The sequence below is a fragment of the Cobetia crustatorum genome (assembly GCF_000591415.1).
GTDB lineage: Bacteria > Pseudomonadota > Gammaproteobacteria > Pseudomonadales > Halomonadaceae > Cobetia > Cobetia crustatorum.
The window spans coordinates 1-57671 of the sequence record NZ_JEMF01000011.1 but is presented as its reverse complement, the minus strand read 5'-3'; the positions used below and the strand labels follow the sequence as shown (position 1 = coordinate 57671).

The window sequence follows — 57671 nt, the reverse complement described above, 5'->3', positions numbered from 1 at the left end:
AGTCGTGTTGCGCGGTCTACCGGAAAGTCAGGTGGATCACGCGTGATGTCATAGGGCATGGCACCGTCATCGACTTCCTGCTCGATCAGACCCTCTGCATCGAGGCTATCGAGAACCTGAGGACAGGCCTCGAGCGCGACCTCGGCGCGTGCTGGTGCGGGGCACTCACCCTCGGCCAGCAGCATGAAGTCGAGCAGGCGGTGGGTGTAGTCGTAGGTGGGGCCAAGCACCTGACCGCCCGGAACATCCTTGAAGGTGGCGCTGATGCGGCGTTCGACCCGCATGTCGGCGGTGCGCAGGGGCACGCTGTCAGCTAGACGCGGCAGGGTGGTGCGGTAGGCGCGCAACAGGAAGACGGCTTCGGTCAGATCGCCGCTGGCCTGCTTCAGCGCCAGTGCCGCAAGGCCAGGGTCATGCAATGAGGCTTCTGCCATGACACGGTCGACCGCGAGTCCGAGTTGTTCGCGGACCTGTTCGACGTCGATTTCGGGTTGATTGCGATCACCACGACGGCGGTCTGCCATCCAGCGATGCGCATTGGCGATGGCTTGCTCGCCTCCTTTGACGGCAACGTACATCAGGCGTGCTCCTCGGTAGCAGTGACGACATCGATCTGAGTGCTGCGGGGGATGGCGATCAGATGCGTATCAGCGGTCAGAATGGCATCGAGCCCCAACGGAAAATGCGCCCGATTGCAGGCCAGTCGCTGCATCAGGGCCTCTGCCTTCACGTCCAGCGCCACCACACGGCTGTCACGGATGCCGGGGCCGCTCAGGCGCCAGTCTCGAGTCGGCAATGGCCCATGTGCCGGGGCGTGAGGGAACCCCTCGGCAGACTTCAAGGTACCCGTTGCCGCCAGTACGACGATCAAGGTGGTGCTGCGATCAGGGTAGGTATCGCTGCCTTCACTGACATTCGGCATGCGCTGACAGCTGTGCGGTGTCACGAGGGCAAAGTCGGCCTCGTCCGCGCATGTCACGATCCGTGCACCGGTGTGAAAGCTGATGGCGGCGGCCAGGCCATCACGGTTGAGCTCATCGGCGATCCAGAGGCGTGACTCGAGATCGCACAGGGCCAGCAGCGTCCCCCATGCCGCGCTGGACAGCGCCACGCCCTGGGGCATCGACGACACTGGAATGTCGTGCACGGTCCCCGGCTCTGACATGGCGCTCAGTAGCTGGCGGAACAGGCGCTGGCTGTGGTGGACGGCATCATCGAGCGCTGGCCAGTCGTGCGGACGCAATTCGCGGGTGGCGACATCGTGTTGAGCTGCATGAGGCATGGTCATTCCCCTCGAACCAGAGTGAAGAAGTCGACGCGGGTCGCTGCGGCTTGTTGAGACTGTGCGTCATGCTCGGCCGCGAGGCGCTGTGTCAGCGGGGCAATCAGGGCTTCATCGATCTGGCGTGACCAGCGCGCTTCTCGGGCACACGCATCGATCACCGCGATGAGTTCGGCATGTTCGCGATCTCGCCCGGCTATCCAGCCGTGGCCCAGGGTGCCGCCGCTGGACGTGCCGTCGTCGAGCGCGACACTGACGCGGGTGAGGGTCATCTCACCGAGATTGAAGGCATTGCCCGAACCGCCCATGCGGCCCCGGACCATGGCCATGCCGATGTCGGGTCCACGCACACAGCGATGTGAGACGGTGATGTCGAGCCGCGCCCAGCACTCGCGCAGGTGCGCAAGAGGTGTCAGTGCGAGCACGCGGTGACGTTGTGCCGGGGTGACGAGCTCTGATAGAGAGGAGTCAGGAGTCATGATGCGCCTTCGTCGTGGTCAGCCTGATGAAGACCAGAGTCGTGTCGTGGACTCGGGCCATGAGGGAAATCAAAGTGATAGGCGACGCGGTCAGCACGGGCTCGACTGACCGAGACTTCGACCAGACGCCGTTGCTCATCGACGTTGTCACTGGTCAGCACCATCAAGGGCGACAGGTGCGGGCACTGCAGCAGACGGCTGTCATCGCGATCGGCCTGGCTGGCTTCCAGTCGTACCTGAGCGCGGGACAACCGCAGGTGGTAATGCTGGTCGAGTAGTGCCCGTGTCGACCCCCCGCGATAGCGCTCGCACCAGTCCGGCACGCGCGCGGGATCAAACCAGTGGCGCAGGCGCAGCAAGGGCGCGCCATCGACGCTGCGCAGAGTGTCCACGCACAGCAACGATGCATCGTCATCCAGTCCGAAACGCGCGGCGATGCCGGCGGGAGGGCGGAGCAAGCCCTGATCCAGGCAACAGGTGTCGGTGTTGAATCCAAGCTCCGCCAGGTTGTGCGTCACTTTGCTGCCGGCATTGACCATGTAGTCCAGGCGGCGATCAACCACCTGAGTGCCCCAGCCTTGATGGCGCGTCACCATGCCCGCCGCCACCAGCTCATCGAGCGCGCGGCGCACGGTGTGGCGATTGACGCCGAAGCGCTTGGCCAGAGCGGCCTCGCTGGGCAACTGGTCCCCCGCGCTATGTTGGCGACGAATCTCATGCGCCAATTCATTGGCGAGCTGGCGATAGCGCGGCTCGCTTTGGGGCTGTTGACGCGCTTGCTGGCGCTGCTGTTGTTGACGATCAGTCTGACGATTGTGTTGCTGACGCTCGGGAGCGGCGACTTGTCTAGACATGTTAGCTCCTGGAGAAAGACCCCTGCATCAGGGCCTCTTCTCATCCTTGTTGATCAATGGGCGCGATCTGATGATCATTCCCTGCAGTCGCTAGATGAAGCGTTTGCGCAGACGTTGTGAGGCCATGTCCAGTCCGGTCACGGCGACGATGATGACCAGCATGACGGCGGCGGTTTCGGCGTACTGAAAGCCACGCATGGTTTCCCACAGCGCCACTCCGATACCTCCGCCCCCGACCATGCCCAGCACCGTGGCGGAGCGGATGTTCGATTCAAATCGATACAGGCTGACCGAGATCCACAGCGGCAGGACCTGAGGAATCAGTCCAAAGATGATTTCCTCGATGCGCCCGGCCCCCGTCACGCGGATACCTTCTCGGGGGCCGGCATCGCTGGCCTCGACCGCTTCTGAATACAGCTTGGCCAGTACGCCCGTGGCATGGATGAACAGCGCCAAGGTGCCAGCGAAGGGGCCCAGACCCACGGCAACCACGAACAACATGGCAAAGACCAGCTCATTGATGGCGCGACAGGCATCCATCAGGCGGCGCATGGGTTGATAGACCCACCACGGCACCAGGTTTTCGGAGCACAAAAGGCTGCAGGGCACCGCGACGATGATGGCCAGCAATGTGCCCCAGATGGCGATCTGGATCGTGATCAGCATCAGCTCGATGTAGTGGCTGAGATTGCCCCAGGTGGGCGGGAAGAAATCGCCGGCGAGAATGGCCATGTTGTCGGCATTCTCGATCAGCAGTCCCGGGCGCATCTCGGCGCCTTGCCAGGCCCAACTCAGGACACTGATGACCACGAACCAACCCAGCAGGGTGGTCCAGCGGCGCGGTGCCGGCAGGGACAAGGAAGGATGTGTGATCGGAGTACTCATCGTGTCTCTCTCAGAGGCGTTCACCCGCGGGTGTCGGCAGTCGCTGTCGTCATCGTGATGATCAGGCGGAGCGAGCATCTCTTGCTCGTGGGTCGCTCATGGGTCGCCCCGCCTGACAGGGATGCAATGCTCAGCCCGCGACGGCTGCTTGCTCAGCCTTGGCATCAGCCGTCTTGTTGTCAGACGCTTGGGTATCAGCCGCCTTGATTTCCTTCATGCGCATGTCGAGTGCTTCAAGCTGTGTGTCCAGCGCGGCCAGCTTTTCCTTGCGGTCGTCGTCTGACAAACCCTCGTCCTTGGCGATTTCGGCGCGCTGCTTGAAGAGGGCCAGCTGGCGAATCGGCAGCAGCTGGTCGTTGTCAGACTTGACGAATCCGGCCCACTGCAGCGGCGTGAGCACGGCCTGTTCTTCCGGCTATCGCCATAGTTGAGGAAGAAATCACGCAGGTGAGTCTTGGTGTCTTCCGCCAGATTGGTGCGCCATACCAGTGGGTCAGAGGGGATCAGCGGGGACTTCCAGACGACACGAAGCTGCGCGGCCTTCTCGGGTGCCGTGATCTCCAGGCGCTCCATGCCTTCGCTGTTGAAGGTGGCAACATCCACCTGCTTGTTGGCGACTGACAGCGCGTTGGTCTCGTGGCTGGAATTCAGGGTGCGTTTGAAAGCGGTGGACGCATCGATTCCGTTCTTGGCAAACACGTAATAGCCCGGGACCAGATAGCCGGAGGTGGAATTCGGATCGCCGTTGCCAAAGATCAGGTCAGGCGCATTTTTCAATACGTCATCGATGTCGTGTAGATCACTGTCACGATTGACGATCATCAGGCTCCAATATCCCTGCTTGCCGCCTTCTGCCACGGTCTGGGCAAAGATTTCACCACCGGCACGATCCACGGCTTCCATGGCGGACTTGTTGCCGTACCAGGCGATGTCGATCTGATTGAAGCGCATGGCTTGAATCACCGCGGCGTAATCCGTGGCGAAGAATGGCTCGACCTTCATGCCGAGGGACTTTGACATGTCAGCCAGGAAGGGCTTCCACAGCGGCTGCTGGTTCTGGCTCGATTCAGTGGAAATGATGCCGAACTTGAGCGTCTCGGCGGCAGCGGCCAACTGGGCACCAGCGGCCAGACCGAGACCTACGATCAGCGGAAGGGTCAGACGACGAAAGGAAGCGAAAGCCATGGGGGAGTCTCCAAGAGGCAAGCAGTGGATCGAGCAATGGGGGAATGAAGCGCTGTTCTTGAGATGGACTGGTCCATAAAAGTGCTGGTCAACAAGTAGTGCTGGTCATGGAAGTGCTGGTTCACACCATGGCCGGTGCGACTTTTCGGGGCGCCGTGTTCTTGACTGCGCTGAGGGCAGGTGTTGTTGCCGAAGGCTCACCCGCGCGGAGTTCATCGAGCCCGGCATTTTCGTAAAGCGCCTGCAGTCGCTCGTCCGTCAGTTCGCCAATGGCGCCGTCGAAGTAGAGACGGCCATCTTTCAGTGCAATGGCGCGATGACAGTAGCGGCGGGCGACATCGACTTGATGCAGTGTGATGACGACGGTACGACCATCCTCGGCATGGATACGACTCAGAATCTCCATCACCTCGCGGGCGCTGCGCGGATCAAGCGAGGCGATGGGCTCATCGGCCAGGATTACCTCGGCGTCCTGCATCAACACCCGCGCGATGGCGACGCGCTGCATCTGGCCGCCTGACAGGGTATTGGCCCGCTGATGGACCATTTCTTCCAGCCCGACGCGTGCCAGGCAGGCGAGGGCGCGTTGACGCTCCTCATCGGTGAAGCGGCCCAGTAGCGAGCGCAGACGCGGCATGCTGCCCAGCGTGCCGATCAGTACGTTGGTCAAGACGCTCAAACGGCCGACCAGGTTGAATTGCTGGAAGATGTAACCCGTGCGGCAACGCTCACTCCGGCGAGCACGACGCAGTCGTCCGGCACTCTGGATTTCACGTTCCATCAGCGTGACGCGCCCACCGCTGTGACGGTTGGCGCAGGTCAAGCCAACCAGGTGACGCAGCAGCGTGGACTTGCCAGACCCCGATGGGCCGATGAGGGCCACCATCTCGCCGGGAATGACACGAAAGCTCACGTCGTCGAGCACCTGGCGGTGTCCGAAAGACTTGTTCAGGCTCTCGACAGTAATCGTGGGAATGCTCATGACGCCTCTCCTCTGGGGATGGCATCAGTGTGACGGGAGAAGATGAATGGCAGTTGTCTAGACAATGTCAGTTTGATGATGATCGTGGTTCATCATCTTGCCGCCAAGTGGAGGGGCCACTGATCAATGAACCATAAATCAATGACTTGACGGTGAGTGACATCCTGATGACATGTTATTGCCATCGAAATGCCATCTTGGCTGGTGAAGTATGAAAGAGACTGGAGTCGGCAAGAAGCCGAGAGTGGGAATGGTGATGGCTAGCATCAATGTTGTGCGTGATGACACTGGTCTTGATGCCGAGCACTGCGTTCCTCGTCGAGATAAGAGATTGGCCCATATCACTGCAGGGGGATACCAGATGCTCCCAGACTTTCAATGATGAAGTCCGTCATGGCTTGTGCTGCAGGTGAGAGGCTGTAGCCTTTTCGGCGGATCAGTCCGACCTCACGACTGACACTGGGGTCGGCCAGCTCAATGAAGCGAAGGCGTTCGTATTCCTGCGGAAATGCCAGGCGAGGAAGCGTCGTTACCCCCATGCCGGCGACCAGGGTGGCGGTGAGCGAGATCATGTTGGAGATATAGAGGTCATGCATCTCCAGTAGTGATTCAGCAGCGGTCCCTTGCAGCAAGCGCGAGGTGCCATTTCCTATCAGGGATTCACCTTGAAGCTCCTGCCACATCAGTGATGTGCGTCCTGCCAGTGGATGGTCGTCTCGGCAGACGACTCCCACTTCATCATGAAACAGCGGCTGGAACTGCAGCTCTTCATCACTTCCCCATAGGCTCGATAGACCGATATCGACTTGTCCGCTGATCACCTGTTCCCGTACGAAGTCGGCATTTCCATCGTGCAATCCCACCTTGATGCCTGGATAGCGACTGACAAATTCCGAGAGCAATTTCGGCATCAAACGACTGGCCACCGAGGGCACCACTGCCATGTCCAGCTGGCCGGCCTCCCTGGCCGCGCGTGCCTGCAGCTCACGACTCAGGCGATCATGTTGATTGATCAGCTCTCTGAAGCGCGGCAAACAGTAGCTGCCGTAGGGTGTCAGGGTCGCCTTGGTTCCCTTTTCAAACAATGCCTCGCCCAGGCGTCCCTCCAACTCTCGTATTGCCATCGACAGGGCGGGTTGTGTGCGGTGCAGATAGCGAGAGGCGGCATGGAAACCGCCGTGGTCCACGACCGCCAGAACATAGCGCAATGGCGTTATCTTGAGCTCTGCGATCATTGAAATAGACCTTAGTTTGATGGTAAGAAAAACTTATCATAAGTGATTTATTATTGATTATCTTTATCCCATGAACCCTCTTAGGCTGATGTCACCGCGTCTAAGGAGGTTCACATGTCTCAGCAGTCTACTACCACCGCTTACTCTCTCTATATCGATGGCCAATGGGTCTCGGGACAGGGCAATGTCGCTAACATCAATCCGTCTGATACCCGCGATGTCATCGGCCATTATGCGCAGGCCAGTGTCGATCAAGTGGCTCTGGCGATTGCCGCCGCCAAGCGCGGTCAGATCCAGTGGGCGACTTCCGGGCTTGAGCAACGCTATTCGGTATTGATGACCATTGGTGACGAGCTTATCGCGCGCAAGACGGAGCTAGGCAAGCTATTGGCACGCGAAGAAGGCAAGACATTGGCAGAGGGCATCGGTGAAGTTCATCGCTCTGGCCAGTTCTTCCATTACTACGGTGCTGAAGTTCTGCGTCAGATTGATGAGCGTGCTGACTCGGTACGCCCTGGCGTCGAGATTGAGGTTCGCCGTGAGCCTGTTGGTGTCGTGGGTGTGATCAGTCCCTGGAATTTCCCGCTGGCGACGGCGGTGTGGAAGATTGCGCCCGCATTGGCCTTCGGCAACTCGGTTGTCTTCAAGCCGGCCAACCTGGTCCCCGGCAGTGCCTGGGCACTCGCGAGATCATCCATCGTCAATCGCTTCCGAACGGGACGTTCAACCTGTTGATGGGCCCGGGCAGTAGCGTAGGTGATGCGCTAATTTCCAGCCCTGATATTCACGCATTGTCCTTCACCGGCTCTCTGGAAGTCGGGCGGCGTGTTGCCGCGGCGACGGCCGCCAATCTGGTCAAGTGCCAGCTGGAGATGGGCTCCAAGAATGCGCTGATCATCGCAGACGATGCTGACATGGAGCTGGCGGTTGAAGCCGCCTTCAATGGCGCTTACTCGGGCACTGGGCAGAAGTGCACGGCGTCATCTCGTTTGATCGTTACGGAAGCAGTGCACGACGAATTCGTGGAAAAGCTGACGCAGCGACTGGCTGAGGTGCGCGTTGGGCATGCACTGGAGGACGGCGTTCACATGGGGCCGGCCGTCGATGCCAAGCAGCTGGAATCCAACCTCGGCTGGGTTCAGCGTGCACAGGAAGAGGGCGCGCGGCTGGTCTTTGGGGGAGAGCGCCTGGAAGGTGCGACTGATGGCTACTTCATGAGCCCGGCACTGCTGGTGGATACCACCAATGACATGGCGATCAACCGTGAGGAAATCTTTGGTCCGATAGCGTGTGTCATCAAGGTGCGCGATGCAGAAGACGCCATCGATGTGCTCAACGACACGCACTTCGGCCTGACTGCCGGCATCATTACCAACTCGCTGAAACTGGCCAGCAGCTTCAAGGCGCGAGCGGAAACGGGCTGCGTGATGGTCAATCTGCCGACCGCGGGCACGGATTACCACGTCCCGTTCGGTGGACGTAAGTCATCGAGCTTCGGCCCGCGTGAGCAAGGTCGCTATGCGCGTGAGTTCTACACGGTCGTGAAGACCTGCTACATCAAGGCGTGAGGAGGCTCCATGTCAAAGACAATGCTGACGATCGATGGCCTGCAGTACTCCAACTGGTCTCGCGAGATCTTCGAGCAGATGCGTGAAGGGGGGCTGGATGCCGTGCATGCCACCCTTGTGTATCACGAGACGACCCGGGAAACGCTGACACGTCTTGGCGAGTGGAATCGACGTTTTGAAGCCTATCCCGACCTGATCATGCCCGTACATGTGCCACAGGATATCGCTATCGCTCAAGCCAGTGGCCGCATCGGTATCATCCTCGGGGCGCAGAACTGCTCACCCATCGAAGATGACATCGACATGGTGGAAGTGATGCGTGATCTCGGTCTGATGATCATGCAGCTGACCTATAACAATCAGAGCCTGCTGGCGTGTGGGTGTTACGAAGCAGAAGACAGTGGGATCACCCGTTTCGGGCGCCAAGTGATTCGCGAGATGAACCGCGTCGGCATGGTCATCGACATGTCGCACAGCGCCGAACGTTCCACGCTCGAAGCGATCGAGATATCGGAGCGGCCGGTCATCATTTCGCATGCCAATCCGGAAAGCTTCCATCCGGCCAAGCGCAACAAGTCAGACAAGGTGCTCAAGGCAATCGCAGAAAGCGATGGCTTGTTGGGGTTCTCGGCTATCCCTTCCATTTGAAGAATGGCTCGGACTGCACGCTGACCGAGTACTGCGAAATGATCGCGAGAACCGCCGACCTCATGGGCATCGAGCACCTGGGTATCGGCACCGATCTCTGCCAGAACCAACCCGTCTCCATTCTGGAGTGGATGCGCAATGGCCGCTGGTCGAAGGACATGGATTATGGCGAGGGCAGTGCAAGCAATGCCGACTGGCCTCGTCCGCTGCCCTGGCTGCGGGATAGTCGTGATTTCCCCAATCTCATTGCTGGTCTGAGAGCGGTCGGCATGTCCGAAGAGGAAGTGGCGGGCATCATGGGCAAGAATTGGGTCGCGCTACTTGAACGTACCGCCACGAAAAGAGAGGCAGTCCTCTACTGAGAGGAGATGCATGGCACCTGTGCCGAGCCAGGAATCCCCGGGATATCGCTCGGCCACCAACAACCATAATAAACGCCTGCCAATGACGAGAGTTCGTCAGAGGAACGCCACATGAAATCATCACAAAAGATTGCTGCGCGTGAGAAGCACGAGGCGCTGCCCGAAGGTCAGTATCGCTTCGGGGACCCTGTCGTCCTGATCTGCAGCATCGGTTTTATCCTGCTGTTCATCGGTCTGTCCCTGTTTGATCTTGAGGGGGTGGCGGAAGCCATCAGTGCCGGCTTTGCCTGGACCGCCAGGACATTGGGAAGCTACTTCCAGATTCTGCTGCTGCTGACCTTCTTCATTGCACTGGGGCTTACCGCCACGCCTGCGGCCAGCGCCCGGATCGGCGGTACGCGTACTCCGGAGCTATCCACTTTCAAGTGGGTATCGATCATCATGTGTACGCTGCTGGCCGGAGGGGGGGTCTTCTTCGCTGCCGGCGAGCCGGTCTATCACTTCCTGGTGACACCGCCGGCTTTTGATACCGAGCCGGGTACCGCGCAAGCCATCGCTCCTGCACTGGCCCAATCCTTCATGCACTGGGGCTTTCTTGCCTGGGCGATACTGGGCAGTTTGACCGCCATCGTGCTGGCGCATGCCCATTACGATAAAGGGCAGCCATTGCAGCCCAGAACGCTGCTTTACCCGGTCTTCGGCGAGAAGGTCATGAAGGGCAAACTGGGCGGAGTGGTGGATGCCTTGTGTGTCATCGCTGTCGTAGCGGGTACGGTTGGCCCCATTGGCTTTCTGGCGACCCAGGTCAGCTTTGGACTGCATGAGCTTTTCGGGGTGACCAATGACTATACGACGCAGTTGAGTGTGTTGGTGGTGCTCGGCATCGTCTATGTCACCTCGGCGGTGACCGGCATCGACAAGGGCATTCAGATCATGTCCCGCTTCAATGTCTTCCTGGCCTTGGCCGTGGCTGCCGTGATCTTCATCTTTGGCCCGACCTTGTTCATGGTCAATGCCTTCACTCAGGGCTTCGGTCAGTATCTGACCTCGTTCTTTGCCATGTCGACCATGACGGCCCAGAGCGCACCTGACTGGTGGATGCAGTGGTGGACGGTGTTCTTCTTTGCCTGGTTTCTGGGTTACGGGCCTCTGATGGCCATCTTCGTCGCACGTATTTCCAAGGGCAGCACCATTCGCCAGATGATTCTGACCGTGGCCGTCCTTGCGCCAGTGGCGACAGCGATCTGGTTCACGTTGCTGGGGGGCGCCGGTATCTTCTATCAGTTCACTGGCGTGATTGACCTCACTGATGCCTTGAACAACTTCCAGTTCGATGTTGCCACACTGACCGTCGCTCAGGCGCTGCCCGGTGGCACGGCCATGGCAGTCGCCATCCTGACGTTGACGACTATCTTCGTGGCCACCACGGGTGACTCGATGAGTTACGCCATTGCCGTCGTCAGCGCGGGACATGATGACCCCAGTCCACTGGTTCGCGCCTTCTGGGGGATCAGCATGGCGTTGATGGCGGCGATCCTGTTGTACATGGGGGCCGGCCAGATCAGCGCGTTGCAGCAGTTCATCGTCATCACGGCCATTCCCGTGTCACTCGTACTCTTGCCGTCACTGTGGACCGGGCCACAAGCCGCATTTGCAATGGCGCGTGCCCAAGGCATCACTAGCCAGCGTCCTGCGATACTGCCCGCTGATGAAGCAGGGGAGCGTTGATATGTCTCGCAAGGAGTATGGCGTGCGCCTCTCATCAACAGAGCAACGTCTGCGGCTGCGGGCGCCGGATGATGTGATGCAGCTTGAGCGTCTGGGCAGCCTGCATGCCAGTCGCCTGAGTTTCGTGAGAAGTCTGATGCGTCAGATGGCTCGTCAGCGCTGGCGGATCACTACGACACGTTTCGAGCTGGATGCCCACGGGCATGGCGTGGCGATTTATTGCTTGCAGACGCCGAACAAGCGTTATCACGGCGTCATCTTCTCCCAGGCACTGGAGGATGCGGCGCGTTCTGATCGCGTGATCGCAGAAGCCTGGGATGTCACGTTCGGCGTGGTGGAAGGTGACGTGGACGATGCTCTGCTGGAGCAGATGGCCGCCAATGTGCCGCTGCAGGAAGCAGGGCGTCAGCATCCAAGAATTCTGGTGCTATCGCGAGCCAATCGCAGTCTGCGTAATTTCTCAAGCTTCCTGGATGCCCTCAGCGCAGGGCATCAACCACAGCCTGAGTGGTTGACGAACGTGGGCTATCTCTACCGGACCACGGCGGTCTACGGCAACGGCAAGTTTGGTATCGCGGATTATGACCGCCTCAAGGACAACGCCGATTTCCATCGCCCATTCTCAGCCCAGATGCTGGCGGTGTACCTGCTGCGCCATTTCTCGATCCAGCAGATCGAACATATGGCATCTGCCCGCGCGCCAGAAACCGCTGTCCCGTTGGCAACGTCACTGAGACGCTATCTCGGCATTGGCAATTCGACCGGCTTGGGGATGGCGCCCTTCCTGATCAATCATCCGCAGCTGGTACAGCGCTGGATGGAGAGTCGTGAGCTAGCTCTTGCAGAAGTGACAGCCCAAGTGCCGAGAGAGCAGGAGCGTGCGCAACTGCTGGCACTGCTGCAGCGTGCCGAAACCCATCTACGGCAGACGATCACCGATGATCATGAGCAGGCCCTGCGCAATCAGGAGACGGTTGCCTCGCTCCCGGAGTTGAGAGTCTGGCTTGAGGTCGTGCCATTGGGGCCTGAGTTGTGGCAGGAGCTCATCGATTGGAGTCGCCAGCAGCATGGGTTGGAGGCACAGGAGTTGGTGAACACCCTGTTACTGGAGCTGTATCCGGACATCGTTGATCGCTACGAGGATTCCATGGCGGTGACGGAAGGCCTGGAATTGACGCCAGACATGCCGCTGGTTCATCTCAAGCAAGTGATCGAAACGCATTATGACTGGGCGCTACGTTTTGATTTCACTCAAGGCGAGAATCGTCACTGGTTCTGGTATCGCTCGGTAGAGAAGGAAGAGCCTCGTCTAGGCGAGCGAGACAAGGAAGCGGGAGCCGACAAGGAAATGAAACTGGCGATTGCCCCGCGGGTCGCGGATACCCATGCCGCGATCAGCCAGTATCTGGAAGAGAACCCGCAGGCGCTCGTGGTGGAGTTCCTGATTCATTGCCCACGCCACAAGGATATCGTGCGGCGTATCCAGACCATGTCCAGCACGAGCTTTGGTGAAATACGCGCCAATCTCTGGGCACGTGACATGAAGCCCATGCATCTATTGCGCACCAAGCTGTCTTTCTTCGGTGCCAGTCGTTTCGACCCGAAGTCCGATCGCTGGGTGCGGATCACCCTGTTCCAGGGAGCACCGCTGGTGGAGGAGCTCAACGCCGAGCCCGATGACCTGCTTGCCTTTGATGACTGGAGCTTTCCGCTGGAGCCGCAGATCAACCGCGAACCCGTAATGGGTATCACTGAGACATCACAACAAGAATCACCTCAAGCAATGGGAGGGATGTCATGAAGGTCTCCTACAACGAACTTCATGGTCTTTGCCGCAAGGCATTTCAGGCGATGGGCTTCGAGGATGGTGACGCGGGAGATGCCGCGGATATGGTCGCCTGGATGCAGTTGTATGAGCTGCAAGGCCTTGCTGCGCTCAATCGTGGACTGCGCTATCTGCTGGAAGACTCGGAAGAGCGACCGCCGGAAATCATCTATGCCGATGGAGATCTCGCGGTGCTCGACAGTCATGGGCATAGCGTATTGAAAAGCTCATTGCTGGCACTGGAACTCGGCTTTGCCAAGGCGCGGGCGCGTGGTCTTGCCGTCATCAAGATTCAGCATTGTCATAACCGCCAGTTGATCATGGGGTATCTGGCTCGTCTGGCGGGGCGGGGCATGAACGTGACCGCGTTCTGGCGCAATGCCCAGGATGTGAACGAGGCGGTTGGCAGTCCCATGATCGAACAGGTAGTGGGCTTCAGGGCCAACAGCCCGGTGCCCGAGATACGGGTAATCGTGCTGAGTGCGCCGATCCGTCATGCCAGTCTGGTGGAGGGGTTCACCGCACGTCTGCGCGAGACGGTGGCGGCTACGCCCTTCGCCGAAGCGCTGGGCAGCGTCACGCATCGCGCTGCTGGTGATCAGGGCTTGCATGAACTGCTGGCCGCCGCTGAGTCGGGTGGCATGCCGCATGTCATCTGGCTCAGCGTCGATTCGCTGTTGTTCGACAGCAGTGTCTCGGAGCTGTCGCGGCGCGGACAGCTGGCTTATGCCTCCCGCCCGAGCGGTCTGTTTCCCGGTGAGGCTGTCGCGGCACTGCTCTTCGAGCGTCTCGCGCCTGACTCACCGGCTCCCTTGCAGGGCTGGCAGGTGCCGCTGGCAGCAACGCTGACTCATCCCGAGCGGGGCAGCCGAGAACTGCGCCGCTCGCCCGCACCGTTGATGCAGCTGATCGAACGTCACTGGCCCGTGCAGGCCGGGAATGACGAGCACGCGCCCACCCCCGAGCCGTTCGAGCCCATGCGTCTGGTGATTGATAGCCTCGGGCTGCCTGGTCGCGCGGTGGAAGCCGGCACCAGCCTGATGAACCGCTGGCCGGGACTGGACATGATCGAGGATGGCACCACGCTCGATAGTTTCTGCGGCTGGCCGGGCGACGCCTGGCTTGCATTGGCGTTGGTGCTGGCGATCGCGGAACTGGAAGACAACGACAGCGCCCTGGTCGTGTCGCTGCGGGACGATACCCAGACCCGGATGCTGACACTCACGCCCTGTGCCGGTTAGCGCTGACGGCGCTGCGCTTGCCTTGTGCTGACTGTGCTCGTCCTGTGTTGAACATCGCTGCGTCATGAGACGCATGACCCGAACTGAATAAGCCGGTGCACTCGCTTACCGAGCGAAGAAGCTAGCGCACCGCGAGGATGTTAAGGATGGCAGATATTTCCTGGCTGGATAGCCTGCTAGAGTCGTTCGAGGTTTCGCTTGATCAGAATGAGCGCCTGCTCACGCTTGAGATGAGCGGCGCGGATTTCATCCCCCATCGACTGGTGGCAGAGGAGCGCGTCTCGCGGCCCTTCGCCTATACGCTCGACTGCATCTCGCAGAACGGTGATATCGAACTCAAGACCCTGATGGCGCAGCGGCGGCACTCTCGGTGCGTCAGGCTGATGGCAGCTACCGCAAGCTTTCGGGGCTGGTCGAGTCCGCCGCACTGCTTGGCGAGGACGGCGGTGTCTTCTATTACCAGCTGACGCTGGTGCCGTGGCTTTCGATGCTCAAGCTGGGCCGCGACAGCCGCATCTTCCAGGACCTCACCGCGGTCGAGGTCATCGAGTCGGTGTTCTCGAATCACGCCATCGCACAAGGCGAAGCTCAGGGCGGCTGGCGGCTGGACTTGCGCCGTGAATATCCGGCGCGCAGCTATTGCGTGCAGTATCGCGAGAGCGACTTTCAGTTCGTCAATCGCCTGATGGAGCAGGAAGGACTGTTCTACTACTTTGAACACGCCACGGACGACAGCGATTTCAATGGCCATCGCCTCGTCATCACCGACGATGTCGCGACCTGTGCGCCGGTGGAGCCGCAAGTCATCCGCTTTCACCGACAGGATGCTACCGAGTCTGAGGACTCCATCACCCAGTGGAGCGGCCGCCGTCAGCAGCAGCCGACCCGCGTCAGCCTCGGGACGTTTGATTACAAGCAGCCGGGCCTCGAGAAGCGTTCCGGTCAGGACACGCGCAGCGATCAGGGCAACCTCAGCGAACAGGAAGTCTACGACTATCCCGGTGAGTACTATTTCGATGATCACTCACGTGGCGAGCGCCTGACGGTCAATCGTCTTGAGGCGCATGAATCGCGCGCCAAGCGCTTCCATGGCGCCGGTGGTACGCGTCAACTGGAAGTCGGCCGCTGGTTCGAGCTCAGCCAGCATGCGCGTCACGAAGACGGCGACTCCAGCGAGCGTGAATTCCTCGTGCTGGGCCTGACCGTCTGTGCCGAGAACGCACTGCCGGTCTCCGCTCATCTCAAGGCATTGCCTGGCAGCTTGCAGGCGCGCATGGCCAGTGCGCGCAAGGCGCATGGCCTCGAGAGTGACACGCAAGATGACTATGCCGGCGTCGGCACCGGCCAGTACTTGATCGACTTCGAGTCTCAGCGTCTCAGTCAGCCGTATCGTCCGTCTCTTGATCATCCACGCCCTTCACTTGGCGGCCCGCAGACGGCGATGGTCGTCGGCCCCGAGAATGAAGAGATCCACACCGACTCGCTCAACCGCGTGCGGGTGCAGTTCCATTGGGACCGCAGCGAAAAGGGTGCGGCCGATGCGAGTTGCTGGCTACGCGTCGCGCAACCCAACGCCGGTGCGGGCTGGGGTAACGTCTTCGTGCCGCGCATCGGCCAAGAAGTCATCGTCGATTTTCTCGAGGGGGATGCCGATCGCCCGCTGATTACCGGCCGCGTCTACAACGGCGACCAGACCCCGCAGTGGCACTCCAATGGCTTGCTCTCCGGAATGAAGAGCAAGACCTATCGCGGCAACAAGTACAACGAGCTGGTGTTTGATGACGCCACCGATCAGGAGCGTGTACGCCTGAACTCGGAGCACGAGAAATCCCAGCTCAACCTCGGCTATCTGATTCACCAGCAGGGCAACACACGCGGCAGCTTCCGCGGCACCGGTTTTGAATTGCGCTCGGATGCTTACGGTGCCGTGCGTGCGCATCAAGGATTGTTGCTGACCAGCTGGGGCCAGATCGCCGCCAATGGTGAACAGCTCGACCTCACACCGGCGCAGCAGCAGCTGGCCAGTGCGTATCAGCTTTCCAATACGCTCAGTGACAGCGCCACCAGCCATGAGGCGGAAGCCCTCGCGACGCTCGATAACCTCAAGCAGGCCAGTGAAGATGCTCAGGGCCGCTATGGCGCCCAAGATAGTGGTAGCAGCTTCGATGGCACCTCTGCTCAGGGCACTGCCAACGGTGGGCGCGGAGAAGCTGCGCGCCTCAATGCCCCCTGGCTGCATGTCAGCTCACCGGCAGGCATTGCGACCAGTACGCCAGAATCCCTGCATATGGCACAAGGCAAGTCGCTCAGCATCACCAGCGGCGAAGACATCAACCTGGCCACTGGCCGCAGCCTGATCGCCTCGCTCTCCGAAAAGTTCTCACTCTTCGTGCAGCGCTCCGGCATCAAGCTGTTCGCCGCCAAGGGCAAGGTGGAAGTGCAGGCACAGAGCGACGCGATGGAACTGACCTCCGAGAAAGGCATGACCATCACCTCCACCGAAGGCGCTGTCACCCTCCAGGCCAAGAACGAGATTCTGCTTTCCAGCGGCGGCGGTTATCTCCGCCTGAGTGGTGGCAACATCGAAGTGCACGGGCCGGGCAAGGTGGATGTCAAAGGCGCACAGCACAGCTTTGGTGGGCCGGCGAGCATGGAGGCGACGTTGGATGAGCTACCGGAGGGGACCGATTGTGAAACCAAGCATAAAGGCGCTGCAGGTCGCGGCTCGGCATTGGTTGATGGGTGAGATCACAGAATGACAAATTGGCTGATTCACGATCATCTCAATGGACCGCTGACACTTGGGGGCGTCGAGTTTATCGGTGCGCTCCAGCCACGACGCCGATTGGATCTGCACGCGCTAACACCCCATCTATATCGCATCACTGAGTCTGCAGCTGCTCAAGTCAGGGAGCAAGCCGAGGCCATGTCGCGCCATGACATGCCGCCCTCGTATTGTGCGTTATTGCGTGCGGATGTCGATGCGAGCGTCTTGTTGGATCAATTGAGTCGATTCTGCTTGGTAGCCACTCCAACGGCTAAATGGATGTATTGCCGTTTTTTCGACCCTCGAGTCATGACTCATCTGCGATGGATTTTGACACCGCATCAGCTGCACTCTCTATTGGGTAAAGTTGAACGATGGGAGTTTTTGGATTCTCGCTCGCAATGGGTTGTATTGAATAGTGCCCCACAATCTACGTACCAATTGCGGTTGGTATTTGATAAAAATCAGGAGCGTACCTTGGCTACCTTGCCATTGCTGCGGGACTGCCTGAAACAGTGGCGGCTTCATGACTCATTGGCGCCGAATGACGACGCACAAGCTGGTGCTCGTGTCGCCGACTGTCTAAACCGGGCGCATGAGCGCGGATTGATAGATGAACGAGATCAAGTCGCAATGACTCTGCATGAGCTACTGATCCATCCTGATATCTGCCAGCACCCTGACATCAAGAACGCGATTGTGTTGGCGAAGGGTGGCGAGGGCTATCGACACGTGACGGCGGGCTGGCCAGCGGCACGTTGGGAATCTATTCGGACACAATTAACCAATCGGGAAATGACGTAGCATGAGCGCGATTCCGAACATCAACGAAGTGGTGGTAGCTGCTACTGCAAACGCTTCCAGTCAAAGTAACGATGCCTCTACCGATACAGGAGGCTGCAGCGATTGTCAGATGTGCCAGAAATCCCCAGGCTGGTCATACTCCCGGTACGTTACGCGGCAATTGCCGAGAGCCACGCTCACGGTATTGATGGACTCGTGCCGATAACAAGTGGAGGAAACTTCGGTGATGGCGTCCTCGACAAGTCGATGCAGAAAGCCAACTATATTCTGCGGTGCATGCGATTCGGCTACTTTTATCTGCACTTTCCGAATGGCGATGCAGACGGTGTCAAATGGCGCAAGTATCGTGTCACCAGTGACAGCAATTTCATTCCTCTTCCAATCGATGGTCTAGCAGCACCTGGTATAGAGAAAGCTGTGGCTTGTCGAAGTTCCAGCGATTGGCAGATGGCCCGTTGTGTCACGATCAGCCAGCCGGAGAAGGTGACACAGGCATGGTTGGCATTTTCAGATACTGACTGGGATAACACGGTGCGGGATCAGATTGCACAGAACCCCTCCCAGCGTATGCAGTTTCTTGATCCTTCTCTTTGTATCTCCCCGGCAACGAGTCAGCCTCATACCGCACCACTTTCGACAGTGGCCGATTGGGTGAGTGAGTATCGCCATAACACGGAACAGAGCTTCAGCAGTACCGTGGCTGACAAGGATGATCCGCAAAATACCGCTACCTTCGAATCCGTCTATCCCTATCACTGGCGTGCCTTCGAAGCCGACGATTTGATCGGTACGGCTGAGAGAACATCACAGGGGCGATCCATTCTCTTTGCGACTCACGATCCACGGGGGATCACCGTCGAGCTCAATGCCGAGCAGATTCAGGCGGTATCCGCGTCGCTGCAGCGCTTCAGCTGGCGGAGTTCCTCCTGGGAGGGAATTCAGGCGCTCAAGCATACTGTCGAAGTGACAACAGAATCTGTCTACCGAAGTGGTATTGCCGCGAACGAGTCGATGATGCTGAACGTACCGGAAAATCGGCTTCGTGAAGCGAGACAAAGAGTGGATAACGGTACGGCTTCGGAAGCGGACCTCAAGACCATTTCGGATATGGAAGCGCTACTGGAGGAGACTAAGGCAGCGCATCAACGCCAATATCTCAGTTCGGATACGATTCGAGCTCGAAGTCAGCGTGCTTGGAAGGAAACGCGTAATGACGTCTGGTTTGATGTCTATGAAGATGATAGCGAATATTTGCGGATGTCAGACGAGGAAATTGAGCAGGACTTCAAGGAGACCGTCTCCAAGGTATTAAAAAATGATCAGGACAAAGTGCACACGCCGATTTCGGAAGATCATGCGATATGGCTTGGGTCGGACGCGTTGAAACGCTGCTTTGAATGCGACTATCGGACCGACGATCTAGATTCTGGCGTGCATTACGTCCATCACTTTATCGAGTGTCTCCAAGATGCCGCCGACCGCGCGGAATGCGAGAGCGTCATCCAGGAATGGATGGAACAACCTGATTTGGATGACACTTCTAATATACTCATGCGTAGTCTGGTTTGGAATCAGCAGACACATGCGGATGTCGTGAGCGATCTGACGGGGACACTGATTACGAAAAGCAATGCTCAAATGGCACTGGACAAGATGAATAGTGCTTGGGCGGCCAGTCGAAAGCATATGTTCAATCCGGAAGCCTCTGAGGATGCCGCCAAGAATGTTTTCTCTCATTTGCTCTACCAAACCGGCGCGCCGGTTGCCAAATTTCTTTCTCGCCAACTCGACTCGGCAGCGATGAATGTTTACGTCGCCTCATCGATGTTGGCTACCGGGCGACTGATGTTAAAGCGGCCCCTGGCTGGCACGCCCGGACAGCACCTCGATTGGTTGGCCGCGCAGATGCGTCAACAGATACCGCGCAACAAACGACCGAGTGCCAACCAGATGCGTCGTGTCATGCAGGCTTGGTTGAAGACGGGGGAGGCCGAGCCAACGATTCGCATTCCCCATATCATCTTGCTCGATGATACTGCACTCCGTCAGACAGCCGATGGCAGTGGTTCAGGCCGAGCGGCAGAGGCCAGATTGTTACGCTCCGATCGTCCAATCATTCTTACAGCGAACAATATTCGCGAGACCGCGTTGCCGAAGTTTCAGGCTTTCGTCAATGCTGATACTCGGATAGCGGCCGTTGGGTTGCTATTCAGTACGGCCTCGATGTTATTCGCGCGAGACTCGATGCAAAAAGCGAATGTATTTGCAGATGAGGAAGCCGCAGGACGTTTCTATGCGAGTAGTTCAGGGCTGATCGGTGGTGTATTGAGTACTGTCGAGACAGGCATAGAGCGAGCGATAGCCGTTAACGCCATCAGTGTCGCCAAGCAGGATAATGCCTTGGCCCGGGCCGTAAAGTTTGGTCGGGCTGGACGTTTCTTTGGCGCAGGCGCAGCTTGGGGATTTGCGTATTATGATTTTCAAAATACTATCGAAAACTATCATAAAGGTAACTTGGTCTTAGTAGCATTATATGGCCTGTCAGCTGGTGTAAATACACTGCTTGGATTTATGTCGATATTTGTCAGATTTCTTACGGGCTGGGCGGGATTGATATTTATGATCGCTTTGGGAGTAACGCTGCTAATAGAGGCTATTAAAGATAGTGACGCTCAGAATTGGCTAAAGCACTGCTTTTATGGCAGCGAAGATCGTTGGCCCAGTGTCAAGGTAAGTGACAAAGAGCTACAGAAGGTATTGGAGAACTGATCATGAATAAAGCCCAGCAAAAGATACTTGAAGCAGTGGGTCTTTTAAGTAACAATCGACTTAGTTGTTCATCATTTTCTAAAAAACATATACTGGATGTCAGGAAAAAATCGGCTGAGATAAAACCACCAAGTTTTATGTGTGCTAAACGAAAAGACTGTCTCATATTAGCAGAGTCTTGGTTCCGTGAAAGAGGGTTGTATTTTTCTTGGGGAATGTTAGGTGGTTCTGTACTTATGAGTATTTTTTTGTACATGGCATTAATAATGCCTTGGTTTTCTGATGTTCCAGTTGGTATCGCGGAAATTTTTCTTTTAACATTCTTGGCTCTTCTTGGTTTTTTATTTTCCTATCCTCTGTTCTTTGCTGCGAAAAGCGAGCTGAAGACTCAAGGGCTTCAGTACACAATCTTCAACACCGACTCAAATAATGTCCACTTTGTTAGTGATGTCGACTTCCAGCCAAAAACCTGTCGCTGGGAGGAGTGTACATTCTGTCTTGCCTACTCGGCTGGCAGTATCGAAGGCTACTATTATGAGCTCAAAGGCTATCTTTTCAATGAAGATGGTAGCGTCAAGGATAGCTTTTCATTTGATGACTATCACTATATGATTTCGAATAGCGATAATACTCGCCAAGCGATGATCAAGGATCTTTCCGCCAGGTTTGAATATGTACGCCGTTTTATGGAAGAGGGATCCGACTCGGTAGAACCTATCGCTGGGTCACTTGATTTGAAGCCAAGTCTCTCCGAAGCTGCACATCGATTTCAGCCCAGGTCCGAAGCTTCGGAGGGTAAGAAGTTCCATGTAATCTATTCAATAGTACGCACGGTGTTTCTGATTCCATTTAGTGTACAAGTCGTGGGCCACTACTTCTTCTGTCGCTATTGTCGCCTACCACAGTGGCCGCAAAATGTGATTGACGAGTGTGGTGAAGATATTTTCCCAAAGCGGTGATCTCCACCATGTTATGTACCACGGTCGCAGACTTTGAGTGTAATACCCCACAGGGAAGGTCAGGTGTTGCTTTCAGAATCTGCGGTTGAGGAGTATTGACTCAACGATTCTTGACTATCTTTTGTTCGTTCTATAAGGGTGTTATCCATGTTCAGTGCAGGCGATGGCGTTATCGTACTAGGTGATAGCACGACTCATGGCGGTAAAGTGGTGTCTGCCCAGCCCAACTATCTGTTGGAAGGCAAGCCAATTGCCGTCGTGGGCGATACTGTGGTGTGCCCCAAGGATGGCCACAGCAAGTGCAAGATTATCGAGGGGCATCCGACGATCAGTCTGAATGGCAAGCCTGTCGCATTTCATGGTTGCCATACCTCATGCGGTGCGACGTTGATCTCAGCAGCGAGTGGCAAGCACGGTTTGGGGTAATGAGCACGGCTCATGCCCAGTAGCCTTATGTTCTCTCAAAAATCCTGCAGCAAAGGCAAAGGCTGCGGGATTTTTCGTTGTACGCCCCAACGAAGACTCGAGGTCACATCACGAGAAGTGAAGTACTGTCTGAGGTTGTCGCCAGAAGTTGTCCTCCCTTGGGATGACAGAGTGGTGTACTGAGACATCTCCCCTGTGCGCCCTTGCCCATGGGACCTGTATTGAGGAGTCAGTCATGATCACCTGGCCAGAGGCGTTTTCCATCGAAGGGCAGTATGTCGCGTTGGTGCCGCTATCTCACGATCATCATGATGGTCTGGTGGAGGCCACTGCCGATGGGCAATTGCATCGTCTCTGGTATACCAGTATTCCGGACAGTGCCGGGATGGCGGAGGAGGTCGAGCGCCGATTAGCACTGGAGACGATGTTGCCATTCGCAATCTTGGATGTCGCGACGGGCATAGCGGTGGGTATGACGACCTACATGAATGTCAGTCAGGAACATCGGCGTCTGGAGATCGGCTCTACCTGGTATCGTAAAGCGGTACAGCGCTCGCCAATGAATACTGAGTGCAAGCTGTTGTTGCTACGGCATGCGTTTGAGCAGCTTGGGTGTGTCTGTGTCGAGTTCCGCACGCATATCTTGAATCAGCAGAGTCGTCGTGCCATTGAGCGCGTGGGCGCAAAGCTGGATGGTGTGTTGAGATCCGATAGGATCATGGCCAACGGCACCGTGCGTGATACCGCAGTGTATTCCATCATTGCTAGTGAATGGCCGATGGTGAAAGCCAATCTGATAGAGCGGCTTGAGCAAACGAGCTAAGACGCTGCTCGTATTCTGCCGTCCAGTGAACTAGAGAGGAGTGCGGAAGTACGCTGTTTGGTTGTCTCTCTGGGCGATGCTGATGATCAGCGTGCCATCCAGCCACCATCGACGGTCATGATAGTGCCATGCATATAGTCTGAGGCGGCTGATGCCAGAAAGACGACAGGGCCTTTGAAGTCTGCTGCTGCTCCCCAGCGTCCGGCAGGGATGCGCGCGAGAATATCGCGTGAGCGTTCCGCGTCTCGGCGCAGGCCATCAGTGTTGTCGGTCGCGATATAGCCGGGAGCGATAGCATTGACGTTGACGCCCTTGGCTGCCCATTCATTGGCGAAGGCTTTGGTGAGCTGAGCAATGCCGCCTTTACTGGCCGCGTAGCCCGGTACGGTGATGCCACCCTGGAAGGAGAGTAGTGAGGCGGTAAAGATGATCTTGCCGTTGCCGCGAGTCACCATCTGTTTGCCGATTTCTCGCGTCAGTATGAACTGGGAGGACAGGTTGATGTCGATTACGCGGTCCCACAGTTCATCGGAGTGCTCGACGGCCGGAGCACGTTCGATGGTACCGGCATTGTTGATCAGAATATCGATCTGTGTAGTGCTTAGTTGCTCAGCCAAGCGATGAATGGCTGTGCGGTCTGAAAAGTCACAGGCGATGCCGGTGAACGTGCGGCCTAGTGCTCGAATTCGTTCACCTACCTCGCCGCCACGCTCCGACATGCTGGCACTGACACCGATGATATCGGCACCGGCCTCTGCCAGCCCAATAGCCATGGCGGCACCGATACCTCGACTGGCACCGGTCACGATGGCTGTCTTGCCGTATAGCGTGAAGGTGGTCAATACACTCATGCTGAGACTCCTGCTCCATGGCACGTGAAGCTAGTGCCTTCCGTGTGTGGTCGTAATCCTGTGGCTCATTGTCTTTCGTGTGATCCGCGCAGACTCATGAAGCCCAAGGTAAGTTAGATAAGGCTAAATCAAGGCTACCTGAGACGTGTGTTCATGAGTAGTTGGCTAAAGTCGTTGTCATGAGTCGCAAGCGGGATAGTAATAAAAAAGCGAGACAGGCCTGAGCCTGTCTCGCTTTTTTACGTTCTGCCGCTGTCAAACTCGCGCGATATCCTGAACTTCGTCAATCATCAGGTATCAGCGATTTCAGGAAGCGACCAGCATTTCCAGCGTGGCGCGAGCGCCATTGTCGTGCAGACTCTTCAGGGCCTTGAGATAGGCATCGCGGAAGCGCGGTTGGTCGACCAGGTCTCCGAAGAGTTCACGGTTGTCGATGAAGGCGGTTGGCTCATCATGTTGACGGCTGGCACGCTCCATCAACTCTTCCTTGAGCGGATCGACCACGTCGATGGTTTCGCCTTGCTCATCCACGCCTTCGGCGTAACGTGCCCAGCTGGCCACGACAGCCGCGGTACGGCGCAATTCACCCCCATTCTCCAGCTGTGCATGGGCAACGGGAATCAGGAACTTCGGAATGCGATCAGACGTCTCGGCGCACAGACGGGCGAGGGTGTCTTTCACTTCCGGATTGGCGAAGCGTTCGATCAGGGTGCGGCAATGCGCATCGAGATCGATACCCGGCAGCTGGGCCAGCGTCGGGCGAGCTTCCTCGTTCATGTAGCCGAGCAGGAAGTCGACGATCAGCGGGTCGTTGCAGGCTTCGTGGGCGTAGCGATAGCCGGCCAGATAGCCGAAGTAGCACAGCGCCTGGTGGCCGGCATTCAGTAGACGAAGTTTCATCAGTTCATAAGGTTCGACGTCTTCCACCGGCTGCACGCCGGCGTCTTCGAAGGCCGGGCGGCCATTGGCGAAGTGGTCTTCCAGCACCCACTGGGTGAAGGGCTCGCAGACCACCGGCCAGGCGTCTTCCACGCCGAAGCGTGAGGACAGCTCTTCGATGTCATCCGGGGTGGTCACCGGCGTGATGCGGTCGACCATGGAGTTGGGGAAGGGCACTTCCGCTTCGATCCAGGCGGCCAGTTCGGCATCGCGTGCACGCGCGTAGGCGGTGAACATCTTGTGAGCGACGTTGCCGTTGCCCTCGATGTTGTCACAGGACATCACGGTGAAGGGGGCGACGCCGCGTTCGCGACGACGTGCCAGGGCCTCGGTGATCAGGCCGAAGCTGGTCTTGGCAGCGCCCGGATTAGCCAGGTCGTGCTGGACGTCGGCGTTCTCGAGATTGAATTCGCCGGTCACCGGGTGGAAGTTGTAGCCTCCTTCGGTGACGGTCAGCGAGACGATGCGGATCGCCGGGTCGGCCATCAGCTCGATCACGGCATCCGGGGAATCCGGTGCAAAGCGATAATCGATGATGGAGCCCACCACGCGCGGCTCGTAGTTGCCGTCCGGGTGCTTGAGCACGACGGTGTAGAGGTGGTCCTGAGAGGACAGGGCTTCCTGCATGCGGCGATCGCCCGGCATCACGCCGACACCGACGATGCCCCAGTCCAGTGCCTTGCCCTGGTTCATCAACTCGTCGAGGTACATGGCCTGGTGTGCACGATGGAAGCCGCCCACGCCGAAGTGGACGATGCCCGCGCTGACCGCAGCACGATCATAGGTCGGGGTGGCTACCTTGGCGTCCAGCTGAGTCAGACTGGCATTGGAGAGACGAGTCATGGGGGGGAGGTCTCCTGCCGCGTATCGCGGTCGGGTCAAAAGAGGTAAAGAAGTCGTCGGTATTAACGGCCAGCGGCGAAGGTAGTCCTTCGATTCAGGACTGCCTTCGCCGTTGGCTTGGCAGGAAGCCTCTCGGCGCCTGCCGACTCAGCTAGCAGTAGAAGCTTGCTTGGGAGCCTGATTGTTGAATAGCGCCTTGCTGCGCTGAAGCTCCCAGTAGGCGAATGCAAAGTAGATCACCGTGCACCAGATCGTCACGTCATAGAACATCTGACGATTTGCCTCGTAGGTCGCCATGTCCGGGCTACCGAGCAGCACGCGAAGCGCCAGGACAAGAGGAACTGCGAGCCCCAATACCATCCAGATGGCCTTGATGACCTTGGTCAAGCCGGAGGTGTCCTTGATCGGCGCATAGTTCGTCGTGTCTGCCTGTTTGGCGTGCAGTGCTTCTACGCGCTGCTGGAAATCCTGCTCTGCGGCTTCAGCTTCCGGATAGGACGCCGCAGCACCTGCTTTCCTGGCCATCACGGTGTAGAGGGCGATAGACACGAACCAGGTCGGCAGGAACAAGTAATAAAATGGAATCAGATCCAGCGTCTCCAGACTGAAGCCGAAGATCAGCGAAAGACCCCAGGTCGCCAGTGCCGGTACGTTGTGCTTGAGGCCCTTGTAGCGTGCCCAGTAACGGCTGAAGCCGAGTTTTGGGAACAGATGGTGCTCGGCAAAGATGATACCGCCGACCGGGACCAGTACGAGGCCAGCATAGGTCAGCAGCGGCAACATACTGCGATAGACGAACGGGAAGCAGCTGAGCACGGCCACGCAGATACCGACGGCCAATGTTGCCTTGTTGCGCGACAGGTTGGGCATCGCGGACTGAGCGGCAAGACCTGCGCGATAGAGATTGGCGTTGGCGGTGGTCCAACCAGCGACAACCACGATCACGAAGCCGGCAGCGCCAAGGGCGTGCAGAGCAACCTCACCCGGTTCCAGCACTTCGATGCTGATACCCGCAACGGCAGCAGTCGCAGCGCCCATCAGGCCAGCAGAAATCCAGGCAACGTAGTGGCCGAACATCATGCCAGTGCCTGTTGCAAGGCCAGAGCGCATGCGCTTGGCATAGCGCAGCAGCGCCATGTCGATCAGGCCGAAATGAGAGAAGGTATTGGCAGCCCAAGCGAAACCAATGACTTCCCAGATGCCGATGCCGGCTTCACCATCGGAATTGATACCCGTGAAGACGGTGCTGCCTGCGACATCAATGAAATTCGAGAAACTGGTCAGGCTGGTGTTGCCGGTCACGGACTCAGCGAGTTCTGGCAATAGCACTAGGCCGCCAATGGTGAACATCAGCATCAACCACGGGGCACAGATGCTGGCGAATTCTGTTAGCGCATTGAAGCCATAAACCGCGACAAGTACCACGATGGCGGCAACGGACAACGCAAGCAGAATGAACTCAAAGCTGGTCGGATACGCCTGAGTCTGTGCGGGAATATCGAACAGAAGTCGCACTGCCGTTGCTGAAACAGTGATCATCGCCGCCGAGATGGCGGTGAAGATGATGACGTTGGCCCAGTTATAGAGGCGCGACATCGAATCACCGGCGATGCGGTGTAGATAGGTGAAGAGGCTGAGACGCGTTTCGATGGCGATCGGCGTCGTGATCAACCAGAAGCTGAGAACGGCCAGGGCATTACCGATCAGCAGGCCGAACAGGATGTCCCATATTCCGGCACCGAGCGCAACGAAGGTTGCACCGATGACGAACTCGGTAGCGGCGACATGCTCGGCGGCGTAAAGACCGGCGAAGTGCGGCCACCGATGCAGTTTGTGACGTGGTACCGGCAGTAGTTCATCGTCCATCTGGGCGATTTGCCGATCCAGGTCTGGCGCAGTACTGGCCATGTTTGGCTCCTTTTTTACGGCTTATCTTGCTGCTCCTACCTGAGGCGTCACGTAAGTGCGATGGCGTTCAAACCAGCAATGACGAGGATAAGTCGTCAACCAAACGATCAAATTACTCAGTGGCGGTGCAAATGATCGGCGAATGGTCCTGAAAACGCAAAGCTCTCGTGCTAGAACTTTGGGCTATGTCGCCAGAATATCGCGCTTTCATGGCATGTCGAAGCCGCTGTATCTCCCATGATACGGGGCTTATAGCGAAAGCCAATATGAATCAATGACACGATTCAGCAAAGAAAAAATCCCTCACATCTGGTCATTGGCACGTATTCGGTCATTTTTTACGTATGAAGAGGGGCCAATGCCAAGAGAAACGACAAGAGTAATGCCGTTGCAAAATGCGCGGATGCGTACTGGCCCCAGTGATCGCACAGTCATCCGCGGCTGTCCTCAAGGATCATTTCGCAACGATGCTGATTCACGTGACAGGTGGGCGGGGGAGCATTGCTTTCTGCCGGGGAGAGGTAGGTAAAAGCATCAGGCTATTATGTGTTCAATCTTTCTTTCAGCGTCTCTCTCACGGCTTCAGGAGTGAACGGAGGCTGCAAGAAGCGTATGCCTGTCGCATCAAACAACGCATTGGCAATGGCGGGAGCGCCGGGCAGTGAGGTGGATTCTCCGACGCCCAGAGGTGGTTGGTCCGGTCGATCCAGCAGCATGACATCGATGTCGGGGATCTCGGAGAAGCGCAGTATGGGATAGCTGCCCCATTCACGGCTGGTCGGCAGGCCATGTTCAAAGCTGACGCGTTCCTTGAGGGCCCGGCTAAGCGTCTGGATGACATTGCCATGCACCTGGTGGCGGACACCGTCAGGGTTGATCATCAGTCCTGCATCTTGCCCGACAGTCAGTCGAGTGATGACGATGCGGCCGCTCTCTGGATGTACCTTGAGCTCGACGACCCATGCGGCGAGTGCCGCACCAAAGCCCGGGAATTTGCTGTGCACATACTGGGCGTAGGCGAATCCTCGTCCTGTCAGCCAGCCATCGTCATCGACACTTCCGGCAGGGACAGAGTGCGCAACGCGTGTTTCCCAGCCTGCGCGTGTCGCCACACGCATGGAGAGTTCGATCGCACGCGAGTCCGTGAGTGCGTTGAGTCGATAGGCAACCGGGTCCTGCTTGGCGAGATATGCCAGCTCATCGATGAAGCTCTCGTGGGCAAAGGTATTGGGCATGGCCGAGACGCCGCGTAACCAGGAGGCGCGCACCAGAGTGGGCACGTCATCGCAGCTGATGTCGCGTTGTGGATAGTGGTAGGGCGGTACGGATGTTCGATCGCCCATCTCGAAGGGCAGGTCGCTGGGCGTGGTGGCGCCGGTCAGCAGGAGTGCCAGGGTCGGTGAGTTATTCGAGGGATAGCGTGAATTGAAGCGATAGGCGATAGGGATACCGTCTGCATCGATCGCTCCCGCGACCGTCATGAGCTGAGCGGCCCCCTTGGGTTCCCAGGCATGTTCCTGCGCGCGTGTCAGCTGGACGCGGACCGGGCGGCCCACCGCACGTGAGAGCAGGGCAGCATCCGCCCCGACATCATCAGCACAATTGCGACCGTAGCAGCCAGAGGCCTCCATGCGAGTGATCGTGATCTTCCCTTCATCCAGCGCCAACAACCGAGCGAGGTCCGCTCTCAAGCTATGAGGATTCTGAGTGCCTGACCATAGCGTCAGCTGGCCATCACGATAGTTGGCCAGTGAGCAGGAAGGGCCGATGGAGGCATGCAAGTGATAAGGCCATAGATAGGTACGCTGCAGTGAGTGGCTGGCAGTGTTCAGCGTGTCTTCGACATTCCCCTCTTTCAGCAAAGGGCGGTGCTTGGCGGGCAGTGCGCGCAATGCTTGCGCGATGTCATCCAGCACTGGAAGGTCCTCGCAGTGTCGCCATTCTGTCTTGAGCTTGTTCGCGATGGCAGCCGCTTGCTCTTCGCGCTCCGCGACTACACCCACGAAGTCACCGATGACCACGATATCTACCAGCCCCGGCATGCCCATCACGGATTGAGTATCGACATCCATCAGGCTGTGGCCGATGAAGTCACCGCGATCATGTCCTATATAAGGAGGGCGAACGACAGCTCCGTGCAACATGTCTGGCAGTCGCATGTCGTGAACGAAGGTCAGTTGGCCCATGGCTTTTTCGGGGATGTCGACGCGTGGTGTCGGCTTGCCGACAATTCGATAGTCGCTCACTGGCTTGAGAGTGACCTGCTCCTCAAGCTTGAGGGCATGTCGATGTCCTTTGAGCAGCTCGCCATACGCGATACCGTGAGTGCTGGCGTGTGGCGCCTGCGAGGGCTGTATTGACTGCACTCGACCGCCGGAGCAGCGCAACGTCGTGCGAGATACGCCAAGGCGTTTCGCGGCCAGATCCAGCAGATATTCTCGAGCCTGGGCCGCCGCGCGCCGAAGGGGGGCAGCCGTGATCTGAATGGTGGCGCTGGCAATGGTCGGCCCCTGGTTGGGTACCTCAAAAGGATGGCCCAGCACCATGCTGACCTGTGCGTAGGGGACTTCCAGCTCTTCGGCCACGATCTGGGCAAGTGAGGTGCGAATGCCGGTACCCAGATCGACATGACCATTGAAGGCCATGACGTAACCATCCTCGAGTATCGCAATGAAGAGTTCCGGCTCGAGAGGAACGAAATCGGAATGTGTGCCGGGCTGGCCAGGGGCAGGCCTGGGGGGAATGACAGGGTCACGGTAGACCACCAGTACATCAGTGCTGGTGAGGAGTGCATGGCGGTCTGGCACTGATGGGCGAGTCATGTCGAGTCCCTGTTGGTGGTTGGATATGAGGTGATGGCCTGTCAATGTCTTGCATCAGTCGCTGACCGCTACTCGTCATGCCAGTCCCTTCTTTCAGGTGCCGAGGTCATGATTCATGGTGTATACATGATGAATATCGAGGATCAATCTGCCAGATGACTTGAGATTAATATCCAGATACTTTCTTTTATAGTCAATCTTTCAAGCTGTTGATGATGTGGTTGTCGCACACTGGTCACACCGTGTTGTTAAGGTGTACACCTCATTATATTGGTATGATCTCCTTCTTGAGTCATTGCCAGACGGGATACCTGCCACTAGTCGGGGCCGTATATTTCAAGGATGCATTATGACGATCGACAGACAGGACAAGACGATGCCCGGCACGGAGCATCCGACTCCAGCAGAGCAGGGCTATGATTTTTCCGAGCAGGTTGGCCATTTGCTGCGCAAGGCGTATCAACGTCATACGGCCATCTTTCAGCGTCACTGCAGTGATTCGCAATTGACGGCTATTCAGTTCGTGACGCTGTGTACCGTGATGGAGCGAGGGGCCAGTTCACTGACGGATATCGTCAAGGCGACCGATATTGATCCTGCCACTATTCGCGGAGTCATCAAGCGTCTCAAGGCGCGCGAGTGGGTGACACTGGCGACGGATCCCGCTGATCAACGCAAGGTCATGGTGGCGATTACCGAAGCCGGCGAAGCATTGGTCGAGAGCATGATTCCGGTGGCGCACCAGATTACTGATCAGACCATGAGCAAGCTCAATTCTGCTGAGCGCATCGCGTTGCTGCATCTGCTTGAGAAGATGAACAGACCCTAGTCATGAGTCATCGGCGTCGTGTTCGGTGCTCAGTCTAGTGAGAGCTCGATCTAGCAAGGGCTCGATCTAGCAAGGGCTCAGCCTAGTGAGGGCCTAGGCTCGAGAGGGCTCAGGTATCGCCGAGAACCTGTCGACAAGCATGCCCAGCGCATCATGGCTGGGCATGCTCATTCACGCTTGTTGCAAGTGCTCAAGCGTCTCTTTCAGTGATACGACGTCACCATATTTACTGTCGATGTCGAACAGATTGGCTTCATGAGGCGCGGGATGCCGGTCACCGACGCATTCACGTACCACCATCATCCGGAAGCCATGCTGCACACCATCGACGGCAGTGGCGCGAATGCAGCCGCTGGTAGAGCAGCCCACCACGATGAGAGTGTCCACGCCCATTGCCACCAACGTGGAGGCCAGCGAGGTGCCGAAGAAGGCACTGGCATATTGCTTGGTGATGACGAGTTCGTCATCTTGCGGCACAACCTCCTGGCAGAATTCTACATAGGGGCTGCCGGGCACCATGGCGCGCATGACGGGCGCCTTCTTGACCCAAATGCCACCATCACGCTGGTCAGGTGCCTGATAGAGAATGTTGGTGTGAATGACGGGAGTGCCGGTATCGCGAGCACATGCGAGCAATGCTGGCATTCTCGCCACGGCTTCCACTACGCCAGGGGCATAGAGAGGCGACTCGGGCTTGATATAGCCCTGCATGAAATCGACGACCAGCAAGGCCGCCTTGCTGCCAAAGCCCAGGCGTCCATCCCAGACACCTTTGTAGTTGTCTGCTGCCGCAGTGTCTTGATCAAAGGATTGCATGCCAGTCTCCTCAATAGGCGCCAGACAGTAGCGCACCAGCACCGGGGACTACCGGCTCCAGTTCCAGCGCTTTCAGCATGGCATAGGTCGTCGCGATGGCCGCAGTGATGACCGGCTTGCCCGTTAGCGCCTCGACCTTGGCCACGGCCGAGAGTGACGGCATCTGGACACAGGCCGAGAGTACGATGGCATCGACCTCGCTCACATCCATGCTGGCCACGATCGCTGGCAGGTTGTCTGGATCATGACGAGCAACATCAAGATTGTTGGGGATTTCCAGCGCCCGATAATCGAGCACATCAATCCCTTCCTCGCGAATGTAGTTCACGACCATTTCCGTCAGCGGTTTCATGTAAGGGGCAACGACGACGACGCGCTTGGCGCCTAGCACTTCCAGCGCATCGACCAGTGCACCGGCACTGGTCACGACCGCGGTCTCCGCGCCGTTGTCGGCAGTGCACTGGCGCAAGCGTTGTTGAGACTCGCGATGATACCCAGGCCCCATCGACATGATGGCGACGAGACAGGCATAGCCCATGACATCGACCGCTGCGTCCGAGAGCTCCAGTGCACAGCGATCGGACTGGGCATCCATCGCTGCCAGCTCTTCCTTGGCAACGGTCTTCATGCGCATCCGGCTGGAATGGAAGGTGAAGCGCTCAGGGCGAATGAGTTGCCGTGCTGTCAGCATGGCGGGAATTTCCGTCTCCATGGTGATGTTGGAGCTCGGGACGATCTGGCCGATACGGTAGGTCTTGGTCATGACGAATATCCTTGCTTAGAGGGGGTGGCCGAGGAAGTCTTCAAAGGCCTCGAAGAAGCCTTCGTAATCATCCCAGGGGATCATGTGGCCCGCGTGCTCGGCCAAGGTGATGCGGATATTCGGCATGAGGTTCTGTATTTCCGTCTTGTCCTCTTCTTGAATCACGCCGCCTTTACCGGCGCACATCAGCAAGGTCGGCACCTCGATATCGGGCAGGTCTTGATGAATGTCCACCGAGTGGAATTCTTCGAAGGCCTGCACGATAGCCGGGGTGAAGCAGGTATGAAGCCATTCGGCGCGCAGCTGCAACTGGTCATCGCTCCAGCTGGCGCAGTATCCGCGCATGGTTTCGATGTCAGCGCCGAGAGTGCAGTCACGAATAGAGTCGACATACCAAGGCAGCTTGCTGGGATACTCCCGGCGACCCGGGCCTGAGACGGGCGGGTCGATCAGTACTAGCTTGCTGACACCTTTCGCTCCTCGTGTCTTCGCACGGATGGCAAATCGTGCGCCCATGGAATGTCCGGCCAGAATGACGTTTTCAAGCTTCAGGGCATCAATGAAGGCGATGAGATCGTCTGCACAGGTATCGATGCCGTACTCAAGCTCAGCGCCCGTAGAAGACAGACCGCGTCCTCGCACATCCAGTACATAGGTATCAAAGTGACGCCCGAGGCGCTCTGCGACAAATCCCCAGGTGATGGCGGGGCTGGTAATGCCGGGCACGAGAACCAGTGCCTGGCGTGGTGCGCCACCGGCTACCGCGGCGTCTCCTCCCCCGTAGCGAAGGTAGTGCTGACGAATGCCATTGGCCTGAACGTTGGCGCCATACAGGTAGGTGCTGTTCATGCGACATGCTCCTTGGGAGAAGAGGCTGGTTGTTTGAGCGGCACCTCATAGACGTCATACCCGAATACCCAGGCAGGATCTTCGTCATGGCGTAGCCAGGTGTTGTCGTGAGAGACCTGTTGCACGCGTGAGGCACGTTCGAAGCGGTTGGTGCGATAGAGCTCGAACGCTTCCTGATACTGGTGAGCACCGACGTCTTCGAGGCAGCGCACCAGCATCGCAGCATCTTCAATTGCCATGGCAGCCCCTTGCGCCATATGGGGCTTCATGGGATGGCAGGCGTCGCCGAGGAGGACTAGTCGATTCTCGTGCCACGTGGGCAGCGGGTTGCGTTCGAGGAGGGGCCATTTGGTGACCGTCTCAGTACAGTCAATCAGTGCCTGGACTGTCGGGTGGTAGCCTGCAAAGGCGGCTCGCATCTCCTCGCGAGAGCTGTCGACGAAAGAGGTGCCATGATTCCACTCGGGTTCAGGCACGCCTGTCACGTAGTAGTACTCTTTCTCATCGCCTGTCACGAAGTAGACCATCATGTGCCGATCTTCTGACCACCACTTCACGCACGCCTCGAAATCGAGATCGTAAGCCTTGAGCTTTTCTGCCGAGATGATGGCGCGATGCGCGACCCAGCCACTGTAGGTCGGTGCCTCTGGGCCCAGCAGTTTTTCGCGGATGCGCGAGTTCACGCCGTCCGCTCCAATGACGATATCGGCCTCTTCGATACTGCCATCGGAGAAGGTCATGACGACCTTGTTTCCGGTCTCGTCTATGTCGACCAGACGCTTGTCGAAATGCAGCCGCTCCTGGTCAAGAGTGCTCACCATGAGTTCATGCAGGTCACCACGGTGCACGGTGATGTACGCCGCACCATATTCCTGTAGCGCAACGCTGCCGAGCGGAATACGTGACTGATGATCGCCCGTCTTTCCGTCACGACTGAACCAGTAGTCGGGGTGCGATCCCATGGCGTTCAGTTTTTCTTCTATTCCGATGCGTCGCATCACCTTCATTACATTGGGACCGAGGTGAATGCCGGCACCCAGTCGAGAAAATGCTGCCGCTTGTTCATACACCTTGGTGTCATAGCCGGCCTGTTGCAGCAGGGCGCCAGCTGCAGCGCCTCCGAGTCCGGCGCCGATCACGGCAATGGTAGGTTTCTGTGTCATCTCGACGTTTCCTCTTGGTTTTTTTATTGGTAGACCGTCCGGCGTGCGATGCAGGATTGGCCCTGTGAGAAACCAGGGTATCTGGTCGCTCTCAGAAGGGATGTGAGGCGGATGTATTACTAGGGTGTTGATGATGTAAAAACAACGTATACACCATTAATGGGAAGGTCAAGAAAGTATTCGCACATTTGTACCAGTCGTATTTTGCGAATTTTTTGATGATTCATCGGCAATAATGTGCCGATTAATGCTATGTTTGGCGGTTTTATAAAATTATTGGTCAAGACTTGCCAATCTCTTTGATCCAATGCTATATGTTGTACTCGTTGGAATTTATGAGCGTACACACTATTTTTCTGGGCATGGTAATGCACCGTGATGGACAGGATTTTCCATGCGATGCACCAAGCGTGGGCATGAGGCGTCAGGTGCCACCCGTATCCGGATGACAGAGAGGTGAGAGATGCCAGTCAGTCAGAGCGAGCTAACGCAACATTTTGAGCATGTGCTGTCGCTATCGAAAATTGACGACACTCAAAGTGTGGCGGTACTGAAAAGTCACTATTCCAACGGCATGGTCGTGACCGCCGCCATGGAGGCTGCGCAGCGACTGGGGGCCAAGGCGTATATCGTCGAGTTATCGTCGTTCAATCATCGAACCGCCGTCGGCAATGATCTGACTGCCTATGTGGGGCACACCGCGTTGACCAATCATCCCGCGGCCCAACAGGCGTTGATGGCCGCAGACCTGGTGGTCGACACCATGATGTTGCTTCACTCGCCTGAGCAAGAAGCCATTCTCAAGTCCGGTACACGGATCTTGTTGGCGGTAGAGCCCCCCGAGATGCTGGCACGGATGCTGCCAACCCAAGAGGACAAGCGTCGTGTCGAGGCGGCTGCGAAGGTTTTCAGGGGGGCGTCCACGTTCAGCGTGACGTCAAAGGCAGGGACGAATTTCACGGCCAGTCTCGGGCAATACCCCGTGGTCAGTGAATACGGGTTCGCTGATGAACCGGGGCGTTGGGATCACTGGCCGAGCGGATTCCTGTTCTCATGGCCGAATGAAAGCACGGCAGAGGGAACGATCGTGGTGGATATCGGCGATATTCTGCTGCCTTTCAAGACCTATGTACGCGAAAAGCCGATCACGTTGGAAATTCGTGAAGGTTTCATTCATCGGATTCACGGCGGTTTTGATGCCGAGTATCTGCGCGAGTACATGGCCCACTTCAAGGACCCTGATGTCTACGCGTTTTCCCATATTGGCTGGGGCTTGCAGCCGAGAGCTCAATGGACGGCACTGGGGTTGCACGACAAGAACGATGCTATCGGAATGGATGCGCGTGCCTTCGAAGGTAATTTCCTGTTCTCCACGGGTCCCAATACCGAAGTCGGTGGGCCACGCAATACGCCTTGTCACATGGACATTCCGCTTCGCCATTGCTCCGTTTTCCTTGACGGTGTTGCCATGGTGGAAGAAGGCAAGGTAGTCGCGCCCAAGTAGTTTCGCCTAAGCAGTGGCGACCAAGGAGTCCTGCGGCGAGCACTGATGGCGATCAGCGCTACCCCATATTCCGTCGCCACATGAGAGGAACTTACGCCCTCTGCTCATCACGGTAATGCTTAAATGAGGCTCCTCAGAGAGCCCAGACCATCTAACAAAAATGACGAGTCCCATGACCCAGACACTGACGTTGACGGTTGATCGAAAAACACATGTATTGGCGGTGTCTCCGAACATCCCGCTGCTGAATGTGTTGCGCAATGATCTGGCGCTCAACGGCCCCAAATATGGCTGTGGGTTGGGGGAGTGTGGTGCGTGCAGTGTGCTGGTCGATGGCATGGTTGCGCGTGCTTGTGTCATCCCGGTGTCATCGGTCGTTGGACGTGACGTCACGACACTGGAGGGCTTGGTCGTTGATGGGCGTCTTGATCCGGTACAACAGGCATTCATCGATGCTCAGGCAGCGCAGTGTGGCTATTGCCTCAATGGCATGATCATGACCGTGCGTGCCTTGCTCAACCGCACGCCAATGGCAACGGCTACTCAGCTGCGCACCGCCCTGGAATACAACCTCTGTCGCTGCGGCACTCACATTGAAATACTGGCAGCCGCTCAGCGTGCGGTGATCCTCAATGCCGCATCGAGCCAGGAGGCGAGCCATGAGTGAGTCTCAAGGCTGATCATCCCGGCTGAATGGCCATCTGGACTGGCGCAGAGTGTGCGTTACGGCGTGGTCTTGCGGCCGCCCCATTACGCGTGGGATGGCGACAAGTTCACCTGCGATCAGCTGCTGGAGGTTGCACCGCTCCATGACGTCTCTCTGTCGGGAAATGTCGATATCGTCATGGAGGGCAACTTTGTCGGTGTGGTGGCAGACAGCCTGCTGGCGGCGCAGGAGGCTGCGCGTCGACTGACGGTCACATGGCATCCCGATGGAGACAACGGCCAGGTGGCTGGTGTATCTTCGATCGCGAGAGAAGTGATAAGAGCGGCGACGGCGGACGAGATCGCAGTGTCGACCGCCGAGCGAGATAGTCAGCGTCATGACCATGAATATGGTTGGCCGAGCCGGATGGGATGGGGAGATGTCCCAAGCTGGATCATCGCGGACTGCACGGCGGATAGCTCAGGGTGTGGGGGCAGACTGCGACCCCCGAGACTTTGACGCGTGATCTTGCGCTATTGACGGGACTGGATGCCAACAGCATCTCGTTGTCTGTCACCTCCCCTGAACAGATCTCCGGATTGGGCCGTCATTGCGGCGATGATGCAGTCGTTGATGCGGCGCTCATGTCTCACGCCATTGGTCGCCCGGTGGCAGTATGGCTGGATGCGAGCTATGTCCGCGATGTGCATGCCCTTGGCTTGGCGCAGCGTATTGCCATCGATGCAGAGCGCGAAGCGAGTGGAAAGATACTGCGTTACCGCAATCGTCAGGCACATGCGGCGAGCGATGTTCCTGCGGTAGGTCTGCTGTTGTCAGGGGCGATGACTGACGATGCAGCAGATGAGGCAAGGGCGTCTGCACCAGGCGAGACTGCAAGCGAAAGTGTGCGGCTCTTCTCCCCGTATGTCTTTCAAGATGAGTGCCTCTCTGCCCGGAGCGAGAAGGAAAGAAACGCGTCCGTGGAGACGGGAAGCACGGATGACACCTTGGCTGACGTGCAGCAAGCGTTTGCTCGCGAGTCCTTCCTGGATGAAGTGGCGCACGAGAGTGGCCAAGACCCCATCGCACTCCGGCTCCAGCACCTTGAAGATCCACGCGGCATCGAGCTGATTTGTTCAGTCTCGAGTCGTGCTCAGTGGCAGGGTTCGGACTCCATGTCGTCGAGTCCGCGAGATACCGTGACAGGGCGTGGCTTTGCTTACTCCCAGTTGCCGGATCGTCATCAGCGTGTCGAGGAGGGGGTACGCTCCGCCTGGATTGCCGATGTCGAAGTCAACCGTATCACTGGTGATGTCACCCTGACTCGACTGGTCGTGGGACAAGATGGCGGACCCGCGCTTGATACCGCGCGCTTGCAGCAGACACTGCAGGCGCGCGTGCTCGGTGAGGCGACGCCCTTGCTGGGCAATGAAGCGGCATTTGATGAGTGGGGGGATGGTCGGCGCAATATCGTGATGCCAGTGCGCAGGGACTCTGCCATGGCAGTCACCGACACCGCTGTCACCGACATGCCACCAGGTGACGATGCACGGCTGACGTCAATGTCAGGTCTTCCTGACGATGTCGACATGTCGCCGGGCGTCGCTGTCATTGCCAATGCCTTGTTCGATGCCACGGGTGTGCGATTCAGACAGCCACCCTTTACGGCCCGTCGCGTGCGTCAAGGGATTAGCGATCGTGACATGACAAGCGCTGCGGCAATCGCTTTGCGCGCTGAGCGTCCTGCCAGTCGCTGGTTGAAGGTGACGGCCCTGGCCGCCGTTGCCAGTGCCGTGGCTGTGGCCTGGCCGTGGAAGAGTGCCATTGCGCCAATTAGCCGTCCCGCAGCCAATGTCTATTCTGCTCAGACCCTTGAGCGGGGGCGATTGGTCGCTGCGGCGGGTGACTGCGCGGCATGCCATACCGCTGAGAACGGTGTCGTCAATGCTGGCGGACGCTCCTTTGAGACGCCCTTTGGCACGCTCTTCAGTACCAACCTCACCCCTGATGAGAAGACGGGCATCGGGCGCTGGTCTTATCCGGCCTTTGAGCGGGCAATGCGCCATGGCATCAGCCGTGATGGACACAATCTGTATCCAGCATTTCCCTATACCGCCTTTGCGAAGGTGACGGATGCCGACATGCAGGCGCTATATGCCTACCTCATGGTGCAGCCGGCAGTCAGCACGCCGCCGCCGGACAATGCCTTGAACTTCCCGTTCAATCGGCGGGAATTGATCGGCGGTTGGAACAGCATCTACCACGACAGCACGCCCTTTTCGCCAGACCCGACGCAAAGTGAACTGTATAACCGGGGAGCCTATCTCTCTGAAGGCCTGGGGCATTGCAGTGCGTGTCATACGCCGCGCAATGCCTTGGGTGCTGAGCGTGGCGGCAACGATTACCTGTCGGGAGCCATGGTCGATGGTTGGGAGGCGCCCGCACTCACTGGCATGAGTCGCGCGCCGATCCTCTGGAGCGAAGCTTCGCTGTATGACTATCTCCGCGAAGGGAAGTCGTCCTTGCACGGCGTCGCGTCTGGCCCCATGGCGCCTGTCGTCGCGGGACTGGCGGAACTTCCAGAATACGATGTGCGTGCCATCGCACACTATGTGGCGGCGCAGATGGATGCACCGGCTGGCGATAGCCTCGCCATGCGCGAAGAGGCTCAGTCGAGAGTGGCTCGGTCGCAGACAAGCCTGCGGGAATGGAAGGTGGGGAGCGGCTGTTCGAGGGGGCGTGTGCCTCCTGTCATGTCGAACATCTCGTGCCGTCATTCTCCAGTGCAACGACCTCGTTGGCATTGAACACCAATCTGCACAGCGCCTCTCCCGACAATACCCTTCAGACAATTCTGGGAGGTGTGCATGCAGAGCACGCTCCCGGGGTTGGCAATATGCCCGGATTTTCGGACAGCTTCACGGATGCTCAAGTCGTCACGCTGACCCGATACCTGCAAGTGCGCTTTGCACCTGACAATCCCCCTTGGCGTGACGTTGAACAACGCGTATCCGCGATACGCGAGGAACACCGCAACGCATCATCATCTCACCCCTAAAGCGACAATAATAAGAGGTTGATCATGAAGAGAAGTAAATGGATATGGCTGATATGGGCCCTGGTCCTGCTCTGTTACCTAGTGCCCTATACGTTACTGACCCATGTGAGTGCATGGTACGGCAGTTTCTTGTTCTGGTCGGTGGCGGGGGTGATCGTCATTGCCGTGAACCTCTATATCACCAAGGATTTCGAGGAGCACAGCAATGACTGAGTCACTGATCTGGTGGTCCATCGCCATCTACATGTTGATTGCCGTCGGAATTGCCTTGCTGGCGCGCCAAGGGGGCGCGGAAAGTATGTCGGGCTACTTCCTGGGCAATCGTCAGATGAACGGCTTTGTCTCGGCAATGAGTTACAGCGCCACGACCTACAGTGCCTTCATGATGGTGGGTCTTGCGGGGCTTACGTATGCCGGTGGAGTCGGCGCCCTGGGATTCGAGATCATTTATTTTGCCGGTGTGTCGCTGGTTGCCATCTTTGGTCCCAAGTACTGGGCAGTGGGCAAGGCGTTTGGCTTTGTCACTCCAAGTGAAATGTTGGGGCGACGTTATAACAGTCGTCATGTCGCCATGGCAGTCTCGATTGCCAGTTGTATCTTCCTGATTCCTTACGCGGCAGTGCAGCTGGCGGGGGTAGGGTATTTACTTCAGGGGACGACCAACGGAGCGATCGACTTCACCACGGGTGTGGTAATGGCGACGGCCATTGCGATCTTCTTCTCGTATGTCGCGGGCATTCGGTCTGTCATGTGGACTGACTCACTGCAGGCCATCATGATGATAGTGGCCTCCACATTGGTCGCGTTTCTGGTGATCAAGGGACTCGGTGGCTTCGGGACCCTGTTTGATACGCTGGCCACCGAGAAGCCGCAGTCATTGACGGTGCCGGGCTCGGGGCTGTTCAGCTTCGTGACCTTCCTCGGGCTTACCATTCCGTGGTTCTTCTTCAGTCTGTCCAATCCTCAGGTCAGCCAGCGCCTGTTCATGCCATCCTCGTTGAAGGCCATGCGACAGATGCTGCTCGGATTCCTGGTGTTCGGCCTGATTTACACACTGGTATCGGTGCTGTGGGGGTTCTCGGCCCTGGTCGCCTTCCCGAGCCTTGAGAGCGCTGATCTGGCAACAGCATCGTTGCTGAGTTCCGGATTCGTGCCGCCGGTGCTGGGTGTCATTGTGTTGATTGGCATCATGGCGGCTGCCGTCTCTACCATTGACTCCATCATGCTGACGCTTTCATCAATGCTCGCGCGTGATGTCTATGCCAATATCAATCCTGCTGCCAGTGAGAAGCGTCAGTTGATGGTCGGCAAGATTGTCGTTCCCTTGATTGCATTGATGGCGCTGGGCTTTGCTGAGCTCAAACTCGACCTCATTGCCGTATTGTCGGTGGCCGCCTCGTCAGGCCTGGTCGCGGCAGTGCCAGCCATCATTGGTGCCTTCTATTGGAAGCGCGGCACGGCAGCGGGCGTACTGGTCAGTGTGATCGGTACTGGTGCCTTCGTACTCTTCATGTATGCCACCGGCAATTCTCTGCTGGGCTTGCCTGCGGGTATCTGGGGAATCATTGTCTCCACCGCGCTGTTTATCGGTGTGAGCCTCGTGACGCAAGTGCATTCAAGCTCCGCTGTTGAGTTCATGCTGGCCATTTCCGATGAACTCAACAGCAAGCGGACATCATCGCAACGGAGTCATGAAGCTGACCGCCTTGACGCTAATCCCTTGAAGCATGCTCCTTGAAGCCTCTTCTCGTGAAGCTGGTCCCTTGACGCTAGCCAGCGAGCAATGAACTCAGTAGCAACAAAAAAGCCCCTATAAAGGGGCTTTTTTCATGGTGCAGGGTTGCTGCTTCAATGCTGGCCGTCATCAGGCGTAGGCGCTGCAGACCCACGTCAATGTGGCCGGCGTCGATCCCTTGTAAGTGATGGCATGTCCCAGAGTGCTGTCAAACGCCAGGCTGTCGCCAACGCTGAGATCGATCGGATCGTACAGCTCTGTCCATACCGTCACTTCACCGCTGGTGACAATGACCTGCTCCTGCCCTGAGTGCTTCTGCAAGTCGCCAAACTCTTCCAGATTCCGATTCAGAATCGTGGTCTCCAACACCATGTATTCCTTTGAGGCCACATTGTTGCAGAGCGGCCTGAAACGATAATTCGGCGTTTCAATTACTTCTCCTTGCTGGGCGCGTGTCAGCGCCAACCAGCCGCGAAAGGTCTTTTCTTCGGCGTGATAGAACAGCTCACTGACATCGACTTCCAGCCCCTTCGCAAGACCCACTATCACTTCAAACGTAGGAGAGATGCGTCCATTTTCGATGCGCGAAATGCTGGCAGCGGAGATCCCCGAGGCGAGTGCCATGGCAGCGATGGTGAAGCCTCTCGCCTTGCGTAACGCCCTGAGATTGTCACCGATGGCGCCTGCCTTGCGTTGTCTGTGCTTCAGGACAGATGCCTGTTCCGGATGAGTGGACATGATGAATTGGCTCCGTCGTGATAGTGAGCGTAGGGCAGTGTTCAACCGTATCTGCCACAGCAGGCTGTTGGCGTGGCACGGAAGTGTACAGCGTCTCGCGATGAGGGTGCTGGTTGAATGCCATGAGTGACCTGGAGGTGAATATTTAGAGCGTAACGGGATCAAAAGTCGAGGCAATATTCACATTTGACGCAATATTGCGTATATGCAATGCTGGCTTGGCGAAGTGAGAATTCAGTCTGTCTGGTGATATACCCCCTTGATGGTGCAGGTCACGCCTCGGCGTCGACGAGGCAGTCATCAGCCACATCAGCCCCGATACCCGACACGTCCGTCCAGGATGGTCTGAGGAAAACAATAATGTATAACCTCAAGAAAAATGCACTCGGCATGGGAATGGCCGTCACTCTCCTGGCAAGCTTGCCGGTTCAGGCAGAAGAGATTGACTGGAAGATGGCGACCCCCTGGGGCGGTGGCCCTTGGCTTGAACGAGATGCCAAGACATTTGCCGACTATGCGACTCAGCTGACGGGCGGGGACGTGAACATCCAGGTGTTTCCCGGCGGTACGCTAGGGGGAGCGCTGCGCGTCACCAATACCGTCAAGTCAGGTGTTGCCCAGATCAGCCATAACTATATCAATTACGATTACGGCACCGATCCCACTGCTGCGTTGTTGGCTGGGCATTCCAGTGGTCTGACACCGGAAGAGTTCATGTTGTGGATGTATGAGGGCGGCGGCGTTGAGTTGTATGAAGCGTTTCGTCGCGAAGTCTTCGGAGTCATTGCCTTCCCGTGCTCCACGCTGGGCACCGAGATATTCCTCCACTCCAGCAAGAAGGTGCAGACACTTGAAGATTTCCAGGGCCTGCGTCTGAGGACTTCAGGTGCGTGGGCTGAAATCGCATCACGCCTGGGCGCTTCTACCGTAGTGATGGCGGGCAGTGACATCTATACGGCGCTGGATCGCGGCGTGATCGATGCAGCGGAGTGGGGCAGCCCCGAGCTCAACAAACCTACCGGTTTCCAGAACGTGGCCCAGTACGTCATCTTGCCGGGCATCCATCAATCCGGTGGCATTCTCGAGTGTGAAGTGAATGTCGAGGCTTGGGAGGGATTGACGGAGGCTCAGCAGAGCCAGCTTCGTCTGGCGGGCAAGTTGAGTGTCTTTGAATCCTGGCTTGATAGCTCCTTTGCAGACCTCAAGGCCTTCAAGGAACTCCAGGATGGCCCGAATGAAATCGTCCAGCTGGATCCGTCATTCATCGACGCCATCTACGAAGAAACGCGTGCATGGGAAGATGAAAAAGCCGCTGACAATGAATGGTTCGCGCGTGTTCTCCAATCCCAGCGCACGTTCAAGCAAAGCATGACCACATGGCAGGATTATCGCTTGCCGATAGGCGGCATGGGTCGCTAGATATTTCGTGATCTTTCCTTCATGACACAGGCGACGCGTTCGCCTGTGTCATCCCCATGCCGTCATTCGGATCTTGTCATGAAAATAATCGATGCCATCGAGCGTCAGACCCGCTGGGCGGGGTATCTGGGGGCTGTTCTGATACTCCCCCTCGTACTCGCTCTCGTCTATGAAGTCTTCAGTCGCTATGTACTCGGGCAACCCACGCTGTGGGCGTTTGAAGTCAGTTACATGGTGATGGGTGCCATCTTCATGCTGGGCATGGCCAACGCACTGCGTGTTGGGCAGCATGTCAGCGTTGATGTCCTGAGTCAGAACTTCTCACCCCGCACCAAGGCATGCGTCCATCTCTTGTGCTACTGCCTGTTTCTACCCGTGCTGGTGTGGCTGGTGTGGGAATTGTCGTTCTATGCACTGGATGCTTTCTCTTCCAATGAGCGCTCAGGCCGTTCTGCATGGAATCCAGTCGTCTGGCCTGTCTTCAGCGTCTGGTTGATCGGCTTCATCTATCTTGCGCTTCAGGTCGTGGCAGAAATGCTCAAGTTCCTGTCGATTCTGGTAGGTAATGACGCCACGAAGGGGAACGCGCCATGAGTGATTATCTTGCCCTTATCATGTTCCCCGCGCTGATCGGATTGATAGTGCAGGGGTTCCCCATCGCTTTCTCGATGATCGTGATCGCGACGGTCTTTGGTATCGCTCAGTTCGGTGATGCCGCGGCCTATCAATTGCTGACCAAGATTGAAGATACCGCGTCCAATTCTATTCTGGCCGCCGTGCCACTCTTCATCTTCATGGGGGCAATGCTTGAGAACTCAGGGATTGCCGAGCGGCTCTTTGGTGCCATTCATCTATGGACACGTCGCTTGCCAGGAGGCCTGGGTGTTGGTGCTGTCATCATGGGGACCGTGTTCGCAGCGGCCAGTGGTGTCGTAGGCGCGACGGAAGCGGTCATCGGCATGCTCGCAGTGCCCGTCATGCTCAAGCACAATTATGACAAGTCACTTATCTCAGGCACCATTTGCGCCAGTGGATCTCTGGGAACGGCGATTCCGCCTTCCATCACTGTCGTCATTCTTGGCCCAGTGGCGGGCGTGTCGGTGGGATCGCTCTTCAGTGGCCTGTTGATTCCGGGCTTTTTGATGGCATTGCTTTTCCTGCTGTATATCGTCGTGATCTGTGCGCTGAAGCCGGCCTTGGCACCGCGTCCGGAGACTGATGAGCAGGGCCCGGGATGGGGCGAGATGCTCTGGGTTACCTTGAGCGCTCTTCTCCCGACCATGAGTCTGATCATGGTGGTGCTGGGTACGATATTGATGGGAGTGGCCACGCCGACGGAAGCGGCCGCATGCGGCGCCCTGGGGTCGGTATTGCTGGCACTGGGGTATCGCAATCTCACGGTCTCCATTCTATGGAATGCGGCCATCAGAACGCTCAATATCACCGCGATGATCTTGCTGATCGTGCTGGGCGGCAACATGTTTGCAGGCGTGTTCTTCGCCTCTGGTGGCATGGCGACCGTTCAGTCGCTGCTGCTGGATACCGGCATGAGTCCTTGGTTCATCCTGGGCACCATTCTGTTGATCGCCTTCCTCGCGGGCTTCGTGCTCGACATGATTTCTGTCGTGCTGATCATCATCCCTGTGGCCATGCCCGTCGTCGGCTTGCTCGGATTTGATGAAATCTGGTTCTGTGTCGCCTTCCTTGTCGTCATGCAGACAAGTTATCTGACACCGCCGCTGGCACCTTCCATCTTCTATCTCAGAGCCATTACGCCGCCTGAAGTCACGCTCAAGCATATGTACAAGGGAGTCATGCCCTTTATCTTCCTGCAGTTGCTGGTATTGGCACTGGTATTGGCTTTCCCGTCACTGGCGCTCTGGTTGCCCGATGCCATCAGTGGTCCGTCATGGAAGTAACGATTTTCTGTCTCGATAAAGGAATGATTCCGAATGAGTGATGCAAGACGTGATGATGCAGAGGCGGATGTCGTCCTGAACCGGGATGAGCTTCATTCGATCTGTTGCCAGGTACTGTCACGGCATGGCTTCAGCGAGCCTCATGTCGCGGCGATTAGCGAAGCACTGGTCGCGGCAGAAATGGCAGGGAGTCGATCGCATGGCCTTTACCGACTCATGGGATTCGTGGCGACACTGGGCAATGGAGGCGTCATCCCTGACGCAGAACCTGTCGTGGAAGATACGGCGCCTTCCGTCATCAAGGTGGATGCGCGGGGAGGATTCTCCTCTTATGCCTTCCGCCAAGGCGTACCGGGGCTAGTCAGCAAGGCAAGATCCTCCGGCATCGCCATTCTTGCCATCAATCGCTGTGTGCATGCCACGGCATTGTGGGTCGAGATCGAGCGCCTGACGCAGGAAGGTCTGGTCGCGATTGCCTGTAATCCAACGCAGTCCTACATGGCGCCTCATGGCGGCAAGGAGCCGCTGCTGGGCACCAACCCGATCGCCTTCGGATGGCCGCGCCCGGAGGGTGACCCCTATGTGTTCGATTTCGCGACCAGTGCGATTGCACGTGGCGATATCGAGCTGCATCGCCGTCAAGGTGATGAGATTCCACTGGGGTGGGGGGTCGATCGAGATGGAGCGCCGTGTCAGGACCCCGGCGAAGTGCTGGACCATGGCGCAATGTTGCCCTTTGGTGAGCACAAGGGCTCGGCGCTTGCGATCATGATCGAACTGATCGCTGGCCCCTTGATTGGCGACATGCTCAGTATCGAGTCGACTGAGTACGATCAAGGCAAGAAAAGCCTGCCGTATCATGGTGAACTGATCATCGCGATTGACCCGGCGCGCATCACCGGAGGGGATTCTCGACAACACATGCTGCGTTCCGAGCGACTCTTTGACATGGTGCAGCAGCAGGGGGCACGTCTGTCATCCGAGCGTCGTTATCAGGCACGTCAGAAACATGAAGCGCAGGGCGTGTCCCTCTCGCGAGCGCTTTACGACGATGTCATGAAACTGGCCTCGTGATAGGGGAAGGTCACACGCGATTATTGGCATGATGAAACAGAAAGGCCGCCTTCAAAGGCGGCCTTTCTGTTTATGGCGAATTCTAGGCATGACATGCCTTTCTACCTGAATTCTCGAACGTCAGCCGCGTCATGAAGAAAAATGCTGGCAGTCGTTGAGCTGGAGCGGGAACTGACATAGTCAGACATGGCAGATTGGTGGCGGGCGGAGGACAACCTTAGCAGTGACGATGATATGCTCGGCTCTCGATATCGCCCGTGGACAGTCTGGTTTGGCAACTGTGCCACAAGAGGTCGATGATTCGCTGGAGCGTCATGAACGAACTGACACAACGCCTGCGCACCTTTCTCAAGGTGGTGGAACATCAAAGCTTCAATGCGGCGGCGCGCGAGCTGGATATCGCCAGTTCCACGGCCACGCGCCACATCAATCATCTGGAGCGACAGCTCGGTGAGTCGTTGTTGGTACGCACTACTCGTCACGTGCGCCTTTCGCCAGCCGGTGAGCGCGCCCTGGTTCGCTTTCGCGCCATCCTGGACGAGGTGGATCACCTCACCGGTGAGCTTGAATTGCTGAGCGAGCGGGTCGCGGGGCCATTGCGTCTCTCGGTGCCGTGGCGATATTCGCGTCTCTATATAGCGCCGCTGGTGAGCGAGTTCATGCAGTGCTATCCAGAGGTGACGCTGGACATCGTCAGCAGCGATCAGCGCGTGGATCTGGTCGAGGATCACTTCGATGTGGCGATACGTATCGGCCATCTGGAGGATTCGAGCCTGATCGCGCGTCACATCAGTGATCAGCGCTTCGTGCTGGCCGCCGCGCCGTCCTATCTCGCGGCTCAGCCGCCTATCCAGCAGCCGCAGGATCTGGAGCAGCATCGACTGCTGACCTTCAGCTACACCACGGCCAATCATCACTGGCGGCTGATACGCGATGGCCGAGAGTACCGTATCTCGGCACGCGCCCGTGCGCTGCGCACCAACAATGCCGATATTCTCACCCAGGCCGCTCTCGATGGCGCTGGCGTGGTAGTGCAGCCGCTATGGGCGATTCGCGATGAGCTGGCAAGTGGTTGTCTGATACCGGTACTGGAGGGCTATCAGGTCACCGCGGCAGAGTTCGACACAGGTATTCACGTCGTCTTCGCGCGCGAGAATCAACACAACCCACGCGTGCGTGCATGGGTCGATTTCCTGCTCGCCCGCCGCGAGCGCTTGTCCTGTGGTTGAGCCTGCGTCACTCCAGTGGAGTGGCCAGGCCGTGAGATGAGCCTGCAAGGCTGCAACACCAGAAATACCAGAAATACCAGAAACATGAAGGGCCCGATCTCGGGGGAGATCGGGCCCTTTTTACATCTTCATGGTGATTATCTCGGCGAGTCGTGTCCGCCTCAGTAAAGAATGTCGCTGCGGATGATGTACTTGGCGCCGTCACCGATTGGCTCGCCGGCATGCACGCAATGCTGCGGATGCGAGCCATGCGGGAAGCACAACACGCCTCCCTTGGGCGTGGCGACCGAGACGGTCTGGATATCATCGCGTGACTGGGCAGGTTTGCTGGGGTCACTGCGGCTGACCAGAAACTCGGTACGCCCGCCGCTATAGCCATCGCTCAGGAAGATGAGGAAGGTGTACTGGCTCATCAGGCCCGGGTAGGCATCGTGGATCACCTCATCATTGATGACGCGGCTGCCCGGCCAGGCGCCATCAGTGTGTGGCTTGAAGAAGTCGCCGGCTTCGTAACGGTAGACACGAAAGCGCGCATTGATGCCCTTGGCACCTTCGCCCTGGATCTGCTCGGTGACCAGTAGGGCAGAGCGCTCCCAGATGACCTGATCGACCGCTTCACTGACGATCCAGTTGACGTTGTGATTGTGGCGTACCGAGCGCGGCAGCGAGACCGGCGCATCTTCCTCGAAGCCCATTTCTTCCAGGGTGGCGACGAAGTTGTCGGCCTCTTCGGGTGTCAGCACATTGAGCAACTGAAAGGCACCGGGAACGCCCTCGACTTCCTGACGGACCACCTCTGGCGCGGCGTCGGCCTCGAAGAGGTCAGACACGTCGCCGTTGTCGGTCCAGATGGGCAGAGGCGTGGGAGAGAAGCCGCGTTCGTGGCGGACGACATGGAAAGACAAGCTCATGGCAAAGCTCCTGAAACTGGAAAATAGGGGTGACGAATATCTGGCCGGCAGGCGCGATGCGATTCAATGCCGGGCGTTGTGATTCAATCGGGATAACGGACCAATACCCGTGTCTCCAGACTGGTGCGCGTCGGCGCATCGTTCGAGTTATCGAGCAACTCGGCGGCGGTGTGTGCGACCGGTGGCTTGCCGGCACTGTCGAAGGCATTGAAGACAATGGCCTCGTCGGGGCGCATGTGAGATGCGAAATACCAGCGGTGATCCGGGTTATAGACGAGCCCCTGAATCTGCCCGCAGCGATCCGGATACAGAATATCGATATTGACCCAGTCGCCTGGCTGCACGGTTTCGGCATCAGCGAACGCTAGCGGGTCGCGCTCGACAGCATGCCCCATAGGCTGCCAGACATTGACGATGCCGTAGTGGCCGCTCAACCACTGCTCCGCCTGCTCGGGTGCCAGCAGGTCACGCACGCGCTGTGGGCCGGAACTCGGCGAGTAGTCGACATGCACGTGCTGTGCTGGCACACGTTCCCCTTCGAAGCCGCGCAAGGTGTGGTCGAACACATGCACCTCACTGACGCCGAGCTGCTGCTTGAGCAGTGCTTCGATGGCCGGTGTGTGCAGGCGGTCACGTACTTGTGCATCGCGCGCATCCACGGCAAGTGAGGGTGCCTCGAGAAATAGCATTCCCTGAGTCACAAAGCTTGGAGGAACGGCTCGCAGGTCTTGCAGCTTGACGCCACGGCGGTCGTGTTCCGGCTCGATGCGCCGCCCAGACTCACCATTCGGATCCACCTTGATCTGCAAGCCTTCTGGGCGGTCAAGCTGATAGTTGACGTATGCCATACGAGTAGGAATAGGGGCTGGCATGAGCGGGATCTCCTTCACGGTGAGTCGCCAGATAGCGTGGTCCAGCAATAACCTTCGAGCAGGCCATCTGGCGGGTGATGTCCTCAGTCCGCAAGGCTAGTGCACTGCTGGGTGAGGAAAAAGGCGCTCATGTGCAATTGGTTATTGCATAAACGGCAATAATTCCCCGAGAGCACGATCACTCCGATGTTTGCTATGCGGCGAAACGAGAAATACTCCCACCAGAACAGCACGCTGATGGTGGCGCAGGTAGTGCTGGCGGAAGAAATTCCCGAGAAAACCACGCCATTGATACTGAACTTCCACTTAGCCGTGTCATCCAGTGATGCCTGATTATGCGCACCAACCCATCGGTGGGTTTTTCATAAAATGCGAATTAACTGATAGCGTAAAGCTGACAGGACTGAATGCAGGTCTTTGACTGTGTCCCTTGCGGATCGCCGCTTGAGAGTTACTCCGGGAGCCTTGCATGACACTGGATATGAAATCTCAGTTTCGAGGTTGTTTGTTAGGAGGCGCCGTCGGTGACGCGCTGGGTGCACCGGTGGAGTTCATGTCGCGAAATGAAATTCTCTCTCGCTTTGGGCCCACGGGTGTCAGTGAGTATGCGCCAGCCTATGGTGGGATAGGGTGTATTACCGATGATACTCAGATGACGCTTTTCACTGCGGAAGGTTTGCTGCGCAGCCATGTAAGAGGCTGTCTAAGAGGAGTCTCGACACAAAGTGGATTGGTGAGCAGTGCCTATGAACGCTGGCTTTATACCCAGGGAGAGCTGACTCAGCAGGATACTGAGCAAGATTGGCTAACCAGTGGTTGGTTGATAAAGCAGCAAGCCCTTCATTCACGTCGGGCACCTGGCATGACATGTCTATCTGCACTGAAGCAGATGCGCGCATATGGTGATCAAGCCCGTAACGACAGCAAGGGCTGCGGCGGTGTCATGCGTGTCGCCCCCGTCGGGTTGTTCGCCCATGCCAGTAGAGCCTCCTTCGAGATGTGCTTCGAGTTGGGAGTAGATGTCTCTGCGCTAACGCATGGTCATGCGACTGGTCAGCTGGCCGGTGGTGTGTTGGCAGTGATGATTCAATTACTGGTGGTGGGTGAATCACTTTCCGAGGCACTGGGTCAGGCATGTCAGATACTCAAGCGCCACCCACGGCATGAAGAGACGTTAACGGCGCTTGAGCTGGCGACTGTATTGCTTGAAGAAGGCATTGCTCCCAATGATGCGATTGCCCGTTTGGGGCAAGGCTGGATCGCCGAGGAGGCGCTAGCCATCTCGGTTTACTGCGCCATGAAAGGCGCCAATTTCAGAGATGCCATTGAGATGGCCATCAATCACGACGGCGATTCGGACTCCACTGGCGCCATCACCGGCAACTTGTTGGGAGCGATGCTAGGCGAGGAGGTGATCCCTGCAAGTTGGCACACGTCGCTGGAGCTACGTGAGGTCATCAGTGAGATGGCGGATGACTTGCATGACTGCCAACGTTGGGAAATCTATACCGATGGCGGTGGCAAGGATGAAGCATGGGCATGGGAGAAGTATCCGGGCTACTAGCGTCATCAAGTACTGAATGTGATTCAGTACTGTGAGCACTGTTGCTTTTTGCAGGCCATAACGCCCCTGCCAGGTAATACCGACCTGGGTGATAAATGGCAGCGGCGTTAGTAAGACAATGGAGTGCGAACGCATCGCTCACGAAAGGGAGTGGTTTCAGTTATCGAGTGTTCAGTGGCTCGTTTTTGTCTGCTCAAGGTGCTGAATGAAGGGAGTTCTTGCCAGCAAGGCAATCACGCCAACCGCGAATATCAGGCGCGCGCCGAGGATGGCCCACAGGTCGGCGTCTAATAAAAGGATCAATAGCGTGTCTTCGATGACGCTGTGGCAGAGCCCGAGAAAGCACAGCACTAAAAAGCTATCGCGAATACTCATGACGCCTCTATCCAGATCACGTATCAGCAGTCCCGCGCCATAGCTGAGCCCCAGGGTTGCGCCGATGACGGTCACATTGGTTGTGGCCCGACCGATGCCCAATGTCGTGAGCAATGGCGCCAGCAACCAATGCAATACGCCTTCCAGCCCCAGTCGCTTGATCAGTTCGAGCAGTAACATCAGTGCGGTAATTACAGCGAGAATTACCAGCAGTGTCTTGCCTTGTGCCAACATCCAGACCTGCCACTGATCAGAGGCCGCTTCGGGACGCCAACTGATCGTCGCCATCTCTTGTCCCCAGCCGAATACGCTGTAAACCTGATGGATGATTGCAGCGAGCACCAATGCACCGGCTACGCGCAGAGATAGCGTAATCCACCAGGGGACGCCAGCTCGCTTGGCGACAACGCCTTCTACTGGCAGTGAATGGCCGATTAATAAAAACGTGCCGAGCACTGTCATCTCGGCCACGCTAACACTGAAGATGGAAAGAGCTGTGAAACGAAAAAGAAGCAGCATTGGATAGCAAGGAGGACATGGAAATGGCGAGCGCGGGGCAATCCAACAGATTGCTCCGCGCTTTTTTGTGCCGTGCCCATAGAGGGAGTGCCTATGTCACTGGCACATACTGTATCTCCATCCACGGCGCAATTGCTCGCAAGAGACTGATAATGAAGACTTTCTTATGATGAGACCGTATCGGCCGTTGCTCATGTCGTCAGACTTGGCATTTTTTGATGCCATAGTGGAATCAATGCTGTTCCGACTAAGGTATATGTTCGCTGCATCCATTCGTCCACAATGTGCGTATTCCAGATTGCAGAAGACGCAAAGCTTGGGGTGGAAGCAGTATGTCCCTGTCGTCAAAGCATACTGTCAAGTTTTTCTACGGTTCACATCATGAGATTGCATCCAGACTGCTTTTCTCAGCGTAGTAGTAAATATGCGCAACAGTAAGGCTGGATGGAGGGTCGGGTGATTGGACTTCACTTGAAAGACTTCCTTTAGATGCGACCAAAGTTGAAATTGAGGATGCTGGGCTAGCGGAAGTTTCTACTGCCAAGCGGTTGCAGGATAAAGGGTTAACTAGGCCATATTAGTTGTACAAAAGTTATCCAGAAATAATTCTAGAATTGATTTTCTGATTCACGAGCTATTTTGAATGATTTTTGAATTGGTTCACGATAGCTCGCTCGTTGTTTCTTTTATGGAAACAGTGAGCTGCCAGTGAGATGGCTAGTTAGGAAGCACGTTAAACGTTAGCATGGTAATAAGTTAGCGAGGTCAACAGAATTGATCTCATCACAACAGGGCGAAAACGCCCAGGACAGAACAGGAAACACATCATGAAAACTCTGAACCTCAAGACACTGATCGCCACTATCGCTCTTGCCACTGCCAGCACCGCCGCTCTGGCCGCTGATGACAGCCCTGCGGCACAGCGAGTGCAGCATTCCGTCAATCAGCAGGTCATTGAAGGCAATGCGCAGCAGGCACCGACAGGCCAGGCAACCTTCGCCGAGACAGGTATGAGTACCGCTGCTGGTCGCTTTCAGTACGCCTCCAATGACTATCTGACCCGTGGTTATGATCGCTCTATCCATCTGCACAGCAATGATGTTGCCAATGACGCCGGCAAGAGCGTCGCTGCCACTCGTGTTCAGCATGCCCTGAGCGATAGCAGCGTCTGATAGCGGGCTATCACGTCCCGATCTAGTTTCTGAACTTGAACTGATTATCTGAATTTACCGAGGAGAATGACCATGAAAGCCATCAATACTCTATTCGCCGTTGCCGCTCTATCTGTTGCAGCCACTGGTGTTGCCTCTGCCAGCGACAGTGCTGCAGATGCCCGTGTACGCGCTGCTCTCAGTGACAATGTCATTGTCGGTCAGGCTCAGCCTGCGACTCAGTCGTCTGCGCTGCGTCAGGCCAGCTTCGCTGACACTGGCATGAGCGCTGCTGCCGGTCGCGTTCAGCAGTCCATCAGCGCTGAGCGTATTCAGGGCGAGTCTCGTGCAGTAGCTAGCGATAGTCAGGGTTTCGTGAACGATGCAGGTAAAAGCGTCTCCGCCACGCGTGTGCAGAATGCCTTGAGCGACAGCAGCGTCTGATCATTGGCCATCACGCCAGGATCTGAATCATCAACCCAAAGTCATTACCTAGGTTTAATGAGGAGAACGATCATGAGAACCATCAATACCCTATTCGCCATCGCTGCCTTGTCCGTTGCAGCCACTGGCGTTGCCAATGCCAGTGACAGTGCTGCTGATGCCCGTGTACGTGCTGCCCTAAGTGACAGCGTCATCATGGGTCAGGCTCAGCCAGTGACTCATCAGGCAGCCGTGCATCACACAAGCGCCATTGATACTGGAATGAGTGTTGCTGCAGGACGTGTTCAGCAGTCCATCAGCAATAGTGGTATCCAGGGCAATACTCGCGCATTGGCGACTGATTCCGTGGACTACGCCAACGATGCTGGCAAGAGTGTCTCCGCGACACGTGTCGAGCATGCATTGCACGAAAGCGCTTGAAGATGGTGATCGTGTGAGGCTGAAGTCGGGCCTTCTGCGATTGGCCTCGTAAAGCTAGCCCTGCAAAGACAGCAAGACAGTAAAGGATGCTTATATGCCATCGCCTTACCCCTGTCAGTTGCTAGTGGTACTTACTGACCGTCGTGACCAAGTGTGATACGTCGTGACGGTCAGAGCCCCAGAACGCCAACAGTAGGAAAGAAGAACGCTTGAGCAAGTGTTTTGGACAAGCCTCATCGTAGGTGGGTGTGTCTGACAGATGTAGCAGAATCCTTTCTCAAACGCTTTCCTGTCCTGAATGTCCTGTCCCGACATTCTTTGCCCACCACTGGTGGGCTTTTTTGTGGGTGTTTGTCGTGAGAGTGGCTTGCTGGGTGGGAGGTTCATCGGTCCCAATAGGGCGGATTCCCGAAGTACTCTGAGAAGTAGTCCAGAAAAGCACGCACCTTGGGTGCTAGCTGCCGCGAACTGGGGTAGACCGCCCAGATCTCTGTCTCATTGACGAGAGGTGTTTCAGACAGCACTTCCACCAGCTCTCCACGCCCGAGATGACGATAGACGCTCCAGGTGGACGACAGGGTGATACCAAGCCCAGCGACACAGGAATCGCGTACGGCTTCACCATTGTCGGTACGAATGCGCCCCTTGACGCGGATCTGTTCGATGGCGTCGCCACAATGAAAACTCCATTGATCCATGCCTATCAATGTCAGGCACTCATGATGATGGAGCTCACTTGGCTGCATTGGCATGCCATGACGCTTCAGGTAGGTGGGCGAGGCGCAGACGATGCGCTTGTCGGTGGCAAGTCGGCGGGCGATAAGTGTGGAGTCCTTGAGCGCGGAGTTACGAATCGCGATATCAAAGCCGCCCTCCACTAGGTCTACGATGGTATCGGTCAGACGCAGGTCCAGTTCAAGCTCCGGGTAACGCTCGAGAAAACCGGCAAGTCCAGGCACCAAGTGCATGCGACCGAAGGAAGCCGATGCCGTGATACGCAGTGTCCCACGTGGGTTGTCATTACCGACACCCACAGAGGCCAGCGCCGCATCGGCGCTGGCGAGTACCTCCTCGGCATGCGGGAGAAAGGCACGACCTTCCTCGCTCAATGCGACATGGCGAGTGGTGCGGTGGAGTAGGCGGACTCCCAGGTTGTCTTCCAGCTTGCGTAGGTGCGCGCTGGCGACGGCGGGTGACAGCCCAAGATGTTCACCCGCTTCGCTGATGCTATTGACGGCCGCCAGGCGTACAAACAGTTTCAGGTGTTCAAGATGCATCTCGCTCTCCTGGTAGATGCCATTGTTTGCCACAGATTATCAACAGAATCTATAAACTGATTGTTCTTCATTGTCATTTATCATGCATGTTGATGCCAATTATCATGACGCCATCATCCATGAAGGAGAGCGAATCATGAAAGCGATGCTGGTCAAGTCATTTGGTGGGTCTGAGGTATTCGAAGTCGCCGAGATTGCCAAGCCGCAGGCGGCATCTGGACAGGTATTGGTGCGCATCGCAGCGACCAGTATCAACACTGTCGACACCATGATTCGCGAGATGGGTCCGGAACTGCCGTTGTCTCCGGCTCTTCCAGCGCTACTGGGCATGGATTTCGCCGGCACGGTCGAGGCTATAGGAGAAGGTGTCGAAGGTTACGCTGTTGGTGATGAAGTTTACGGATGTGCTGGCGGCTTGGCGGATCTGCCGGGTACTCTCACCGAATATATTGCGGCGGATGCGCGTCTGATTGCGCACAAGCCCAAGACGCTGAGCATGGTGGAAGCCGCCGCTCTGCCGATGGTCGGCATCACGGCTTACGAAGGCCTCAAGCGTGCTGGCATTCAGGCTGGTCAGAAGGTACTGGTGCACGGCGGTGCGGGTGGTGTGGGACATGTTGCCATTCAGTTGGCGCGTCATTTTGGAGCTCACGTTGCCTCTACCGTAGGGCGGGGTGAACATGAGGCCCTGATAGAAAGCTTGGGTGCCAGCGCCATCAACTATCGGTATGAGAAGGTGGCTGACTATGTCGCCAAGCATACTGACGGCCTTGGTTTCGACATCGTATTCGACTCTGTTGGCGGCGCCAACCTGCCGACCTCCTTCGAGGCAGCTGCGCTCAATGGCCATGTCGCGACGACTGTCTCCTTCATGGAAATAGATCTCTCCGTCGCGCACTTCAAGGGGTTGTCTCTGCACGTGGTGTTCATGCTGATCCCGATGCTGCATGACTTCCGCCGTCAGGATCACCACGAGATTCTGGCTGACATGGCGCGTATTGCGGATGCCGGTGAACTGAAGCCGATTATCGATGAGCCGACCTATCGTCTGGAAGAGGTAGGCCAAGCTCACGCTCGCCTCGGTAGTGGCAAGGCGACGGGCAAGATCGTCGTCGAGATATGATCACCTTGAGCGGTGTACTGAGCACTGCTCAAGCTGCGCGATGTAAACAGGAGAGAGCAGCATGAAAACCATTCTCGTGACAGGTTCCACTGATGGAATCGGTCTGGCGACTGCCAAGGCGTTGTTGGCGCGTGGCCATCGGGTGCTGATTCACGGTCGTAACCAGGTGAAGGTAGACGAGGTGGTTGCTGAGCTTGCCAAGCTGGCAGGGGCAGCGCGCGTCTCTGGGCATGTGGCCGATCTGTCTGACATGGCGTCAATCGAGTCACTGGCGAGAAATCTGCTAGCTGAGTATCCCCGACTGGATGTACTGATCAACAATGCCGGTGTCTATCGAGTTCCCGAGACGGTCACTTCGCAGGGCTGGGACATGCGCTTTGCCGTCAATACGCTAGCGCCTTACCGGCTAACCCAGCTGTTGATGCCATTGATGACGGGGGAAGGGCGCGTGATCAATCTGGCCTCGGCAGCACAGGCGCCCGTGGATATGGAGGCGTTGGCCGGCGAGACTCACCTGAGTGATGATTTCTCCGCTTACGCTCAAAGCAAGCTGGCGCTGATCATGTGGACACGTCATCTGGCTCGGAAACGTGATGCGCAGAGTCCACTGCTGATTGCTGTCAATCCAGGGTCTCTTCTGGCCAGCAAGATGGTCAAGGAAGGGTTTGGTGTGCCTGGCAAGGACATCAATATCGGCGCTGACATCTTGCTACGTGTTGCATTGGATGATGAGTTTGCCAAGGCCAATGGTGAGTACTTCGACAACGATTCTGGTCGTTTCGCCTCGCCTCATGCCCATGCCCTTGATGATGAACGCTGCCATGAAGTGGTGGCCGTGATGGAGCGCTTTCCTCGGGAGAGTGCGTGATACAGCAAGATGTTACCTCGTAGGTGTGGCTGATGTTGCATGGCGCTGATACTGGCAAGAGTGTTTCTGTGACTCGTGTGGAATAGTCGATCAACGAGAGCGTTTGAATTCCTCACTGCAGTTTCGCAACCCGGCTTTGGCAGACTTTTGTGTATGGATAATAGATCGAGCTTCTAGGGTAATCATAAGCCCGTAGGAAACCCAAGACCCCAAAGCCCGC

51 protein-coding genes and 2 pseudogenes (1 of these 53 running past the window's edge) are annotated in these 57671 nt (G+C 57.2%); 32 read left to right on the top strand and 21 right to left on the bottom strand.

Annotated features, from left to right (window positions below; all coding sequences use genetic code 11):
* The 8 genes from BF12_RS0102500 to BF12_RS0102465 form a co-directional block, all read right to left on the bottom strand.
* Window positions 1-578 carry the beginning of a carbon-phosphorus lyase complex subunit gene (locus tag BF12_RS0102500; RefSeq protein WP_024950891.1) on the bottom strand. The gene continues 679 nt to the left of window position 1, outside the view, so the window shows 578 of its 1257 coding nt (coding positions 1-578); its start codon is at window positions 576-578; its stop codon lies beyond the left edge, outside the window.
* A complete protein-coding gene (phnH, locus tag BF12_RS0102495) occupies window positions 578-1282 on the bottom strand; it encodes a phosphonate C-P lyase system protein PhnH (protein WP_051510672.1) in 705 nt (234 codons plus the stop codon). The genes BF12_RS0102500 and phnH overlap by 1 nt, the downstream gene beginning before the upstream one ends.
* A 2-nt stretch (window positions 1283-1284) precedes the next feature.
* Window positions 1285-1761, bottom strand: a complete 477-nt coding sequence (gene phnG / locus BF12_RS0102490; protein WP_024950889.1) for a phosphonate C-P lyase system protein PhnG — start codon at window positions 1759-1761, stop codon at window positions 1285-1287.
* Entirely contained in the window at window positions 1758-2615 is an 858-nt protein-coding gene (gene phnF, locus BF12_RS18365; RefSeq protein WP_024950888.1) for a phosphonate metabolism transcriptional regulator PhnF, read from the bottom strand. The genes phnG and phnF overlap by 4 nt, the downstream gene beginning before the upstream one ends.
* A gap of 90 nt (window positions 2616-2705) precedes the next feature.
* Window positions 2706-3500, bottom strand: a complete 795-nt coding sequence (phnE, locus tag BF12_RS0102480; RefSeq protein ID WP_024950887.1) for a phosphonate ABC transporter, permease protein PhnE — start codon at window positions 3498-3500, stop codon at window positions 2706-2708.
* A gap of 213 nt (window positions 3501-3713) precedes the next feature.
* Window positions 3714-4685 (bottom strand): phosphonate ABC transporter substrate-binding protein, encoded by a 972-nt coding sequence (gene phnD / locus BF12_RS18360; protein WP_248623598.1) that lies wholly within the window; start codon window positions 4683-4685, stop codon window positions 3714-3716.
* A 121-nt stretch (window positions 4686-4806) separates the two neighbouring features.
* Window positions 4807-5667, bottom strand: a complete 861-nt coding sequence (gene phnC, locus BF12_RS0102470) for a phosphonate ABC transporter ATP-binding protein (RefSeq protein ID WP_024950886.1) — start codon at window positions 5665-5667, stop codon at window positions 4807-4809.
* Window positions 5668-6008: 341 nt separating this feature from the next.
* Complete coding sequence (locus BF12_RS0102465; protein ID WP_024950885.1) at window positions 6009-6902, bottom strand: LysR family transcriptional regulator; 894 nt, start codon at window positions 6900-6902, stop codon at window positions 6009-6011.
* Window positions 6903-7016: 114 nt separating this feature from the next.
* Here BF12_RS0102465 and BF12_RS18355 point away from each other — a divergent pair.
* The 12 genes and pseudogenes from BF12_RS18355 (at window position 7017) to BF12_RS0102410 (ending at window position 22822) form a co-directional block, all read left to right on the top strand.
* Window positions 7017-8470: pseudogene (locus tag BF12_RS18355) on the top strand (aldehyde dehydrogenase family protein).
* Between the two features lie 9 nt (window positions 8471-8479).
* Window positions 8480-9480: pseudogene (locus tag BF12_RS18350) on the top strand (dipeptidase).
* A gap of 111 nt (window positions 9481-9591) precedes the next feature.
* Window positions 9592-11208 (top strand): BCCT family transporter, encoded by a 1617-nt coding sequence (locus BF12_RS0102450; protein WP_024950884.1) that lies wholly within the window; start codon window positions 9592-9594, stop codon window positions 11206-11208.
* Between the two features lies 1 nt (window position 11209).
* Window positions 11210-13009: a hypothetical protein gene (locus BF12_RS0102445; protein ID WP_024950883.1), complete on the top strand. Its 1800-nt coding sequence runs from the start codon at window positions 11210-11212 to the stop codon at window positions 13007-13009.
* Complete coding sequence (locus BF12_RS20990) at window positions 13006-14274, top strand: DUF3726 domain-containing protein (protein WP_024950882.1); 1269 nt, start codon at window positions 13006-13008, stop codon at window positions 14272-14274. The genes BF12_RS0102445 and BF12_RS20990 overlap by 4 nt, the downstream gene beginning before the upstream one ends.
* 146 nt (window positions 14275-14420) lie before the next feature.
* Window positions 14421-14741: a hypothetical protein gene (locus BF12_RS22600; RefSeq protein ID WP_248623597.1), complete on the top strand. Its 321-nt coding sequence runs from the start codon at window positions 14421-14423 to the stop codon at window positions 14739-14741.
* Entirely contained in the window at window positions 14645-17020 is a 2376-nt protein-coding gene (locus BF12_RS18340) for a type VI secretion system Vgr family protein (protein ID WP_248623596.1), read from the top strand. The genes BF12_RS22600 and BF12_RS18340 overlap by 97 nt, the downstream gene beginning before the upstream one ends.
* 9 nt (window positions 17021-17029) lie before the next feature.
* Window positions 17030-17845, top strand: a complete 816-nt coding sequence (locus BF12_RS21490) for a DUF4123 domain-containing protein (protein ID WP_084487934.1) — start codon at window positions 17030-17032, stop codon at window positions 17843-17845.
* Window positions 17846-17956: 111 nt separating this feature from the next.
* Window positions 17957-20614: a T6SS effector BTH_I2691 family protein gene (locus BF12_RS0102425; RefSeq protein ID WP_282705479.1), complete on the top strand. Its 2658-nt coding sequence runs from the start codon at window positions 17957-17959 to the stop codon at window positions 20612-20614.
* 2 nt (window positions 20615-20616) lie between these two features.
* A complete protein-coding gene (locus tag BF12_RS0102420; RefSeq protein WP_156941112.1) occupies window positions 20617-21573 on the top strand; it encodes a DUF6708 domain-containing protein in 957 nt (318 codons plus the stop codon).
* Window positions 21574-21720: 147 nt separating this feature from the next.
* Window positions 21721-21999, top strand: a complete 279-nt coding sequence (locus BF12_RS0102415; RefSeq protein ID WP_024950878.1) for a PAAR domain-containing protein — start codon at window positions 21721-21723, stop codon at window positions 21997-21999.
* Between the two features lie 235 nt (window positions 22000-22234).
* Window positions 22235-22822, top strand: a complete 588-nt coding sequence (locus BF12_RS0102410; protein ID WP_035158725.1) for a GNAT family N-acetyltransferase — start codon at window positions 22235-22237, stop codon at window positions 22820-22822.
* Between the two features lie 86 nt (window positions 22823-22908).
* On the opposite strand, the gene BF12_RS0102405 is transcribed toward BF12_RS0102410, so the two are convergent.
* From BF12_RS0102405 to BF12_RS0102390, 4 genes are all read right to left on the bottom strand, one after another.
* The gene (locus tag BF12_RS0102405) at window positions 22909-23673 is read right to left on the bottom strand and encodes an SDR family NAD(P)-dependent oxidoreductase (protein ID WP_024950876.1); all 765 of its coding nucleotides are present in this window, start codon (window positions 23671-23673) and stop codon (window positions 22909-22911) included.
* A 306-nt stretch (window positions 23674-23979) separates the two neighbouring features.
* Complete coding sequence (locus BF12_RS0102400; protein ID WP_024950875.1) at window positions 23980-25455, bottom strand: mannitol dehydrogenase family protein; 1476 nt, start codon at window positions 25453-25455, stop codon at window positions 23980-23982.
* A gap of 147 nt (window positions 25456-25602) precedes the next feature.
* A complete protein-coding gene (locus tag BF12_RS0102395; protein WP_024950874.1) occupies window positions 25603-27363 on the bottom strand; it encodes a purine-cytosine permease family protein in 1761 nt (586 codons plus the stop codon).
* A 542-nt stretch (window positions 27364-27905) separates the two neighbouring features.
* On the bottom strand, window positions 27906-30185 hold the full coding sequence (locus tag BF12_RS0102390) for a xanthine dehydrogenase family protein molybdopterin-binding subunit (protein WP_024950873.1): 2280 nt from the start codon (window positions 30183-30185) through the stop codon (window positions 27906-27908).
* A 349-nt stretch (window positions 30186-30534) separates the two neighbouring features.
* Between BF12_RS0102390 and BF12_RS18335 the strand changes: the two genes are divergently transcribed.
* Window positions 30535-31014: a MarR family winged helix-turn-helix transcriptional regulator gene (locus BF12_RS18335; RefSeq protein WP_084487933.1), complete on the top strand. Its 480-nt coding sequence runs from the start codon at window positions 30535-30537 to the stop codon at window positions 31012-31014.
* Between the two features lie 171 nt (window positions 31015-31185).
* On the opposite strand, the gene BF12_RS0102380 is transcribed toward BF12_RS18335, so the two are convergent.
* The 4 genes from BF12_RS0102380 to BF12_RS0102365 are packed head-to-tail and all read right to left on the bottom strand — an operon-like array spanning window position 31186 to window position 34605.
* A complete protein-coding gene (locus tag BF12_RS0102380) occupies window positions 31186-31830 on the bottom strand; it encodes an N-carbamoylsarcosine amidohydrolase (RefSeq protein WP_024950872.1) in 645 nt (214 codons plus the stop codon).
* 10 nt (window positions 31831-31840) lie between these two features.
* The gene (locus BF12_RS0102375) at window positions 31841-32593 is read right to left on the bottom strand and encodes a maleate cis-trans isomerase family protein (protein ID WP_024950871.1); all 753 of its coding nucleotides are present in this window, start codon (window positions 32591-32593) and stop codon (window positions 31841-31843) included.
* 15 nt (window positions 32594-32608) lie between these two features.
* The gene (locus BF12_RS0102370) at window positions 32609-33442 is read right to left on the bottom strand and encodes an alpha/beta fold hydrolase (RefSeq protein ID WP_024950870.1); all 834 of its coding nucleotides are present in this window, start codon (window positions 33440-33442) and stop codon (window positions 32609-32611) included.
* A complete protein-coding gene (locus tag BF12_RS0102365; protein ID WP_024950869.1) occupies window positions 33439-34605 on the bottom strand; it encodes an FAD-dependent monooxygenase in 1167 nt (388 codons plus the stop codon). Before BF12_RS0102365 ends, BF12_RS0102370 begins: the two co-directional genes overlap by 4 nt.
* A gap of 463 nt (window positions 34606-35068) precedes the next feature.
* Between BF12_RS0102365 and BF12_RS0102360 the strand changes: the two genes are divergently transcribed.
* The 7 genes from BF12_RS0102360 to BF12_RS0102340 all read left to right on the top strand — a co-directional run bounded on the left by BF12_RS0102360 (window position 35069) and on the right by BF12_RS0102340 (window position 41551).
* Window positions 35069-36109: a 2,5-dihydroxypyridine 5,6-dioxygenase NicX family protein gene (locus BF12_RS0102360; protein WP_024950868.1), complete on the top strand. Its 1041-nt coding sequence runs from the start codon at window positions 35069-35071 to the stop codon at window positions 36107-36109.
* Between the two features lie 172 nt (window positions 36110-36281).
* Window positions 36282-36776 carry a (2Fe-2S)-binding protein gene (locus tag BF12_RS0102355; protein ID WP_084487932.1) on the top strand — a complete coding sequence of 165 codons (495 nt, stop codon included), beginning with the start codon at window positions 36282-36284 and terminating at the stop codon, window positions 36774-36776.
* Window positions 36777-36845: 69 nt separating this feature from the next.
* Window positions 36846-37274 (top strand): hypothetical protein, encoded by a 429-nt coding sequence (locus BF12_RS22595; RefSeq protein WP_248623595.1) that lies wholly within the window; start codon window positions 36846-36848, stop codon window positions 37272-37274.
* A complete protein-coding gene (locus tag BF12_RS18330; protein ID WP_248623594.1) occupies window positions 37241-39562 on the top strand; it encodes a c-type cytochrome in 2322 nt (773 codons plus the stop codon). Before BF12_RS22595 ends, BF12_RS18330 begins: the two co-directional genes overlap by 34 nt.
* A complete protein-coding gene (locus tag BF12_RS22590; RefSeq protein ID WP_248623593.1) occupies window positions 39463-39813 on the top strand; it encodes a c-type cytochrome in 351 nt (116 codons plus the stop codon). The genes BF12_RS18330 and BF12_RS22590 overlap by 100 nt, the downstream gene beginning before the upstream one ends.
* 24 nt (window positions 39814-39837) lie before the next feature.
* Window positions 39838-40026, top strand: a complete 189-nt coding sequence (locus tag BF12_RS0102345) for a hypothetical protein (RefSeq protein WP_024950866.1) — start codon at window positions 39838-39840, stop codon at window positions 40024-40026.
* Window positions 40019-41551: a sodium:solute symporter family protein gene (locus tag BF12_RS0102340; protein ID WP_024950865.1), complete on the top strand. Its 1533-nt coding sequence runs from the start codon at window positions 40019-40021 to the stop codon at window positions 41549-41551. Before BF12_RS0102345 ends, BF12_RS0102340 begins: the two co-directional genes overlap by 8 nt.
* 126 nt (window positions 41552-41677) lie before the next feature.
* On the opposite strand, the gene BF12_RS0102335 is transcribed toward BF12_RS0102340, so the two are convergent.
* Window positions 41678-42286, bottom strand: a complete 609-nt coding sequence (locus tag BF12_RS0102335; protein ID WP_051510666.1) for a helix-turn-helix domain-containing protein — start codon at window positions 42284-42286, stop codon at window positions 41678-41680.
* A 360-nt stretch (window positions 42287-42646) separates the two neighbouring features.
* Between BF12_RS0102335 and BF12_RS0102330 the strand changes: the two genes are divergently transcribed.
* From BF12_RS0102330 to BF12_RS0102310, 5 genes are all read left to right on the top strand, one after another.
* On the top strand, window positions 42647-43705 hold the full coding sequence (locus tag BF12_RS0102330) for a type 2 periplasmic-binding domain-containing protein (RefSeq protein ID WP_024950863.1): 1059 nt from the start codon (window positions 42647-42649) through the stop codon (window positions 43703-43705).
* 78 nt (window positions 43706-43783) lie between these two features.
* Window positions 43784-44299, top strand: a complete 516-nt coding sequence (locus BF12_RS0102325; RefSeq protein WP_024950862.1) for a TRAP transporter small permease subunit — start codon at window positions 43784-43786, stop codon at window positions 44297-44299.
* A complete protein-coding gene (locus BF12_RS0102320; protein WP_024950861.1) occupies window positions 44296-45624 on the top strand; it encodes a TRAP transporter large permease in 1329 nt (442 codons plus the stop codon). The genes BF12_RS0102325 and BF12_RS0102320 overlap by 4 nt, the downstream gene beginning before the upstream one ends.
* Window positions 45625-45657: 33 nt before the next feature.
* Window positions 45658-46698 carry an Ldh family oxidoreductase gene (locus tag BF12_RS0102315; RefSeq protein ID WP_024950860.1) on the top strand — a complete coding sequence of 347 codons (1041 nt, stop codon included), beginning with the start codon at window positions 45658-45660 and terminating at the stop codon, window positions 46696-46698.
* A 314-nt stretch (window positions 46699-47012) separates the two neighbouring features.
* Window positions 47013-47927, top strand: a complete 915-nt coding sequence (locus BF12_RS0102310; protein WP_169734499.1) for a LysR family transcriptional regulator — start codon at window positions 47013-47015, stop codon at window positions 47925-47927.
* Window positions 47928-48088: 161 nt separating this feature from the next.
* Here BF12_RS0102310 and BF12_RS0102305 read toward each other — a convergent pair whose 3' ends face one another.
* Complete coding sequence (locus tag BF12_RS0102305) at window positions 48089-48838, bottom strand: 2OG-Fe(II) oxygenase family protein (RefSeq protein WP_024950858.1); 750 nt, start codon at window positions 48836-48838, stop codon at window positions 48089-48091.
* Between the two features lie 83 nt (window positions 48839-48921).
* Window positions 48922-49710 (bottom strand): CmcJ/NvfI family oxidoreductase, encoded by a 789-nt coding sequence (locus BF12_RS0102300; protein WP_141103652.1) that lies wholly within the window; start codon window positions 49708-49710, stop codon window positions 48922-48924.
* Window positions 49711-49896: 186 nt separating this feature from the next.
* Here BF12_RS0102300 and BF12_RS21890 point away from each other — a divergent pair, with 186 nt between their 5' ends.
* Together BF12_RS21890 and BF12_RS0102290 are read left to right on the top strand one after the other, a co-directional pair.
* Window positions 49897-50043, top strand: coding sequence for a hypothetical protein (locus tag BF12_RS21890; protein WP_156941111.1), 147 nt, complete (start codon window positions 49897-49899; stop codon window positions 50041-50043).
* A 136-nt stretch (window positions 50044-50179) separates the two neighbouring features.
* Complete coding sequence (locus BF12_RS0102290) at window positions 50180-51274, top strand: ADP-ribosylglycohydrolase family protein (RefSeq protein WP_035158722.1); 1095 nt, start codon at window positions 50180-50182, stop codon at window positions 51272-51274.
* Between the two features lie 171 nt (window positions 51275-51445).
* Here the strand turns inward: BF12_RS0102290 and BF12_RS0102285 are convergent, their stop codons facing one another.
* Window positions 51446-52120 carry a hypothetical protein gene (locus BF12_RS0102285; RefSeq protein ID WP_156941110.1) on the bottom strand — a complete coding sequence of 225 codons (675 nt, stop codon included), beginning with the start codon at window positions 52118-52120 and terminating at the stop codon, window positions 51446-51448.
* Window positions 52121-52995: 875 nt separating this feature from the next.
* On the opposite strand from BF12_RS0102285, the gene BF12_RS0102275 reads away from it, so the two are divergent.
* The 3 genes from BF12_RS0102275 to BF12_RS0102265 all read left to right on the top strand — a co-directional run bounded on the left by BF12_RS0102275 (window position 52996) and on the right by BF12_RS0102265 (window position 54183).
* A complete protein-coding gene (locus BF12_RS0102275; protein WP_024950854.1) occupies window positions 52996-53340 on the top strand; it encodes a hypothetical protein in 345 nt (114 codons plus the stop codon).
* A 72-nt stretch (window positions 53341-53412) separates the two neighbouring features.
* A complete protein-coding gene (locus BF12_RS0102270) occupies window positions 53413-53763 on the top strand; it encodes a hypothetical protein (RefSeq protein WP_024950853.1) in 351 nt (116 codons plus the stop codon).
* A gap of 72 nt (window positions 53764-53835) precedes the next feature.
* Window positions 53836-54183, top strand: coding sequence for a hypothetical protein (locus BF12_RS0102265; RefSeq protein ID WP_024950852.1), 348 nt, complete (start codon window positions 53836-53838; stop codon window positions 54181-54183).
* A 383-nt stretch (window positions 54184-54566) separates the two neighbouring features.
* Here the strand turns inward: BF12_RS0102265 and BF12_RS0102260 are convergent, their stop codons facing one another.
* Window positions 54567-55460, bottom strand: a complete 894-nt coding sequence (locus BF12_RS0102260; RefSeq protein ID WP_024950851.1) for a LysR family transcriptional regulator — start codon at window positions 55458-55460, stop codon at window positions 54567-54569.
* 136 nt (window positions 55461-55596) lie between these two features.
* On the opposite strand from BF12_RS0102260, the gene BF12_RS0102255 reads away from it, so the two are divergent.
* Window positions 55597-56583, top strand: coding sequence for a zinc-dependent alcohol dehydrogenase family protein (locus tag BF12_RS0102255; RefSeq protein ID WP_024950850.1), 987 nt, complete (start codon window positions 55597-55599; stop codon window positions 56581-56583).
* A 61-nt stretch (window positions 56584-56644) separates the two neighbouring features.
* Entirely contained in the window at window positions 56645-57451 is an 807-nt protein-coding gene (locus BF12_RS0102250; protein ID WP_024950849.1) for an SDR family NAD(P)-dependent oxidoreductase, read from the top strand.
* Window positions 57452-57671 lie beyond the last annotated feature (220 nt).

Coding starts and splice junctions, on each gene's coding strand:
- phnH (WP_051510672.1), bottom strand. CDS start 1,282: ATGCCTCATGCAGCTCAACACGATGTCGCCACCCGCGAATTGCGTCCG.
- phnG (WP_024950889.1), bottom strand. CDS start 1,761: ATGACTCCTGACTCCTCTCTATCAGAGCTCGTCACCCCGGCACAACGT.
- phnF (WP_024950888.1), bottom strand. CDS start 2,615: ATGTCTAGACAAGTCGCCGCTCCCGAGCGTCAGCAACACAATCGTCAG.
- phnE (WP_024950887.1), bottom strand. CDS start 3,500: ATGAGTACTCCGATCACACATCCTTCCTTGTCCCTGCCGGCACCGCGC.
- phnD (WP_248623598.1), bottom strand. CDS start 4,685: ATGGCTTTCGCTTCCTTTCGTCGTCTGACCCTTCCGCTGATCGTAGGT.
- phnC (WP_024950886.1), bottom strand. CDS start 5,667: ATGAGCATTCCCACGATTACTGTCGAGAGCCTGAACAAGTCTTTCGGA.
- BF12_RS0102465 (WP_024950885.1), bottom strand. CDS start 6,902: ATGATCGCAGAGCTCAAGATAACGCCATTGCGCTATGTTCTGGCGGTC.
- BF12_RS0102450 (WP_024950884.1), top strand. CDS start 9,592: ATGAAATCATCACAAAAGATTGCTGCGCGTGAGAAGCACGAGGCGCTG.
- BF12_RS0102445 (WP_024950883.1), top strand. CDS start 11,210: ATGTCTCGCAAGGAGTATGGCGTGCGCCTCTCATCAACAGAGCAACGT.
- BF12_RS20990 (WP_024950882.1), top strand. CDS start 13,006: ATGAAGGTCTCCTACAACGAACTTCATGGTCTTTGCCGCAAGGCATTT.
- BF12_RS22600 (WP_248623597.1), top strand. CDS start 14,421: ATGGCAGATATTTCCTGGCTGGATAGCCTGCTAGAGTCGTTCGAGGTT.
- BF12_RS21490 (WP_084487934.1), top strand. CDS start 17,030: ATGACAAATTGGCTGATTCACGATCATCTCAATGGACCGCTGACACTT.
- BF12_RS0102420 (WP_156941112.1), top strand. CDS start 20,617: ATGAATAAAGCCCAGCAAAAGATACTTGAAGCAGTGGGTCTTTTAAGT.
- BF12_RS0102415 (WP_024950878.1), top strand. CDS start 21,721: ATGTTCAGTGCAGGCGATGGCGTTATCGTACTAGGTGATAGCACGACT.
- BF12_RS0102410 (WP_035158725.1), top strand. CDS start 22,235: ATGATCACCTGGCCAGAGGCGTTTTCCATCGAAGGGCAGTATGTCGCG.
- BF12_RS0102405 (WP_024950876.1), bottom strand. CDS start 23,673: ATGAGTGTATTGACCACCTTCACGCTATACGGCAAGACAGCCATCGTG.
- BF12_RS0102400 (WP_024950875.1), bottom strand. CDS start 25,455: ATGACTCGTCTCTCCAATGCCAGTCTGACTCAGCTGGACGCCAAGGTA.
- BF12_RS0102395 (WP_024950874.1), bottom strand. CDS start 27,363: ATGGCCAGTACTGCGCCAGACCTGGATCGGCAAATCGCCCAGATGGAC.
- BF12_RS0102390 (WP_024950873.1), bottom strand. CDS start 30,185: ATGACTCGCCCATCAGTGCCAGACCGCCATGCACTCCTCACCAGCACT.
- BF12_RS18335 (WP_084487933.1), top strand. CDS start 30,535: ATGACGATCGACAGACAGGACAAGACGATGCCCGGCACGGAGCATCCG.
- BF12_RS0102380 (WP_024950872.1), bottom strand. CDS start 31,830: ATGCAATCCTTTGATCAAGACACTGCGGCAGCAGACAACTACAAAGGT.
- BF12_RS0102375 (WP_024950871.1), bottom strand. CDS start 32,593: ATGACCAAGACCTACCGTATCGGCCAGATCGTCCCGAGCTCCAACATC.
- BF12_RS0102370 (WP_024950870.1), bottom strand. CDS start 33,442: ATGAACAGCACCTACCTGTATGGCGCCAACGTTCAGGCCAATGGCATT.
- BF12_RS0102365 (WP_024950869.1), bottom strand. CDS start 34,605: ATGACACAGAAACCTACCATTGCCGTGATCGGCGCCGGACTCGGAGGC.
- BF12_RS0102360 (WP_024950868.1), top strand. CDS start 35,069: ATGCCAGTCAGTCAGAGCGAGCTAACGCAACATTTTGAGCATGTGCTG.
- BF12_RS0102355 (WP_084487932.1), top strand. CDS start 36,282: ATGACCCAGACACTGACGTTGACGGTTGATCGAAAAACACATGTATTG.
- BF12_RS22590 (WP_248623593.1), top strand. CDS start 39,463: ATGGAAGGTGGGGAGCGGCTGTTCGAGGGGGCGTGTGCCTCCTGTCAT.
- BF12_RS0102345 (WP_024950866.1), top strand. CDS start 39,838: ATGAAGAGAAGTAAATGGATATGGCTGATATGGGCCCTGGTCCTGCTC.
- BF12_RS0102340 (WP_024950865.1), top strand. CDS start 40,019: ATGACTGAGTCACTGATCTGGTGGTCCATCGCCATCTACATGTTGATT.
- BF12_RS0102335 (WP_051510666.1), bottom strand. CDS start 42,286: ATGTCCACTCATCCGGAACAGGCATCTGTCCTGAAGCACAGACAACGC.
- BF12_RS0102330 (WP_024950863.1), top strand. CDS start 42,647: ATGTATAACCTCAAGAAAAATGCACTCGGCATGGGAATGGCCGTCACT.
- BF12_RS0102325 (WP_024950862.1), top strand. CDS start 43,784: ATGAAAATAATCGATGCCATCGAGCGTCAGACCCGCTGGGCGGGGTAT.
- BF12_RS0102320 (WP_024950861.1), top strand. CDS start 44,296: ATGAGTGATTATCTTGCCCTTATCATGTTCCCCGCGCTGATCGGATTG.
- BF12_RS0102315 (WP_024950860.1), top strand. CDS start 45,658: ATGAGTGATGCAAGACGTGATGATGCAGAGGCGGATGTCGTCCTGAAC.
- BF12_RS0102310 (WP_169734499.1), top strand. CDS start 47,013: ATGAACGAACTGACACAACGCCTGCGCACCTTTCTCAAGGTGGTGGAA.
- BF12_RS0102305 (WP_024950858.1), bottom strand. CDS start 48,838: ATGAGCTTGTCTTTCCATGTCGTCCGCCACGAACGCGGCTTCTCTCCC.
- BF12_RS0102300 (WP_141103652.1), bottom strand. CDS start 49,710: ATGCCAGCCCCTATTCCTACTCGTATGGCATACGTCAACTATCAGCTT.
- BF12_RS21890 (WP_156941111.1), top strand. CDS start 49,897: ATGTTTGCTATGCGGCGAAACGAGAAATACTCCCACCAGAACAGCACG.
- BF12_RS0102290 (WP_035158722.1), top strand. CDS start 50,180: ATGACACTGGATATGAAATCTCAGTTTCGAGGTTGTTTGTTAGGAGGC.
- BF12_RS0102275 (WP_024950854.1), top strand. CDS start 52,996: ATGAAAACTCTGAACCTCAAGACACTGATCGCCACTATCGCTCTTGCC.
- BF12_RS0102270 (WP_024950853.1), top strand. CDS start 53,413: ATGAAAGCCATCAATACTCTATTCGCCGTTGCCGCTCTATCTGTTGCA.
- BF12_RS0102265 (WP_024950852.1), top strand. CDS start 53,836: ATGAGAACCATCAATACCCTATTCGCCATCGCTGCCTTGTCCGTTGCA.
- BF12_RS0102260 (WP_024950851.1), bottom strand. CDS start 55,460: ATGCATCTTGAACACCTGAAACTGTTTGTACGCCTGGCGGCCGTCAAT.
- BF12_RS0102255 (WP_024950850.1), top strand. CDS start 55,597: ATGAAAGCGATGCTGGTCAAGTCATTTGGTGGGTCTGAGGTATTCGAA.
- BF12_RS0102250 (WP_024950849.1), top strand. CDS start 56,645: ATGAAAACCATTCTCGTGACAGGTTCCACTGATGGAATCGGTCTGGCG.